At 63.1% G+C, this 46,364-nt stretch carries 48 protein-coding genes and 1 riboswitch (1 of these 49 cut by a window edge); of the genes, 24 read left to right on the forward strand and 24 right to left on the reverse strand.

What is annotated here, in order from left to right; genetic code table 11:
• Positions 1-1,332 carry the 3' portion of a YhdP family protein gene (locus MKI86_RS07095; protein WP_241599122.1) on the forward strand. The gene continues 2,058 nt to the left of window position 1, outside the view, so the window shows 1,332 of its 3,390 coding nt (coding positions 2,059-3,390); its start codon lies beyond the left edge, outside the window; it ends in the stop codon at positions 1,330-1,332.
• Between the two features lie 43 nt (positions 1,333-1,375).
• Here the strand turns inward: MKI86_RS07095 and MKI86_RS07100 are convergent, their stop codons facing one another.
• Both MKI86_RS07100 and tyrS read right to left on the reverse strand, forming a co-directional pair.
• Positions 1,376-1,867, reverse strand: a complete 492-nt coding sequence (locus tag MKI86_RS07100; RefSeq protein ID WP_241599124.1) for a hypothetical protein — start codon at positions 1,865-1,867, stop codon at positions 1,376-1,378.
• Between the two features lie 10 nt (positions 1,868-1,877).
• Complete coding sequence (gene tyrS / locus MKI86_RS07105; protein WP_241599126.1) at positions 1,878-3,131, reverse strand: tyrosine--tRNA ligase; 1,254 nt, start codon at positions 3,129-3,131, stop codon at positions 1,878-1,880.
• A 114-nt stretch (positions 3,132-3,245) separates the two neighbouring features.
• Between tyrS and MKI86_RS07110 the strand changes: the two genes are divergently transcribed.
• Together MKI86_RS07110 and MKI86_RS07115 are read left to right on the forward strand one after the other, a co-directional pair.
• Positions 3,246-4,379: an anhydro-N-acetylmuramic acid kinase gene (locus MKI86_RS07110; RefSeq protein ID WP_241599129.1), complete on the forward strand. Its 1,134-nt coding sequence runs from the start codon at positions 3,246-3,248 to the stop codon at positions 4,377-4,379.
• 90 nt (positions 4,380-4,469) lie between these two features.
• Positions 4,470-5,648 (forward strand): GGDEF domain-containing protein, encoded by a 1,179-nt coding sequence (locus tag MKI86_RS07115; protein ID WP_241599131.1) that lies wholly within the window; start codon positions 4,470-4,472, stop codon positions 5,646-5,648.
• A gap of 63 nt (positions 5,649-5,711) precedes the next feature.
• Here the strand turns inward: MKI86_RS07115 and MKI86_RS07120 are convergent, their stop codons facing one another.
• Entirely contained in the window at positions 5,712-6,389 is a 678-nt protein-coding gene (locus MKI86_RS07120) for an alpha/beta hydrolase (protein ID WP_134650779.1), read from the reverse strand.
• A 212-nt stretch (positions 6,390-6,601) separates the two neighbouring features.
• Between MKI86_RS07120 and MKI86_RS07125 the strand changes: the two genes are divergently transcribed.
• The 9 genes from MKI86_RS07125 to MKI86_RS07165 all read left to right on the forward strand — a co-directional run bounded on the left by MKI86_RS07125 (position 6,602) and on the right by MKI86_RS07165 (position 16,050).
• The gene (locus MKI86_RS07125) at positions 6,602-7,759 is read left to right on the forward strand and encodes a cysteine desulfurase family protein (RefSeq protein WP_241599133.1); all 1,158 of its coding nucleotides are present in this window, start codon (positions 6,602-6,604) and stop codon (positions 7,757-7,759) included.
• Positions 7,760-7,896: 137 nt separating this feature from the next.
• The gene (gene sufB, locus MKI86_RS07130) at positions 7,897-9,366 is read left to right on the forward strand and encodes a Fe-S cluster assembly protein SufB (RefSeq protein WP_241599135.1); all 1,470 of its coding nucleotides are present in this window, start codon (positions 7,897-7,899) and stop codon (positions 9,364-9,366) included.
• A gap of 74 nt (positions 9,367-9,440) precedes the next feature.
• The gene (sufC, locus tag MKI86_RS07135) at positions 9,441-10,196 is read left to right on the forward strand and encodes a Fe-S cluster assembly ATPase SufC (protein ID WP_241599137.1); all 756 of its coding nucleotides are present in this window, start codon (positions 9,441-9,443) and stop codon (positions 10,194-10,196) included.
• 22 nt (positions 10,197-10,218) lie between these two features.
• Entirely contained in the window at positions 10,219-11,493 is a 1,275-nt protein-coding gene (sufD, locus tag MKI86_RS07140) for a Fe-S cluster assembly protein SufD (RefSeq protein WP_241599139.1), read from the forward strand.
• 66 nt (positions 11,494-11,559) lie between these two features.
• Positions 11,560-12,798, forward strand: a complete 1,239-nt coding sequence (locus MKI86_RS07145; protein ID WP_241599141.1) for a cysteine desulfurase — start codon at positions 11,560-11,562, stop codon at positions 12,796-12,798.
• Between the two features lie 11 nt (positions 12,799-12,809).
• Positions 12,810-13,190 carry an SUF system Fe-S cluster assembly protein gene (locus MKI86_RS07150; RefSeq protein WP_241599143.1) on the forward strand — a complete coding sequence of 127 codons (381 nt, stop codon included), beginning with the start codon at positions 12,810-12,812 and terminating at the stop codon, positions 13,188-13,190.
• A gap of 107 nt (positions 13,191-13,297) precedes the next feature.
• Entirely contained in the window at positions 13,298-13,687 is a 390-nt protein-coding gene (gene sufA / locus MKI86_RS07155) for a Fe-S cluster assembly scaffold SufA (RefSeq protein WP_241599145.1), read from the forward strand.
• Between the two features lie 106 nt (positions 13,688-13,793).
• Positions 13,794-15,677, forward strand: a complete 1,884-nt coding sequence (locus MKI86_RS07160) for an ATP-binding protein (protein ID WP_241599147.1) — start codon at positions 13,794-13,796, stop codon at positions 15,675-15,677.
• Positions 15,643-16,050, forward strand: coding sequence for a response regulator (locus MKI86_RS07165; protein ID WP_241599150.1), 408 nt, complete (start codon positions 15,643-15,645; stop codon positions 16,048-16,050). The genes MKI86_RS07160 and MKI86_RS07165 overlap by 35 nt, the downstream gene beginning before the upstream one ends.
• A gap of 68 nt (positions 16,051-16,118) precedes the next feature.
• On the opposite strand, the gene gcvP is transcribed toward MKI86_RS07165, so the two are convergent.
• The 5 genes from gcvP to MKI86_RS07190 all read right to left on the reverse strand — a co-directional run bounded on the left by gcvP (position 16,119) and on the right by MKI86_RS07190 (position 21,746).
• Positions 16,119-18,980: an aminomethyl-transferring glycine dehydrogenase gene (gcvP, locus tag MKI86_RS07170; protein WP_241599152.1), complete on the reverse strand. Its 2,862-nt coding sequence runs from the start codon at positions 18,978-18,980 to the stop codon at positions 16,119-16,121.
• Positions 18,980-19,342 carry a glycine cleavage system protein GcvH gene (gene gcvH, locus MKI86_RS07175; protein ID WP_241599154.1) on the reverse strand — a complete coding sequence of 121 codons (363 nt, stop codon included), beginning with the start codon at positions 19,340-19,342 and terminating at the stop codon, positions 18,980-18,982. The genes gcvP and gcvH overlap by 1 nt, the downstream gene beginning before the upstream one ends.
• A gap of 37 nt (positions 19,343-19,379) precedes the next feature.
• On the reverse strand, positions 19,380-20,519 hold the full coding sequence (gene gcvT / locus MKI86_RS07180) for a glycine cleavage system aminomethyltransferase GcvT (RefSeq protein ID WP_241599155.1): 1,140 nt from the start codon (positions 20,517-20,519) through the stop codon (positions 19,380-19,382).
• Between the two features lie 152 nt (positions 20,520-20,671).
• Positions 20,672-20,774: riboswitch (glycine riboswitch) on the reverse strand.
• A gap of 168 nt (positions 20,775-20,942) precedes the next feature.
• Positions 20,943-21,176: a DUF2171 domain-containing protein gene (locus MKI86_RS07185; RefSeq protein ID WP_241599157.1), complete on the reverse strand. Its 234-nt coding sequence runs from the start codon at positions 21,174-21,176 to the stop codon at positions 20,943-20,945.
• Positions 21,177-21,251: 75 nt separating this feature from the next.
• On the reverse strand, positions 21,252-21,746 hold the full coding sequence (locus MKI86_RS07190; RefSeq protein ID WP_241599159.1) for a peptide deformylase: 495 nt from the start codon (positions 21,744-21,746) through the stop codon (positions 21,252-21,254).
• Positions 21,747-22,046: 300 nt separating this feature from the next.
• Here MKI86_RS07190 and mgtE point away from each other — a divergent pair, with 300 nt between their 5' ends.
• Positions 22,047-23,477 (forward strand): magnesium transporter, encoded by a 1,431-nt coding sequence (mgtE, locus tag MKI86_RS07195; protein WP_241599161.1) that lies wholly within the window; start codon positions 22,047-22,049, stop codon positions 23,475-23,477.
• Between the two features lie 85 nt (positions 23,478-23,562).
• On the forward strand, positions 23,563-23,949 hold the full coding sequence (locus tag MKI86_RS07200) for a MerR family transcriptional regulator (RefSeq protein ID WP_134650764.1): 387 nt from the start codon (positions 23,563-23,565) through the stop codon (positions 23,947-23,949).
• Positions 23,950-24,002: 53 nt separating this feature from the next.
• Here MKI86_RS07200 and MKI86_RS07205 read toward each other — a convergent pair whose 3' ends face one another.
• From MKI86_RS07205 to MKI86_RS07215, 3 genes are all read right to left on the reverse strand, one after another.
• Positions 24,003-24,476, reverse strand: a complete 474-nt coding sequence (locus MKI86_RS07205; RefSeq protein WP_241599162.1) for a methyltransferase family protein — start codon at positions 24,474-24,476, stop codon at positions 24,003-24,005.
• Positions 24,477-24,480: 4 nt separating this feature from the next.
• On the reverse strand, positions 24,481-25,500 hold the full coding sequence (locus MKI86_RS07210; protein WP_241599164.1) for an acetyltransferase domain-containing protein: 1,020 nt from the start codon (positions 25,498-25,500) through the stop codon (positions 24,481-24,483).
• 101 nt (positions 25,501-25,601) lie between these two features.
• Entirely contained in the window at positions 25,602-26,291 is a 690-nt protein-coding gene (locus MKI86_RS07215) for a DUF599 domain-containing protein (protein WP_241599166.1), read from the reverse strand.
• A 562-nt stretch (positions 26,292-26,853) separates the two neighbouring features.
• Here MKI86_RS07215 and MKI86_RS07220 point away from each other — a divergent pair.
• The 3 genes from MKI86_RS07220 to MKI86_RS07230 all read left to right on the forward strand — a co-directional run bounded on the left by MKI86_RS07220 (position 26,854) and on the right by MKI86_RS07230 (position 29,884).
• Entirely contained in the window at positions 26,854-28,254 is a 1,401-nt protein-coding gene (locus MKI86_RS07220) for an L-serine ammonia-lyase (protein WP_241599169.1), read from the forward strand.
• Positions 28,255-28,327: 73 nt separating this feature from the next.
• A complete protein-coding gene (locus MKI86_RS07225; RefSeq protein WP_241599171.1) occupies positions 28,328-28,765 on the forward strand; it encodes a DUF1489 family protein in 438 nt (145 codons plus the stop codon).
• Positions 28,766-28,825: 60 nt separating this feature from the next.
• A complete protein-coding gene (locus tag MKI86_RS07230) occupies positions 28,826-29,884 on the forward strand; it encodes an alpha/beta hydrolase family protein (protein WP_241599173.1) in 1,059 nt (352 codons plus the stop codon).
• Here the strand turns inward: MKI86_RS07230 and MKI86_RS07235 are convergent.
• From MKI86_RS07235 to MKI86_RS07265, 7 genes are all read right to left on the reverse strand, one after another.
• The gene (locus MKI86_RS07235; protein WP_241599182.1) at positions 29,856-30,887 is read right to left on the reverse strand and encodes a helix-turn-helix domain-containing protein; all 1,032 of its coding nucleotides are present in this window, start codon (positions 30,885-30,887) and stop codon (positions 29,856-29,858) included. The genes MKI86_RS07230 and MKI86_RS07235 overlap by 29 nt on opposite strands.
• A gap of 60 nt (positions 30,888-30,947) precedes the next feature.
• Positions 30,948-31,220 (reverse strand): hypothetical protein, encoded by a 273-nt coding sequence (locus MKI86_RS07240; protein WP_241599184.1) that lies wholly within the window; start codon positions 31,218-31,220, stop codon positions 30,948-30,950.
• Between the two features lie 158 nt (positions 31,221-31,378).
• Positions 31,379-32,830 (reverse strand): D-alanyl-D-alanine carboxypeptidase, encoded by a 1,452-nt coding sequence (locus tag MKI86_RS07245; protein WP_241599186.1) that lies wholly within the window; start codon positions 32,828-32,830, stop codon positions 31,379-31,381.
• A gap of 120 nt (positions 32,831-32,950) precedes the next feature.
• Entirely contained in the window at positions 32,951-33,712 is a 762-nt protein-coding gene (locus tag MKI86_RS07250; RefSeq protein ID WP_241599188.1) for a hypothetical protein, read from the reverse strand.
• A 237-nt stretch (positions 33,713-33,949) separates the two neighbouring features.
• A complete protein-coding gene (locus MKI86_RS07255; RefSeq protein WP_241599190.1) occupies positions 33,950-34,549 on the reverse strand; it encodes a transglutaminase-like cysteine peptidase in 600 nt (199 codons plus the stop codon).
• Positions 34,550-35,028: 479 nt separating this feature from the next.
• On the reverse strand, positions 35,029-35,640 hold the full coding sequence (locus MKI86_RS07260) for a PilZ domain-containing protein (protein ID WP_241599206.1): 612 nt from the start codon (positions 35,638-35,640) through the stop codon (positions 35,029-35,031).
• Positions 35,641-35,791: 151 nt separating this feature from the next.
• Complete coding sequence (locus MKI86_RS07265) at positions 35,792-36,421, reverse strand: PAS domain-containing protein (RefSeq protein ID WP_241599208.1); 630 nt, start codon at positions 36,419-36,421, stop codon at positions 35,792-35,794.
• 292 nt (positions 36,422-36,713) lie between these two features.
• Here MKI86_RS07265 and MKI86_RS07270 point away from each other — a divergent pair, with 292 nt between their 5' ends.
• On the forward strand, positions 36,714-37,454 hold the full coding sequence (locus MKI86_RS07270) for a rhomboid family intramembrane serine protease (protein WP_241599210.1): 741 nt from the start codon (positions 36,714-36,716) through the stop codon (positions 37,452-37,454).
• 188 nt (positions 37,455-37,642) lie between these two features.
• Positions 37,643-38,071, forward strand: a complete 429-nt coding sequence (locus tag MKI86_RS07275; protein WP_241599212.1) for a CBS domain-containing protein — start codon at positions 37,643-37,645, stop codon at positions 38,069-38,071.
• Between the two features lie 105 nt (positions 38,072-38,176).
• Here the strand turns inward: MKI86_RS07275 and MKI86_RS07280 are convergent, their stop codons facing one another.
• The 3 genes from MKI86_RS07280 to folE form a co-directional block, all read right to left on the reverse strand.
• Positions 38,177-39,142 carry a patatin-like phospholipase family protein gene (locus MKI86_RS07280; protein WP_241599214.1) on the reverse strand — a complete coding sequence of 322 codons (966 nt, stop codon included), beginning with the start codon at positions 39,140-39,142 and terminating at the stop codon, positions 38,177-38,179.
• A gap of 349 nt (positions 39,143-39,491) precedes the next feature.
• Entirely contained in the window at positions 39,492-39,944 is a 453-nt protein-coding gene (gene hisI, locus MKI86_RS07285; protein WP_241599226.1) for a phosphoribosyl-AMP cyclohydrolase, read from the reverse strand.
• A gap of 36 nt (positions 39,945-39,980) precedes the next feature.
• On the reverse strand, positions 39,981-40,592 hold the full coding sequence (folE, locus tag MKI86_RS07290; RefSeq protein WP_241599228.1) for a GTP cyclohydrolase I FolE: 612 nt from the start codon (positions 40,590-40,592) through the stop codon (positions 39,981-39,983).
• A 344-nt stretch (positions 40,593-40,936) separates the two neighbouring features.
• On the opposite strand from folE, the gene MKI86_RS07295 reads away from it, so the two are divergent.
• From MKI86_RS07295 to MKI86_RS07305, 3 genes are read left to right on the forward strand one after another with little or no spacing between them, the layout of a single operon-like run.
• Positions 40,937-41,383 carry an iron-sulfur cluster assembly scaffold protein gene (locus MKI86_RS07295; RefSeq protein ID WP_241599229.1) on the forward strand — a complete coding sequence of 149 codons (447 nt, stop codon included), beginning with the start codon at positions 40,937-40,939 and terminating at the stop codon, positions 41,381-41,383.
• Positions 41,384-41,389: 6 nt separating this feature from the next.
• A complete protein-coding gene (gene yidD / locus MKI86_RS07300; RefSeq protein ID WP_241599232.1) occupies positions 41,390-41,758 on the forward strand; it encodes a membrane protein insertion efficiency factor YidD in 369 nt (122 codons plus the stop codon).
• A 3-nt stretch (positions 41,759-41,761) separates the two neighbouring features.
• Positions 41,762-42,289: a DUF1697 domain-containing protein gene (locus MKI86_RS07305; protein ID WP_241599235.1), complete on the forward strand. Its 528-nt coding sequence runs from the start codon at positions 41,762-41,764 to the stop codon at positions 42,287-42,289.
• Between the two features lie 2 nt (positions 42,290-42,291).
• Here MKI86_RS07305 and MKI86_RS07310 read toward each other — a convergent pair whose 3' ends face one another.
• Both MKI86_RS07310 and MKI86_RS07315 read right to left on the reverse strand, forming a co-directional pair.
• Positions 42,292-42,873 (reverse strand): methyltransferase family protein, encoded by a 582-nt coding sequence (locus MKI86_RS07310; RefSeq protein WP_241599238.1) that lies wholly within the window; start codon positions 42,871-42,873, stop codon positions 42,292-42,294.
• Positions 42,874-42,994: 121 nt separating this feature from the next.
• Complete coding sequence (locus MKI86_RS07315; RefSeq protein ID WP_241599241.1) at positions 42,995-43,849, reverse strand: pseudouridine synthase; 855 nt, start codon at positions 43,847-43,849, stop codon at positions 42,995-42,997.
• 98 nt (positions 43,850-43,947) lie between these two features.
• Here MKI86_RS07315 and prmB point away from each other — a divergent pair, with 98 nt between their 5' ends.
• Both prmB and MKI86_RS07325 read left to right on the forward strand, forming a co-directional pair.
• On the forward strand, positions 43,948-44,865 hold the full coding sequence (gene prmB / locus MKI86_RS07320) for a 50S ribosomal protein L3 N(5)-glutamine methyltransferase (RefSeq protein WP_241599243.1): 918 nt from the start codon (positions 43,948-43,950) through the stop codon (positions 44,863-44,865).
• An 89-nt stretch (positions 44,866-44,954) separates the two neighbouring features.
• The gene (locus MKI86_RS07325) at positions 44,955-45,170 is read left to right on the forward strand and encodes a hypothetical protein (protein ID WP_241599246.1); all 216 of its coding nucleotides are present in this window, start codon (positions 44,955-44,957) and stop codon (positions 45,168-45,170) included.
• A 933-nt stretch (positions 45,171-46,103) separates the two neighbouring features.
• Here MKI86_RS07325 and MKI86_RS07330 read toward each other — a convergent pair.
• A partial coding sequence (locus tag MKI86_RS07330; RefSeq protein ID WP_241599249.1) for a hypothetical protein occupies positions 46,104-46,364 on the reverse strand: 261 nt, incomplete at its 5' end.

Raw genomic sequence — 46,364 nt, forward strand, 5'->3', positions numbered from 1 at the left:
GCCAAAGCCGATATCGATGGCGTGGGCCTCAACATCGCGTTGCTCGAACCCGTCGACAAATCCACCGGCGCCAAACGCAAGACGACCCTTTCAGGGACCATCGGCAACAAGGATCGCCGCGCGCTGCTGCCTGGACTGGACGAGATCATCGAGGGGCCTGTCGACATACGCGTCGAGCAGGAGGGCAACGGACCAAGCAGCGTAGAGGCCGACATGGGCAAGGCGGCGGTGTCGGTGCCGTGGCTTGGCTGGACAAAGGGCGCAGGCATCGGCGGCAAGGTGACGCTGACAGCCAATACGGCCGATGGTGTGACGAAGATTTCCGATTTCCGTTTTGTCGGTGACGGCTTCAATGTCGCCGGCGCCCTGAATTTCCGCGGTGCCTCGCTCGATTCGGCGAATTTCTCAACCGTTCGCCTGTCCGCCGATGACAGTTTCCGCATCAAGGTCGACCGTTCCAAGTCCGGCTACCGGGTGGCGGCCAATGGCGAAGCGGCGGATGTACGCCAGGTGCTTGCCCGGCTCAAGAACGCCACCGGGGGCAGTGGCGGCGACAAGCAGTCAGTGAGTGTCGATGCGAGCCTGTCGCGCGCGTTGGGTTTCAACGGCGAGAGCCTTTCCAACGTTCAGTTCCGCTACGATACGGCCGGCGGCCGCATTTCGGGGCTGAACCTGTCCGGCGTCACGTCCGGTGGCGCGCCTGTCGTGGCTCAGGTTGTAAAGACCGACGGTGTCGACGTGATCCAGTTGACCAGCGGCGATGCGGGTGCCGTCGTACGCTTTGCCGATGTCTACCGTCACATGAGGGGCGGGCTCCTCAATGTCCGCCTGCGTGACACGGGCGCGAACGGCTGGCTGGGGTCGGTCGATGTCCGCAATTTCGCGCTGGTGGGCGAGGAGCGGCTGCGTTCGCTCGTCTCGACACCGGCCGGGGAAAACGGCCGCAGCCTCAATCAGGCGGTCCGCCGGGAGATCGATGTCAGCGCTGTGAAGTTCTCCCGCGGCTTTGCCCAGGTGCGCGCCTCCGGTGGCGCGCTCAGTGTGGCGAATGGTGTCGTGCGGGGCGAGACCGTGGGCGCGACATTCCAGGGCATCGTGCGCGACGCCAACGGCAATATCGATATGACCGGCACCTTCATGCCGGCCTATGGCCTCAACCGGCTGTTCGCCGAATTGCCGCTGATCGGTATCATCCTCGGCAACGGCAACGACCGCGGTCTGATCGGCATCACCTTCAAGCTCGCCGGCCCGGTCGAACAGCCCAATCTCACTATCAACCCGCTCTCGATCATCGCGCCGGGCGTCTTCCGTAACATCTTCGAATTCCAGTAGGACCGCTTTATCGGAGCGGACGTCACGAACGCGGGTCTGAAGGTTAGTCTTCGTGTCGGCCGAGCTGGAGCTTTGCCCGATGTGACAGCCAGTCAGGCCACAATGTCTCCACAGCCAACCGTCGTGCCTCGATGGCGCTTGGCGGCGCGGTGTCTCCGGACCCGGTTCGATAGCGTTCGTCGGAAACGGAGGTTACGATGACGGGCTGCGCTCCGAACTGGTCTGCGGTAATGTCCAGGATGAGGTCGCCGCTCACCACCCAGGCATGGCTCTCCCAGCGATGCCCGGTAAAGAAACCGAAGGGGCCGGTGTCCGGCCCGTCTTCCGACAAACGGGGCGTTCCATTCGCCCATTCCGCGGCAAAACCCTCCGCGCGAAGCACATTGCGCAGAAACAGGCTGCTTCGTCCGCAGGTGTTGGACGAGAGCACCTCCGCGATGGGTTCGCCGCGCGCGTGCTGCCAGCGAACCCATGCGGGTTTCAGGAACGCCCTCGTAGCCGAGGCGACGAAGAAAAGGTCTGCCCGGCGATCCATCGTTGCGCCGTTAGGCGGGGCGCACGAGGATATGCTTCTTCTTGCCAAGCGACAGCTTGATGACGCCGTCGGCCGAGACATCCGCGGTGCCGACGAGGCGGCGTTCATCGGAGACCGCGGTGTCGTTGATGCGCACTGCGCCGCCCTGAACGTGACGGCGTGCCTCGCCGTTGGAGGCGGCAAGGCCGGCCTTGACGATCAGCGCGAGCAGGCCGATGCCGGCTTCGAGTTCTCCCGTGGCAACGTCGATAGACGGCAGATTCTCGGCGATTGCGCCTTCCTCAAAGGTCTTGCGCGCCGTCTCGGCCGCCTGCTCGGCATTCTCGCGGCCATGCAGCATGGCCGTGACTTCGGTGGCGAGGATCTTCTTGACCTCGTTGATTTCCGAACCGCCAAGCGCCGAAAGGCGGGCAATCTCGTCCATCGGCAGGGTCGTGTAGAGCTTCAGGAAGCGCGAGACGTCGGCGTCTTCAGTGTTGCGCCAGTACTGCCAGAAATCATAGGCCGACAGCATGTCCGGGTTCAGCCACACGGCGCCCGAAAGCGACTTGCCCATCTTGGCACCCGATGCGGTGGTCAGAAGCGGCGAGGTCAGCGCGTAGAACTGCGGCGAGCCCATGCGGTGGCCGAGGTCGATGCCGTTGATGATGTTGCCCCACTGGTCGGAACCGCCCATCTGGAGGCGCACGTCGCAGCGCTTGTTCAGCTCGACGAAATCGTAGGCCTGCAGGATCATGTAGTTGAATTCGAGGAAGGACAGCGACTGCTCGCGCTCCAGGCGCATCTTCACGCTGTCGAAAGCCAGCATGCGGTTGACCGAGAAATGCCGGCCGACATCGCGCAGGAATTCGAGGTAGTTGATGCCAAGCAGCCAGTCGGCATTGTTGATCATCAATGCGTCTTTCGGACCGTCCCCATAGGTGAGGTAGTTCGAGAAGACCTTTTTAATGCTGGCGATGTTATCGTTGATGGTCTGCGGGGTCATCAGCTGGCGCGCTTCGTCCTTGAAGGATGGATCGCCGACCATGCCGGTGCCACCGCCCATCAGCGAAACCGGACGGTGGCCGGTCTTCTGGAACCAGTGCAGCATCATGATCTGGATGAGTCCGCCGGCATGGAGACTGGGCGCCGTTGGATCGAAGCCGATATAGGCCGTCACGGTTTCCTTGGCGAGAAGGTCGTCGAGGCCGGTTTCATCGGAGATCTGATGAATGAAGCCGCGCTCTTTCAGCGTGCGAAGGAAGTCGGATTTGAATTCGGACATGGCCTGTCTCTCTGGTGGAATCGTGATGGCCGGAGATGGTTTTCCGGTGGACAGCGGGGCGTTTAACATCGTTTGCGGGCATAATCACTTTAAAAGTGAGTCTGGAGATGTCGCATGACAGCACTGAAAACGGCCATCGGCCTCATGAGCGGAACGAGCCTCGACGGCATAGACGTTGCTCTGCTGCGCACAAATGGTGAGGGGCGCGTCGAACGTGGTCCGGCCATGGCGCAGGCGTATGACGCTGCGTTTCGTCTGCGCCTGCAAGACGCGCTGGAAACCGCCAGGACGATCCGTGACCGCAGCGAGCGGCCGGGCGATCTCGCCGCCATAGAGCGGGAGCTGACGATGCGCCATGCCGAGGCCGTCAACGTCTTTCTCGCACAGAACAATCTGTCTCCAGCCGATATCGACGTCATCGGCTTTCATGGCCAGACCGTGCTGCACCGGCCGGATGACGGGCTGACCGTACAGCTCGGTGACGGCGGACTGCTGGCCGTCGAGACCGGCATTGCAGTCGTCTATGACATGCGCGCCAACGACATGGTGCATGGCGGGCAGGGCGCGCCACTGGTTCCGGCCTATCACGCTGCGCTTGCGGCCAGCCACGCCAATGCGCGCGGCAAGGCGGTCGTCTTCGTCAATATCGGCGGCATCTCCAACATCACCTTCATCGGCAGCGGCGGAGACATCGTCGCCTACGATACGGGACCGGGAAATACGCTGATCGACCAATGGGTCGAAGCGCGGGCGGGCATTGCCTTCGATGAAGGCGGCAGGATCGCGGCAAGGGGCCGTATCGATCCCGCGCTCGCGGCACGCTATCTCGACCTTCCCTTCTTCACCGATCCTGTTCGCCGCTCGCTCGACCGCAACGATTTTCGCCCGCCGGCGCAAGCGGACGCAAACCTCGAGGATGGTGCGCGCACGCTCGCCCATGTCACGGCGGCCGCGATCCTGCGTTCCGCCCGGCATCTGCCGGAACGTCCTGCGCTCTACGTGATCTGCGGCGGTGGCCGTCTGAACACGGTCATCATGGAGGATCTTGCCGCACTTGCCGAACGGGAAGAGGCCGAAGTCGTCACCGCCGAGGCGCTGGGGTTTGACGGAGACAGCATGGAGGCGGAGGCCTGGGCCTATCTGGCGGTGCGATCGCTCGCCGGCCTGCCACTCACCTTTCCGGGAACCACCGGCGTCAATTCACCGGTGACGGGCGGGCTGCTACGGAAATCTGATAATTCCGGTTAACGCAATTTTTCCTGCCGGTCCCTAGCATGGTCAACCGTCATTCCGGGTACGATGTACGGAATGGTTCCGGTATAATGCGTAAGGTGGCCAATGAGTGGCGCGGGCTTCCTGCTGGCGGTGAATTTCCTCATCGCGCAATGTTTCTTCATGTTCTTCCTGGCGGTCGCCGCCCGGAGTCGCAATCGTGTCGCCGCCCGCTGGTTCGCTGGCAGCTTTGCGGTCGCCTCGCTGTCTGCGATCTTCGAATTCCTCATCGCCTATGTCCCGCCGGTGAGGCTTTGGGCGCTTCTTGCCTTCGCGTCGATGCTCGCCGGCATGTTCATGTTGCGCATCGGTATTGGCCATCTCTACAATCTGAAGACCAGTCGTACCGCTCTCGCCGGGATCTATCTGTGCTTCGTGGCGCTTGGTTCTTTGATTTATGACCTGCCACGCGGCACCCTGCAGCATGCATTGCCCTATCAGGCACCCTTTGCCGTGGCGCTCGGTATGAGTGCCTGGGCCGCATGGCGGGCACCGGTGAAATCCTTTGTGGATCGGGCGCTTGTCGTGTTGCTGGTCGCCACCAGCCTGCATTTTATCCTGAAAGGCTTTGCCGCCGTGTTTGCCGGTGCGGGCGCGACTGCGAAAGACTATCTTAGCAGCCCGTTTGCACTCGTCTCCCAGAGCACGGGCGCTGTTCTCATCGTCGCCGTCGGGTTGATGCTGCTGTGCGTGCTCGTGCTGGAAATCGTTGCTGACGAGAAGGTGAACGCCGAGGTGGATCTGCTTTCCGGCTTGTGTAACCGACGCGGTTTCGACAATCGCGTCGATGCGCTGATGGCGCAATCGGCGCCGCACAGCATCGTGATCTGCGATCTGGATCGCTTTAAATCGGTCAACGATACGTACGGCCACGAGGGCGGCGACGCCGCGATCCGCGCCTTTGGCGAGATGCTGAAGGCCGCTTCTCCCGAAGGTGCGCTCGTCGCCCGCATTGGCGGCGAGGAGTTCGTGCTCTTCCTGCCGCGCACCGGCAAGGAGGCGGCCCTGTTGTTTGCTCATGCATTGCGGGCGACGCGGGCCGTATCGCCGGTGCCCGGCCTGCCGCAGGGCGTTCGCGTCACCGCTAGCTTCGGCGTGGCGGAAATCGGCCAGAACGAGCCGTTGCGTTTTGCCATGCGTCGCGCCGATGACGCCCTCTACGCTGCCAAGAATGCAGGGCGCGATTGCGTGCGCGAGGCTGAGCCGCCGGCTGTGGTGCTGCATGCCGTCAAGCAGGCGAGCTGACAGCAAACAAAAAGCCCGATGGCAAAACCATCGGGCTTTTTGTTCTCTTATGCTTTCGGGCGCTCAGCGAATGCGCTTGGCGGCCGGTTCCGGCGTGAGTTCACCGGCAAGGCGACGGTCGAGGTAATCCTCGCATTCGGCCATCAATGTTTCCGTCTGGCCGTTGAAGAAGTGGTTGGCACCCGGCACGGTCTTGTGCGTGATGAGGATGCCCTTCTGCGTCTTCAGCTTTTCGACGAGGCCGTTGACGTCCTTTTCCGGCGCAACCTTGTCTGCTTCACCGTTGATGATGAGGCCGGACGAAGGGCAGGGCGCGAGGAACGAGAAGTCATAGGTGTTCGGCTGCGGGGCGATCGACATGAAGCCTTCGATCTCCGGGCGGCGCATCAGGAGCTGCATGCCGATCCACGCACCGAAGGAATAGCCGGCGACCCAGCAGCTCTTGGAATCGGGATGCAGGCTCTGCACCCAGTCGAGCGCGGAGGCCGCGTCCGACAGTTCTCCCGCACCGTGGTCGAACTCGCCCTGGCTGCGGCCGATGCCGCGGAAATTGAAGCGCAGTGTCGTGAAACCGCGCTTCTGGAACATGTAGAAGAGCTGGTAGACGATCTGATTGTTCATCGTGCCGCCGAACTGCGGATGCGGGTGCAGCACGATGGCGATCGGGGCGTTCTTCTGCTTGGACGGCTGGTAACGGCCTTCAAGGCGACCGGCGGGTCCGTTGAAGATGATTTCGGGCATTCTTACTCCGGCAAGCTCGGGTCCGAAAACGGATTCTTGTCAACTGAAGTCTTGACGAAAGCAGTCAGCTTTTCTAGAACCTAGTTTAGAACCATTCGAAACTGTAGGGCGCCCGGTTGGCGCCGTGAGTTTGGTGTCATAAGGCAAGCCCGACGGAAATTTCAAGAAAAATGCACGCGCATCGATCTCGATCGGCCGGGCATGGATAAAGAATGACCAAAACCGAGCGCACATATCTGGACTGGAACGCGACGGCGCCCTTGCTGCCGGCGGCGCGTGACGCCTTTGTCGCGGCGCTCGACATGGTGGGTAATCCGTCCTCGGTGCATGGCGAGGGCCGTGCATTGCGCATGCTGGTGGAGGCCGCGCGCCGTGACGTGGCTGTGCTCGTCAATGCCGCGCCCGCCAATGTCATTTTCACCAGCGGTGCGACCGAGGCGGCGAACCTCGTTCTCACGCCAAATTATCGCATGGGCCGCACGCCTCTTGCGATCGGGCATCTCTACGCCAGCGAAATCGAGCATCCGGCCATCCGTGAAGGTGGCCGCTTTGCCCGCGAGAACGTGACGACCATTCCGGTCACGCGTGCCGGTGTCGTTGACTTCGACGCGCTGGAGATCTTGCTGCACAACCACGACAAGGCGACCGGCCTGCCGATGGTCGCCGTCATGCTTGCCAACAACGAGACCGGCATCGTCCAGCCTGTGAAGGCGGTGGCCGAGATCGTGCGGCGCCACGGTGGCCTTCTCGTCGTTGACGCGGTTCAGGCTGTCGGCCGCGTACCGGTCGACATCGAGGCGCTTGACGCCGATTTCCTGATCCTGACGTCGCACAAGCTCGGCGGCCCCAAGGGGGCTGGCGCGCTCGTCTCGCGCGGCGAAGTGCTGATGCCGGTGCCGCTGATCCGCGGCGGCGGGCAGGAGAAGGGGCATCGCTCTGGCACCGAAAACCCGGCAGCACTCGCCGGCTTCGGCGCTGCCGCCCGAAGTGCGACCGAGGAGCCTGCCGCGCGCAACAGTCGCATTGCCGGTCTTCGCGATGCGCTTGAAAAGGGCATGCGCGCGGCAACCAACGACGTGGTCATTCATGGCGCCGAGGTCGAGCGTGTCGCCAACACCTCGTTCTTCAGCCTGCCGGGCCTGAAGTCCGAGACCGGCCAGATCGCCTTTGATCTGGAGGGTATTGCGCTTTCGGCCGGTTCGGCCTGCTCGTCCGGCAAGGTCGGGCAGAGCCACGTGCTGACGGCGATGGGCTTCGATGCCGCGCTCGGCGGGCTTCGCGTCTCGCTCGGACCGGGTTCGACGGAGGCGGATGTGGAACGCTTTCTGGCTGCATTCTCGCGCGTCGTATCGCGCCGGCGTGCCGCCTGATGCAAAACTTGCGGGAACGCAAGTTTTTGCTTGCCAAAAGGTGTGAAAAGCGCCCTTTGGCCCTTACATAACCGGCGGTAGACCGCCACACGTTGACAAACTGCCGGACCTTGGATCCGGCAAGATTGGAGAACGATATGCCTGCGGTGCAGGAAACGATCGATCAGGTCCGTCAGATTGACGTCGACCAGTACAAATACGGTTTCGAAACGAACATCGAAATGGAGAAGGCCCCGAAGGGTCTTTCCGAGGAGATCATCCGTTTCATCTCGGCCAAGAAGGACGAGCCCGAGTGGATGCTCGAATGGCGTCTGGAGGCCTATCGCCGCTGGCTGACGCTTGAGGAGCCCACCTGGGCGCGCGTCGAGTATCCGAAGATCGATTTCAACGATCTCTATTACTATGCAGCGCCGAAGAACCAGAGTGGCCCGAAGTCCATCGACGAAGTCGATCCCGAGCTTCTGAAGATGTACGAGAAGCTTGGCATCCCGCTGCGCGAGCAGGAAATCCTTGCTGGCGTGCAGACCTCGAAGATCGCTGTCGATGCGGTGTTCGATTCGGTTTCGGTCGTCACGACCTTCAAGGAAGAGCTGAAAAAGGCCGGCGTGATCTTCATGTCGATCTCGGAAGCCATCCGCGAGTATCCCGACCTCGTGAAGAAGTATCTCGGCACCGTCGTTCCGACGACCGACAACTTCTATGCGACGCTGAACTCGGCCGTCTTCACGGATGGGTCTTTCGTCTTCGTACCCAAGGGCGTTCGTTGCCCGATGGAACTGTCGACCTACTTCCGTATCAACGAGAAGAACACCGGCCAGTTCGAGCGCACGCTGATTATCGCGGAAGAGGGCGCCTACGTGTCCTATCTCGAAGGCTGCACCGCGCCGCAACGCGACGAAAACCAGTTGCACGCCGCCGTCGTCGAACTGGTTGCGCTCGATGATGCCGAAATCAAGTATTCCACCGTCCAGAACTGGTATCCGGGCGACAAGGAAGGCAAGGGTGGCATCTACAACTTCGTAACCAAGCGCGGCGATTGCCGGGGCAAGAACTCCAAGATCTCGTGGACGCAGGTCGAGACCGGCTCCGCGATCACCTGGAAGTATCCGTCCTGCATCCTGCGCGGCGATGGTTCGCGCGGCGAGTTCTACTCGATTGCCGTTTCCAACGGTCATCAGCAGATCGACAGCGGCACCAAGATGATCCATCTCGGCAAGAACACGTCGAGCCGTATCGTCTCGAAGGGCATTTCCGCCGGTTTCTCCAACAACACCTATCGCGGCCAGGTCTCGGCCCACCGCAAGGCGGAGAACGCGCGCAACTTCACCCAGTGCGACTCGCTTCTGATCGGTGACAAGTGCGGCGCGCATACCGTGCCCTATATCGAGGCGAAGAACGCGACGGCCCAGTTCGAGCACGAAGCGACCACCTCGAAGATCTCCGAGGACCAGCTGTTCTACTGCCTGCAGCGCGGTATTCCGACGGAAGCGGCCATTGCCCTCATCGTCAACGGCTTCGTCAAGGAAGTCATCCAGGAACTGCCGATGGAATTCGCCGTCGAGGCGCAGAAGCTCATCGGCATCTCGCTGGAAGGCTCGGTCGGCTGACCTCCATTCATTGAAGTTCAGGCGCGCGAAAATCCGCGCGCCACACCACGAATTCGTCCGAGAAGGATATGTCCATGCTTGAAATCAAGAACCTGCACGCCCGCATCGCCGAAGACGGCACCGAGATCATCCGCGGCCTGAACCTCACCGTGAAGGCCGGCGAAGTCGCCGCCATCATGGGCCCGAACGGCTCCGGCAAGTCTACGCTCTCCTACATCCTGTCCGGCCGCGAAGACTATGAAGTCACCGAGGGCGACATTCTCTACAACGGCGAGAGCATCCTGGAACTGGACCCGGCCGAGCGTGCCTCCAAGGGCATCTTCCTCGCCTTCCAGTATCCGGTCGAAATCCCCGGCGTTGCCACCATGCAGTTCCTCAAGGTCGCGATGAATGAGCAGCGCAAGGCGCGCGGCGAGGGCGAGCTGACGACGCCGGACTTCATGCGCCGCGTCAAGGAAGCCGCCGCCGAACTCAAGATCGCGCCGGAAATGCTGCGGCGCCCGCTCAATGTCGGCTTCTCCGGCGGTGAGAAGAAGCGCGCCGAAATCCTGCAGATGTCCCTGCTCGAGCCGAAGCTGTGCGTTCTCGACGAGACCGATTCCGGTCTCGACATCGATGCGCTGAAGATCGTGGCTGATGGTGTCAACGCGCTGCGTTCGCCCGACCGTGCGGTGATCGTCATCACCCACTACCAGCGCCTGCTCGACTATATCGTGCCCGATACGGTCCACGTCCTCTACAAGGGCCAGGTCATCAAGTCCGGCGACAAGACGCTGGCACATGAGCTGGAAGCAAACGGCTATGCCGACATCATCGGGGCTGCTGCCTGAAGCATCGCGAAGGAGTGATCTCATGAACATGCAGACAGGCAAGACGCTTTCTGTCGCCGAAACGGCGCTGTGCGACGCCTATGACCAGGCCATCGGCGAATTGCCGGGCGATGGCGCCGTGCTGGCGGCGCGCGATGTGCTGATCAGCGATTTCAAGGAAGCTGGCCTTCCGACACGTCGCGTCGAGGCGTGGCATTATACAGACCTTAAGGCTCTGCTGCGCACCGTTCCGGCCTTCGATCCGGCGGCTTCCGCCGACAGGATCGAGCCGCTCGTCGAGGGTGCAAGCGTGCTGTCGGTCGTCAACGGCGTTGCCGACAAGCGGGCGTCCGCCGACGGCGTGACGGTGACCCGCCTTGCGGATGCGCTGCTGGACGGCACCGCAGCCGCGGGCCTCGTTGCCCGCGACGCTGACGATACGATCGGACGCCTCAACGGCGCCTTCGTGCGCGATGGGTTTGTGCTCGACATTCCCGCCGGTACCGAACTCACGACGCCCGTCGAAATCCAGACGACGCAGAATGCCGGCCAGACGCATACGCGTTTCCCGGCGACCTTCGGCGCGCAGTCGAAGGCAACCGTCATCGAGCGCCATGTGGCGACCGGCGAGAACGCCGCTTTCGTCACGACCGTCAGCGACATCACGCTGTCCGATGGCGCAGAAATCACCTGGATCATCTTCCAGGCGCAGGGCGGTGCCGATACGCATCTCGGCCAGATCCGCATCACGCTGGGCACCGATGCGAAGCTTCGCCTCTACGTCATCAATGCGGGCGGCAAGCTCGTGCGGCAGGAAATTCACGTCGTGGTGTCGGGCGAGGGCTCTGATCTCGTGCTGCGCGGTATCAACCTGCTCGGCGGCGAGACGCACAACGACGTGACCTTCACCGTCGGCCACAACGTGCCGAACACGACATCTACGGAAGTCATCCGCAACGTGATCTTTGATCGCGCTCGCGGCGTCTTCCAGGGCCAGATCCGTGTGGCCCCAGACGCCCAGAAGACCGACGCGAAGATGTCGTGCAACACGCTGCTGCTCTCCGACGAGGCAGACTTCTCCGCCAAGCCGGAACTGGAAATCTTCGCCGACGATGTGCAGTGCGGCCACGGCGCGACCGTGATCGACATCGACCACACGCAGCTCTATTACCTGATGGCGCGCGGCATTCCGGAAAACAAGGCACGCGCCATGCTTGTCAATGCCTTCGTCGCCGAGATCGTCGAGGAGCTGGAAGACGAGCCGCTGGTCGAAGCACTGGAAGGCGTTATCGCCGACTGGCTCGAGAAGCACGCGTAACCCTGAGCAATCCCGGCAGGCAGGCCCTCCCTTGCCTGCGGGATTGCGCAAGCAAGGACCATCGAGATGGAACACGTTCCGGCAAAGACCTATGATGTCGAGGCGATCCGCAAGGATTTCCCGATCCTGTCGAAGACAGTCTATGGCAAGCCGCTGGTCTATCTCGACAACGGTGCCTCAGCACAGAAGCCGCAGTCGGTAATCGACGCGATCTCGCACGCCTATTCGAACGAATATGCCAATGTGCATCGCGGCCTTCACTTCCTGTCGAATGCGGCGACCGATGCCTATGAGGCGGCGCGCGAGAAGGTGCGCCGTTTCCTGAACGCCTCTTCGGTCGATGAGATCGTCTTCACGAAGTCCTCGACCGAGGCGATCAACACGGTCGCCTATGGCTACGGCATGCCGAAGATCGGCGAGGGCGACGAGATCGTGCTGTCGATCATGGAGCATCACTCCAACATCGTGCCGTGGCACTTTATCCGCGAGCGGCAGGGCGCCAAGCTCGTCTGGGCGCCGGTGGACGAGGCGGGCACCTTCCATATCGAAGAATTCGAGAAGTGCCTCACCGAGCGCACCAAGCTCATTGCCATCACGCATATGTCGAATGCGCTCGGCACCATCGTTCCCGTGAAGGAAATCTGCCGCATCGCCCGCGAGCGCGGCATTCCGGTTCTGGTCGATGGCTCGCAGGGCGCGGTGCACATGCCGGTGGATGTGCGCGACATTGATTGCGACTGGTATGTCATGACCGGCCACAAGCTCTACGGCCCCTCGGGCATCGGCGTGCTCTACGGCAAGATGGACCGGCTGAAGGAGATGCGTCCCTTCCAGGGCGGTGGCGAAATGATCGTCGACGTTACCGAGGATATCGTCACCTACAACGACCCGCCGCACCGGTTCGAGGCCGGCACGCCGCCCATCGTGCAGGCGATCGGCCTTGGTTATGCGCTCGATTATATGGAAAACATCGGCCGTGCGGCGATTTCGGCCCATGAAGCCGATCTGCGTGACTATGCCCATGAGCGTCTGTCGGCGATCAATTCGTTGAAGATCTTCGGCACGGCGCCCGGCAAGGGCTCGATCTTCTCCTTCGAACTGGAAGGTATCCACGCCCATGACGTCTCGATGGTGATCGACCGGGCAGGGGTGGCGGTGCGCGCCGGCACCCATTGTGCGCAGCCGCTCTTGAAACGCTTCGGCGTGACCTCCACATGCCGGGCATCGTTCGGCCTTTACAACACGCGCGCCGAAGTCGATGCCTTGGCCGACGCGCTCGACCATGCTCGCAAATTCTTCGCCTGAGGAGGTGGAACATGTCCCTCGACACAACCGAAGACAAGATCGACGTCCGTGAAGGCATCGTGCATTCGGCTATTCCGGCCGACGAGCTGGCGCGCCTTTCCGATGATGTCATCGCCGCTCTGAAGACGGTCTATGACCCGGAAATCCCGGCCGATATCTTCGAACTCGGCCTGATCTACAAGATCGACATCGAAGACGACCGCATGGTCAAGATCGACATGACGCTGACGGCGCCGGGCTGCCCGGTAGCGGGCGAAATGCCGGGTTGGGTGGAAAACGCCGTGGGCGCCGTCGAAGGCGTATCGGGCGTGGAGGTTTCCATGACCTTCGATCCGCCGTGGACGCCCGACCGCATGTCGGAAGAGGCGCAGGTCGCCGTCGGCTGGTATTGAGGCCGAACGCCTCGCGGCGTTACGCTATTGATCGCGGCACCCGGCGGCACTAGATTCAGAGTCGGAACCATCGGGCCTTGAACCCGGTCGGCGAAGGAGAAATGACCATGGCCTTTGCAGTTATGAAGCTCACGGATGCGGCGGCGGACCGGGTAAAGGCCATCGTCGATAATGCCGGCGATGGCGCGTCGGGCATCCGCGTCGGCATCAAGAAGGGCGGTTGCGCGGGCATGGAATATTCCATCGACCTCGTTACCGAAGCCAATGCCAAGGACGACCTGATCGAAAAGAACGGGGCCCGCGTCTGGGTGGCGCCGGAAGCCGTGCTTTACCTGCTCGGCACAGAGATGGATTTCGAGGTGACGACGCTGCGCTCCGGCTTCACCTTCCACAATCCCAACCAGACTTCCGCCTGCGGATGCGGCGAATCGGTCGAGCTGAAGCCCGCCGACCTTGCCGCACTGGCAGCTGCCGGTCAGCCGACCGTGCGTGCCTGACCTGCGAAAAGCCCTTCCAGCATCTTTCCTTCGCCCGCCGTTTTGCCTAGGCTCCCGCAGCCGGCGAAGGGCTTGATGCCGGCCTGAGCGCGAAGGAGGGCGGGCAATGACAGGTTTTACCGCCGCACTTTACCAGGATCTGCCGTTTCCCGTTCTGATCGTTGATGCGCAGGCGTGCATCCTCTCCTGCAACGACGCGGCCGCCCGCGTCTTCGGCCGGGTTGCCGGCGATGCAAGCGCACCGGGCTCGCCCGTCATCGACGACCCCGCAATTGCCGACATCTTCGCACGTCATGCCGCCGGCGGGCGGGAAAATGCCCATCCCTTCTTCTTCAAGGTCGGCCCGAATGCCGGGCTCGAGGCCACGGCTCATGTCATCGCACTGCCCGGTGAGGCGGACGGGCCGCGTTACGCGCTTCTCCTGCGCAGCCTGCTCAGTGGCGGCAGCCATGGCGAGCAGATCCTGCTCGGCCAGCGCATCGCCTCCGCCCTCGACACTATGGAGGAGGGCTTTGCCATCTTCGACCGGCACGAGCGGCTCGTCCTGTTCAATCGCTCCTATCGCGAGCGCTGTGGCAGGGCGCGGGGCGCGGTGCGTGTCGGTGCGACCTTCGAGAGCATCGTGCGCGCCAATATCCGCGCAGGCATGTTTCCCGGCATTCGCGAGGGCACGCCGGAGGCCGATGCCATCGTGCGTGCGCGTCTGGCCAGCCATCGCACCGCAGGCAGCGGCGGCGATGTCTTCAGCTTCGGTGACGACCGCTGGCTTCGCGCCGAAAGCCATGTGGCCGAGACCGGTGATATCGTGGCGCTGCGCATCGATGTGACGGAGCTCAAGCGCGCCGAGGCGGCGCTGGAGGAGAAGCGGCGCGAGTACTTCTCGCTGCTGCAGATCCTGCCCGACATGATCGTGCGGTTCGACCGCGACCTTTCCATCCTGTTCGCCAATGACAGTTACGCACACCATGTCGGCTCGACCGCCGATGCGCTGATCGGGGTCTGCCTGCGCGATGTCGCCTGTGCGCCCGAGCAGACGGCCGCCTTGATCGATATCGCGGGCTACACGCCGGAGCGGCCGGTCAAGACGCGGGAAATCTCTACGCAGGGCGCGGATGGCGAGCAGGACTGGATGCTCTGGACGGCAGTGGCGACCTTCGATGACGATGGCGTCTGCGAGGTGGTGGCGATCGGCCGCGACATCACCGAGACGAAGCGGCAACAGGCCCGTGTGGAGGCGCAGGCCGACGAGCTGCGCCGCAAGAATGAAGCGCTCGACCAGTTCACCGCCACCGTCTCACACGACCTCAAGGCGCCGCTGCGGCATCTCTCCATGTTTGCCGAGATGATTTCGGAGGACCTGCATCGCGGGGAATTCGCCGAGCTGCCCAATTATGCCGATCATGTGCGCAAGAGCGCCGCGCGCATGCGGCGTATCATCGACAGCCTGCTGGAATATTCGCAGATCGCCTACCGCATCGCTGCGCCCAAGCCGGTGGACCTCTCCGGCGTTGTGCACGATGCGCTCGCGCTACTCGAAAGCCATGTGCAGGAAAGCGGCGGAACCGTCGCCGTCGCCGCCATGCCCGAGGTCATGGGCGACCGGGAGCTCCTGAAGCGCCTCGCGCAGAACCTCATCGGCAATGCCCTGAAATATCGCCGCCCCGAACATGCGCCGGTCGTGCGTGTCTATTGCCGCGAAGACGAGTCGGGGCTCGATTTCGTCGTGGAGGATGAGGGTATCGGCATCGATCCGCAGCATGTCGATCGCATCTTCGAAGTGTTCCAGCGGTTGCACCGCAACGAAACCGTCTATCAGGGCACGGGCATCGGCCTCGCTCTGGCACGCCGGATCGCGGAGAGCCACAATGGCTTGATCACCCTTGACACGAGCTATGGTCCGGGCGCACGCTTCGTCGTGACGTTTCCGCAAACTGCGAAGCCAAGGGGGAACGATCGTGGGAAGCCTGGCGAGGAAACTGATCGTCGTTGATGACGATCCCATGGATGTGCGTTTCGTCCTGCGCGCCTTCAGCGACGCCGGCAGCACGCTCGACATCACCCATGTCGCCGATGCGAAAGCCGCAAGCGACCGCCTCGACGCCGAGGTCTTCGATTACATCCTTCTCGACATCAACATGCCGGGCATCAGCGGTGTGGATCTCCTGAAGCGGCTGCGCAGCCAGCCGCGCACGGCGGTTACGCCCGTCATCATGTTGTCCTCTTCGTCGAGTATGACCGACATCAACCGCGCCTATGAGAGCGGCGCCAATGCCTATGCCGTGAAACCTTCGACATTGAGCGGCTACCGCGAATTCGCGGAGGGCTTCACGCGTTTCTGGGTGGACGTCGCCGTCTCGCCCTGACCTTTCCCTGCCCGAAATGGAAAAACCCCGGCCGATCGATCGGCCGGGGTTCGAATGCTTGTCGCGGACTATTCCGCCGCGTCTGCGTAGTCCTCCAGCGGCGGGCAGGAGCATACGAGGTTGCGGTCGCCATAAACGTTGTCGACGCGGTTGACCGGTGACCAGTACTTGTCGACGCGGAAGGCGCCCGGCGGATAGCAGGCTTGCTCGCGCGAATAGGGGCGATCCCATTCGCCGACGAGGTCTTCCACCGTGTGTGGCGCGTTCTTCAGCGGGTTGTTGGCCCGGTCCATCCGGCCCTCCTCGATGGCGCGGGCTTCCTCACGGATTGCCAGCATTGCATCGCAGAAACGGTCGATCTCCGCCTTGGTCTCCGATTCTGTCGGTTCGATCATCAGCGTGCCTGCGACCGGCCAGCTCATGGTCGGTGCGTGGAAGCCGCAGTCGATCAGGCGCTTTGCGACGTCGTCGACGGTCACGCCGGCGCTGTCGACCAGGGGGCGCGTGTCGATGATGCATTCATGCGCCACGCGGCCCTTGGCGGACTTGTAGAGCACATCATAGGCGCCCTTCAGGCGGGTGGCGATGTAGTTCGCATTGAGGATCGCTACCTTCGTCGCCTGCGTCAGGCCTGCTCCGCCCATCATGAGGCAGTAGCTCCAGGAGATCGGCAGGATGGAGGCCGAGCCGAAAGGCGCTGCCGAAACCGCGCCAGCCTCGCCCGTCAGCGGGCTTTCCGGAAGGTGGGGCGCCAGATGCGCCTTCACGCCGATCGGTCCCATGCCCGGGCCGCCGCCGCCATGCGGAATGCAGAAGGTCTTGTGCAGGTTGAGATGGGAAACGTCACCGCCGATATCGCCCGGGCGGGCAAGGCCCACCATGGCGTTCATGTTGGCGCCGTCGATATAGACCTGGCCGCCATGGCTGTGCACGATTTCGCAGATCTCGCGCACATTCTCCTCGAATACGCCATGCGTCGACGGGTAGGTGATCATGCAGCACGAGAGGTTTTCCGCGTACTGCTCTGCTTTCGCTCGAAAATCCTCCATGTCGATGTCGCCGTTCTCGGACACTTTCACGACGACGACCTTCATGCCGGCCATCTGGGCGGAAGCCGGGTTGGTGCCATGCGCGGAGGTCGGGATGAGGCAGACGTCGCGGTGCGTGTCTCCATTGGCGAGGTGATAGGCGCGGATCGTCAGCAGTCCGGCATATTCGCCCTGCGCGCCGGAATTCGGCTGCATGGAGACGGCGTCATAGCCGGTGATATCGCAGAGCTTCTGCGACAGGTCCTCGATGAGATGCCGGTAGCCCTGCGCCTGGTCGGCCGGTACGAAGGGGTGGATCTCGGCGAATTCCGGCCATGTGATCGGCAGCATTTCCGCCGTCGCATTGAGCTTCATCGTGCAGGAGCCGAGCGGGATCATCGCCCGATCGAGCGCGAGGTCGCGGTCGGACAGACGGCGGATGTAGCGCGTCATCTCGGTTTCTGCGCGGTTCATGTGGAAGATCGGATGCGTCAGGTATTCACTGGTGCGCAACAGATCACCCGGCAGGCGGTAATCCGGCTCGAACTCCGAGACCTCGAAGTCACCGCCGAAGGCACGCCAGACGGCCTCCAGCGTGACGGGGCGTGAGCGCTCGTCGAGGCTGATGCCGATGCGGTCGTTGCCGATCTTGCGCAGGTTCACCTCTTCCGCGACGGCGGTCTTGAGGATGATGCCCTGCAGCTTGCCGACATGGACGGTGATCGTGTCGAAAAACACGTCCGGCTCGACCGTGAAGCCGAGTTTCTCGAGGCCCTTGGCAAGGCGCACTGTCTTCTGGTGAATGCTCTGGGCAATCGCCTTGAGGCCCTTCGGGCCATGGAAGACAGCATACATGGACGCCATCACGGCGAGCAGCACCTGCGCGGTGCAGATGTTCGATGTCGCCTTTTCGCGGCGGATGTGCTGTTCGCGGGTCTGGAGCGACAGGCGGTAGGCGCGGTTGCCGCGCGCATCGATGGAGACGCCGACGAGGCGGCCCGGCATGGAGCGCTTGTAGGCATCCTTCACCGCCATATAGGCCGCATGAGGCCCGCCATAGCCGACAGGGACGCCGAAGCGCTGCGTGCAGCCGATGGCGATGTCGGCATCCATGTCGCCGGGCGACTTGAGCAGCGCCAGTGCCAGTGGATCGGCCGCCATGATGGCGATGGCACCGGTCTGGTGCAGCCGCGCATTCAGGCCGGTGAAGTCGCGCACATGGCCATAGGTGCCGGGATACTGGAAGATCGCGCCAAAGACATCGACCGGATCGAGATCGGTGAAGGGGTCGCCGACGATGATCTGCCAGCCAAGTGGCTCGGAACGCGTCTTGAGCAGCGCGATCGTCTGCGGATGGCAGTTCTCGTCCACGAAGAAGGCGGTCGCCTTGGATTTCGCCACGCGCTGCGCCATCGCCATGGCTTCGGCGGCGGCGGTCGCCTCGTCGAGCAGCGAGGCATTCGCCACGTCGAGGCCGGTCAGGTCGCAGACCATGGTCTGGTAGTTCAGTAGCGCCTCGAGGCGGCCCTGGCTGATTTCCGGCTGGTAGGGCGTATACGCGGTGTACCAGGCCGGGTTTTCCAGGATGTTGCGCTGGATGACCGGCGGCGTGATGGTGCCGTAATAGCCCTGGCCGATCAGCGAGACGAACTTCCTGTTGCGGTTGGCGGTCTCGCGCAGCTTGTCGAGCGCCTCGCGCTCGGTCATCGCGGCTCCCCATTCGAGCGCCTTCGTCTGGCGGATCGATTTGGGCACGGTGTCGTCGATCAGCGCATCGAGGCTGTCATAGCCGATCACCTTCAGCATCGCTTCCATCTCCGTCGGTGAGGGGCCGATATGGCGACGGTTGGCGAAGTCGTAGGGCTGGTAATCGGTAAAGGCAAAATCCTTGGGAAGGTTCATCAGCCGACAAGCTCCTTGTAGGCGGCTTCGTCCATCAGGCTCTCGGCGTCGGCGGCATTGGCAAGCTTCAGCTTGAAGAACCAGCCGGCACCCTGTGGGTCGCTGTTGACGAGCGAGGGGTCGGCGGTGATCGCTTCGTTGATTTCGACGATTTCTCCATCGAGCGGACAATAGACGTCGGAAGCAGCCTTCACGGATTCGACCGTCGCCGCATCGCCGCCCTTGGAGAAAGTCGCGCCGACTTCGGGCAGTTCGACGAAGACGAGGTCGCCGAGCTGTTCGGCGGCATGCGTCGTGATGCCGACGGTGGCGACACCGTTCTCGATCTTCAGCCATTCATGTTCTTCGGTGAATTTCAGCATGTTTGTTCCTCTCTCGAATGGGTATGGTGTGCGCCGTTCAGCGCTTGAAGGTGTTCTTGACGAAGGGCATGGCGGTAACGGTGACGGGAAGGAATTTGCCGCGCACGCCGGCATAGAGCTGGGTCCCGGGTGCCGTTGCCTTGCCGGCGACGTAGCCCATGGCGACCGGACCATCGATTGTGGGGCCGAAGCCGCCTGATGTGACGGTACCCACGATATCCTGCCCCTCCGGGTCAGTCGCGAGCACTGCACCGGCACGAACCGGTGCACGGCCCTCGGCGCGCAGGCCGACGCGGCGGCGCGCAGCGCCATTTTCGAGTTGGTCGAGAATGACATCGGCACCCGGAAAGCCCCCGGCACGCTCCCCGCCTGTGCGGCGGACCTTCTGGATCGCCCATTCGAGCCCGGCTTCGACGGGCGTCGTGACGGTGTCGATGTCGTTGCCGTAGAGGCACAGGCCGGCTTCGAGGCGCAGCGAATCGCGCGCACCGAGCCCGATGGGCAGCACGTCGGGATGATCGAGCACGCGCCGACAAACGGTCTCGGCGAGATCGGCGGGAATGGAGATTTCGAAACCGTCTTCGCCGGTATAGCCCGAACGCGAGACGATGCAGTGGGCGTCGTGCAGGTCGCAGGCGCGCACGTCCATGAAGCGCATGGCCGACACGTCTGCCCACAGTTCCGCCAGCACCGCCTCCGCATGGGGTCCCTGCAATGCGACCAGCGCGCGGTCGTCGTGCAGCGTGAGTTCGCAGATATCGCCGATCTTCTCCTGCATGTAGGCGAAGTCGGCGTCCTTGCAGGCGGCGTTGACGACCACGTAAAAGTGGTCGCCGCGGTTGGCGATCATCAGGTCGTCGCGGATGCCGCCTTCGTCATTGGTGAAGAGTGCATAGCGCTGGCGGCCTTCGGCAAGGCCGACAATATCGACCGGCACCAGCGTTTCCAGCGCGCGGGCCGCATCCGTATTATCGCCGGAGCGGGCGCGCACCGTGACCTGGCCCATATGGGACACGTCGAACAGGCCGGCCGCGGCACGGGTGTGCAGGTGCTCCTTCATCACGCCGGCGGGGTACTGTACCGGCATGTCATAGCCGGCAAACGGCACCATGCGGCCGCCGAGCGAAACGTTCAGCGCGTGAAGCGGGGTTTTCTTGAGTTCAGACGATCCGTCCAAAGGCGCCCTCCAGTCGTTGGGCGCCTGATCCTCCAGGCGCCGGCTCACAATTCAGGCGCAGCTGCGCCGTTCTCCTGAGCCCCCTCTGTCCCTTCGCCTGAGATTGTTATCCCTTCGGCGAGCGCTCACGCGCTTCTCTCCAGAGTTTCGACGGCACCTAGCTGGTCCTTTTGCCTGAGAGTTTCCGGGGCGGTTGCTCCTTCGGCACCGGCGCTACCCTTCATCGAGGCAGCCGGTTTCTCCCAGCGAGGTCGATCCCAGATAACGGCCTTGCCTGTGTTTTGGCAAGAGCGCCACGTCGCTGTCGAACAATTTTTTGTCGTTGAGGGAAGGCGGCGGCAACACGGGCGAGGCCGTCCCGTCATCCAGATAGGGAAAACCCGCCTAGCGGCGGGCTTCCCTGGTCTTTTGCGAGCTGCGTGGTCAGTTCATCGACGACCATTCGCGCTTCACATCCTCGGCATCCTTGTTGAGATGCACATGGGAATCGACGTGATCGACCCAGTCGAGAGGAATGAGGTGGTGCTGACCGTCGTCGGAATCGTTACGAGTCAGCTTGATGCGGCTGTCGCCTTCCATATGGTCGACCGTGCCGACATGGCGGCCATCGGCGGCCTTGACTTCCATGTGTTCGCGAATCTGGTTTGCATTGACCATCGGTCTTCTCCTTTTCACGGGGATGGATAGACCCAAAACGTGTTGCCCCGCGCGTGGTTCCGACCTTTTTGCGCTTTAGGCGCCGGTCTTCCTGAACTTCCTGACGATGCGCTCCCGCTTCAGCCGCGAGAGGCGGTCGATCCAGAAGATGCCGTCGAGCTGGTCGATCTCGTGCTGCAGGCACACGGCAAGAAGGCCATCCGCTTCCTCCTCATGGCTTTGGCCCTGGAGATCCTGCCAGGAGACGCGGATGCGGGCAGGGCGCTCCACCTCGTCGGTCACGCCGGGCATGGAGACGCTTCCCTCCGTATGGCTCTGCATGTCCGGCGATGACCATGTTACCTGTGGGTTGACATAGACCCGTTGCGAAGCCGGGCCGTCGAGCTCGATGACCGTGAGGCGTTCGTAAATGCCGACATGGGCGGCGGTGATGCCGATGCCGGGTGCCGCACGCATCGTGTCGGCAAGGTCGCTGGCAAGCGTGGCCAGGCGGCTATCGAAGACTGTGACAGGCCGGCAGGCCGTACGCAGGCCCGGATCAGGAAAACGAAGGATGGGCAGGATCGCCATGATTGCTCCGCTCGTGTGTTGCTCGCGCTTCCTAGCGTGTTTGGGCCATGCGGGGAATGCGCGCCGCTCGCCGGCGGCCGATGCGACGCGAATAGCGTTGATTTGCAACAGCTTGTTAAATTCTTTTGCCGCCCTACCATTTGCCTTGTTCGGCAATGGACCGGCCGGGCGCTTTGCTTTAGCACGATGGAAAGCGAGGCTCTTCCGACCAGGGCTTCGCGCCGAGCCCTGCCCAGCAATCCCCATCGTTCCCGCTTCGCCGAAGTGCCGCGCGGACGAGCCGATACAAGGAGCGCCCCGATGGAAAACACCGGTGACGACGACCGTATCCGCGAGGGGCAGACCGAGCAGGCCAATTTTCCGGCCGAGGATATCTATGCCGAGGACGGCTCGATCCGCTCGGATTTCCTCATGCATGTCGGTGCGGCGATTGCCGACCGAGACCTCCTGTTCCTGCGCCGTCATGTGCTGCGGCTGCATGAATCGGAACTGGGCGACCTTCTTGAGGCCATCCAGCCGGAACAGCGTCACCAGCTCGTTTCGCTTCTGGGCGATGATTTCGACCTGTCCGCGCTGACGGAGGTCGATGAGGCGATCCGTCTCGACATCGTCGAGCACATGCCCAACGAGCAGATCGCCGCGGCCATCGGCGAGATGGATTCGGACGACGCCGTCTACATTCTGGAAGACCTCGACGAGGCCGATCAGGACGAAATCCTGTCCAAGCTGCCGTTTACCGAGCGCATCCGCCTGCGCCGCTCGCTGGATTACCCGGAGAGCACCGCGGGCCGGCGCATGCAGACGGAATTCGTCGCCGTGCCCCCGTTCTGGACAATCGGCCAGACGATCGATTACCTGCGCGAAGATGCCGACTTGCCGGAAAGCTTTTCGCAGATTTTCGTTATCGATCCAACCTTCCGCCTGCTCGGCGCTATCGATCTCGACCGCATTTTGCGCACGGCGCGCAGCGCGAAGATCGAAACGGTCATGCGCGAGACGAACCACCCCATCCCTGCCGACATGGACCAGGAAGAGGCCGCCCAGCTTTTCGAGCAGTATGACCTTCTCTCCGCCGCCGTTGTGGACGAGAACGGCCGCCTTGTCGGCGTTCTGACAATCGACGACGTGGTGGACGTTATTCAGGAAGAGGCCGAAGAAGACCTGATGCGCCTCGGCGGTGTCGGCGACGAGGAGCTGTCGGATACCACCATCGACACTGTCCGGTCGCGCGCACCCTGGCTTCTGGTCAACCTGCTCACTGCCTTCCTTGCCGCTTCCGTCATTTCCATGTTCGAGGCGACCATCGAGGAGATCGTGGCACTTGCCGTGCTGATGCCGATCGTCGCCGGCATGGGCGGCAATGCGGCTTCCCAGACCATGACGGTCACGGTGCGGGCGCTCGCCACGCGCGACCTCGACATTCACAACGCCTGGCGCGTCGTGCGGCGTGAGGCGGGCGTCGGCGTCCTGCACGGCCTGGCGTTCGGACTTGCCATCGGCTCGGTCGCGGCCTTCTGGTTCCACGATCTGAATATCGGCGGCGTGATCGCCGCCGCCATGCTGATCAATATGTGCGCTGCCGCCCTTGCCGGCATCATGATCCCCATGCTGCTCGACCGCGCGGGCGCCGACCCCGCGGTCTCCTCCAGCGTCTTCGTCACCGCCGTTACCGACATCGTCGGCTTCCTCGCCTTTCTGGGGCTGGCGACCTGGTGGTTCGCCGTCCGCTAGGGATTCGATGGTGTCGGGAAGACGGAAAAATTGACTTATACGTAAAAGTCAATAGAATGCCGGTCCACAGAGGATCGGAGCAGGCGTGGACAAATACTATACCATAACCGAGTTGACGCGTGAATTCGGCGTCTCCACTCGCACCTTGCGCTTCTACGAGGACGAGGGGCTGATCAATCCCGAGCGTCGTGGTCGGACCCGTCTTTTCCGCCCCGCTGACCGCCGCCTCATTCAGGAAATCCTGCGCGGCCGGCGCATCGGCTTCACCATCGCCGAAATCCGCGACATCATCCGCGTCTACAAGGATCCGCCGGGCGAGATCGGGCAGCTCGAGTTGCTGATGACCAAGGTCAGCGAAAAGCGGGAAGAGCTGCGCCAGAAGCGGCGTGACATCGAGGAAACGCTGGCCGAGCTCGACAATGTCGAGGAAGCCTGTCTCACGCGCCTCGCCGAGATCGGCGTAGGCACGTAATCGTTGCCTTCACGACGACGATTATAATCGGGGTCGCCGGTTTGCCGCGCGGCTCAGATCCAGCGCGTCGTGTGGTGACAGTAGCGCTCGAAATCCACGCCGAAGCGGGAGAGCAGGTGCAGCTCCTCGCGCTTGATGGCGACGAGGCTGGTCAGGGCCGCGGCGGCCATGGCCGTCACGATGCACCAGGGGTTGAGCATGGCGAGACCGATGCCGGCCGTCGCCAGCGTATAGCCGAGATAGATCGGATTGCGGGTGAATCGATAGGGGCCTGACGTCACGAGGTGGGTGGAGCAGCGGTTCGGCAGGATCGTGGTGTGGCAGTCGACCAGCGTGCGCATCGCCCAGACATCGAGAATGACTGCCGTGGCGATCAGCACGCCGCCGGCCGCCCGCGCGATCCAGATATTGGTTTCCGCCACCGACAGCGGGAAATAGGCCTGAAGCAGGAAGGCTGCCGCAATGGCCGCGCCATAGATGAAGGGCGGCCAGGGAAAGGCGAGCGGTTTCATGCGATAGGCATTCATGATCCTACTCCTTCAGGTCGGTCGTCGCCTCTGCAGCCGCCGTGCACTGCGATGACATGCGGGTGATCCGCTCGTCCGTCGCCACGTTGATCGCGCCCCGGTAGAGGTCGGCGAACAGGTTCTCATTTACAAGACTGTCCAGCGTGCAGCTGCAGAAGCTCTGGCAGAAGCCGGGGCTGCGCTCGCTTTCGCAGGTTTTCGTGCAACTCTTGGTATACGCTTCCATCGGATTCGCCGCAACAGGCGGAATGACGAGAAAGGCACCATAGACGAGCGCGATCAGGAGGGGCTGATGCACAAGGTAGATGGCGAGACTGTGGCGCCCGGCCTGCTCCAGCAGGGTTTTCCACCAGCGTTTTGTGGTGTGGCCGAAACCGGCGAGGCGCGCGGGAAGCGTGCTTGCAAGGAACAGTCTGGCGAGCGCTATCCCGAGCAGCACGGGCGCGATCCACGGCAGGAGCGGCACATAGTCGTTCGAGCGCGGAATATCGACCGAGAGCCCCACCCACCATAGCGCGGGATGGTCGAACAGCGGCGCGCGCAGGTAAAGCGGTGCGACCACGGCGGCGGCCGCCGCCAGCAGCGTCACGACGACCGGCAGCCGCACGAAGACAAGGCCGATCAGGCTCGATGCCACGATGGCGTGCAGGATGCCGAAGAAGATGAAGGTGTCCGGGAAGGCGAACCACGTCGCCACGCTGATGGCGGCTGCGGCAAGGGCGATTTTGCCAAGGCGGATGAAATAAGGCCTCGGCCGGAACCCTCGGGCGTGGCCAAGTACCAAGCTGAAGCCGACCAGGAAGAGGAAGCTACCGGCAATGAGGCGCGCGAAGATGCGCCAGCCGCCCGTCGTTGCCGTTTCCGCGTCGATATAGCCGAAATAGCCGAGGTCCCAGGTGAAATGGTAGATCGCCATGGCGATCAGCGCGACGCCGCGCGCCTGGTCGATCAGTGGTATGCGCGGCAGCGGCCGGGTTGCCGTGCCTGTTTCCTGCGCATCTCCGTCAATCACCGTCGTCGTCATGGGTCGGGGTCGCCGCATTGCATGGATCCATTATAGAATGTCACGCCAAGCTTGCGCCGGGCGGATGGCCGAAAGGTGGCAAATCGGGAGATGACAAAGCCTCAGTCGAGACTTTCAAGGACAGCCAGGCGGGCTTCCGAATAGAACTGCCGGCGCACGAGCACGATGATGATGCCGATGGTCGTCGCGATGAAGAGGTAGGGGCTGACGAACCAGCCGAGATATCCGATCGACAGAAAAATCGCCCGAAGCCCCATGTTGAAGTGCTTGGCCGCGAGGATGTTCATGCGGATGACGCGGTCGGCGGCCAGATCGGCGCCGGCCGGATCCTTGTGGATCTCGCCGCTCATCGGAATGGCGCCCAGGAGGATGGTGCAGTAGTTGAACAGCCGGTAGGACCAGCCGAATTTGAAGAAGGCGTAACCGAAGATCACGGCGAGCCCGCCGACCTTCATCTCGAAGCCGGCGCGGCTGGCACGGAACACGCCGGGCAGGTCGTTGAAGATCGCGAAGACCTGCTCGGTGGCGCCGAGCAACGCAAAGCAGCTGCCGAGCGCCAGCAGTGACGTGGAGGCGAAGAAGGCCGTGCCGTTCTGAAGCCCTGCCATGATCTGCGTGTCGATCATGCGCAGGTCGCGCTGCATGGCGTTGCGGATCCAGCGCGCGCGCTGTGAACTCATCGCGCGGGTGAGGCTGACGCGGTTGAACAGACGCTTGCGGTCGGTGATCGAGGAATACCCGATCCACAGGACGATGAAGATGGCGAGGGCGACGAGATCCGGGGTGCTCATGTCCAAGCGTTGTGCCACGGTTTTTGCATTTTGCAAGCGGCTGCGAAAGCCGCGTTTGCGCCGTTCAGACCTGGGGCGGGATTGAGGCGGATGCATAATGTGCCCCGCCGCACTCAAGCGTCTGATTTTGCGACAGGTCATGCGCCTGGCGCGGGTCTCTTATGCTCATCGCGCCTTGCTTTGGCCATCTTTGCCGATTGCGTCTTCATCAAATCTTCATTAAAAAGCACCCCGTCGGCGCCGATGACGGCTGCCGCTCGACATCTTCCACTTGGGGAAATCATGGAAAGTACCGTTCAGAAGTCCTGCTGGGGCATCACCGTCCGTGCAGTTCTCGGTTTTGGCATCATTCTGGTCATCGCCCATCTGTTTGGCGGCATCTGAAAAGACCGGGCCATAGCCCCTATATAAAGCAGCGCGCTCTTCCAAGACGCGCTGCTTTTGTTTTGGGGCATGTCGCACCCGTAAAACCCAATGTCGGGCGATCGCCATGAACGCAACGCGTGATAACGTAGCTTCGGCGGTCACAGCATAGCCTGCCGCGGCAAGGAGAAGTCCGGGAATGTTCCTTTCGGTTTTTGATGTCTTCAAGATCGGTATCGGTCCGTCGAGCTCCCACACGATGGGGCCGATGTCCGCGGCGAACCGTTTTCTGGATCTGCTTCTCTCCAGCGACTGGCCGCGCCCGTCAGGCGCGCAGGTCGCAGCTGTCCGCATGAGCCTGCACGGCTCGCTCGCCTATACCGGCGTCGGCCACGGTTCTGACCGCGCGGTCATTCTGGGGCTGATGGGCGAAAAGCCTGACACGGTCGATCCCGACCGTATGGATGCCATCGTGGAAGAGGTCGAGCGCACCGGCCGCGTCACTCCGCCCGGCCATTCCGGTTACGCTTTCCAGCCGAAGACCGACCTGGTCTTCGACAAGAAGAACCCGCTACCGGGCCACGCCAACGGCATGACCTTTTCAGCCTATGACCGCGACGACCGGCTGCTTCTCAAGCGGGTCTATTATTCCGTCGGCGGCGGCTTCGTCGTGACGGATACGGAACTGGAGCAAATGCGCGCCAGCAAGGCGCGCTCCAGCGACAGGAAGGTGCCGTTCCCCTTCGCCTCCGCAAAGCAAATGCTCGAAATGGCTGAACGCGCCAACATGACGATCGCGCAGATGAAACGCGCGAACGAGGAAACCGCGATGTCGCGCGAGGAGCTGAATGCCGGCCTCGACCGCATCTGGGAGGCGATGAAGAACTGCATCGACCGCGGCCTGAAGAACGAAGGCATCATGCCGGGCGGGCTCAAGGTCCGCCGTCGAGCGCGCTCGATCCACGACAAATTGCAGGAGGAGTGGCGCTCCAACAAGGTGAATCCGCTTCTGGCCAATGACTGGCTGTCCGTCTACGCCATGGCCGTCAACGAGGAGAACGCCGCCGGCGGCCGCGTCGTCACCTCACCGACGAATGGTGCGGCCGGCGTCGTGCCCGCCACCATCCGTTACTACCTGCATTTCCATGAGGATGCCGATCAGGACGGCATTCGCGATTATCTGCTGACGGCAGCCGCCATCGGCGGCATCATCAAGCACAATGCCTCGATCTCGGGCGCCGAAGTCGGCTGTCAGGGCGAGGTGGGCTCCGCGTCCGCCATGGCCGCCGCAGGCCTCGCCGCCGTCATGGGCGGCACGCCCGAGCAGGTCGAGAATGCCGCGGAGATCGCGCTCGAGCATCATCTGGGCATGACCTGCGATCCGATTGCCGGCCTTGTGCAGGTGCCGTGCATCGAGCGCAACGCGCTCGGTGCCGTCAAGGCCGTGACGGCCGCATCGCTCGCCATCAAGGGCGACGGTACGCATTTCGTGCCGCTCGACGCCTGTATCGAGACGATGCGCCAGACCGGCGTCGACATGAACGAGAAGTACAAGGAAACCTCGACCGGCGGTCTTGCCGTCAATGTCGTGGAGTGCTGAGCCTCCACCTTTGCCTGTGGAATGCGACACGGCGGCCCCTTGACCCGGCCGCCGCAAGGGCGTTCAAGACATCATGGCGCTTCATCTCATCAAACTCTGTGTCGGTGCCGATACGATCGACGACCTGCGCGAATGGGTGTCCGAACGCTCGCTCATCGCGATGGCGGCGGGCATGGAGGCCCATTCCAGCCACATAACCCGCATGATCCCAAAGCGGGACCAGGAGCTGCTCGACGGCGGCTCGCTCTACTGGGTCATCAAGGGGCAGGTACAGGCGCGTCAGCGCCTCCTCGACATCAAGACCTTCACCGATGTCGACGGCATTTCGCGCTGTGAGCTGGTGCTGGGGCCTGAAGTGATCGAGACCGCGTTCCAGCCGCGTCGCGCCTTTCAGGGCTGGCGCTACCTGACCGCCGAAGACGCCCCGCGCGATCTCGGGAACATGGGCGAGGGCACCGCCGACCTGCCGATGGAACTGCGACGCGAACTCGCTGAACTCGGCCTCCTCTGAAATCGCCGAACCGCACGTCCTCGATCGCGTTTCAGGTCTCGGCAGCCGGCGCGTTGCGGCATGACGATCCCGTTCAACAACGAGGATATCATGCTCAAGACGTTTCTTCTGACGGCCGCATTGTTTTCCGCCGCGACGACAGCCGCTCATGCCGGCGCGACCGGTTTCCGTGAGATCGCGGTGCCCGGCACTGACCGACCACTTTCCGCCGCGCTCTGGTATCCAACTGATGATGACGGGAAAACGGAACTCGTCGGCGCAAATGTCGTCTTTCTCGGCACGTCTGCCGTTCGTAATGCTGCACTGGACGGCAAGCGCCATCCTCTGGTCGTGCTGTCACACGGTTATCGCGGAAACTGGCGCAATCTCGGCTGGCTCGCGAGCGAACTGGCTGCGCGCGGCTACGTCGTCGCCGCAGTGGACCATCCCGGCACCACGACCTTCGATCATAGCTCCGCGCAGGCTGCGCGGCTTTCCGAGCGTCCGCACGATCTCAGCCGTCTTATCGATGCGCTGGTGGCCGACAGGGAGGTCGGTGCCGGCATCGACACCGGGCGCATCGCAGCCATCGGTCATTCGCTGGGTGGCTGGACGGTGATGGCGCTTGCCGGCGTTCGTGTCGATACGGAACGCTTCGCCGCCGACTGCAAGGTGAACACGAGCCCGCGCGCCTGCGAACTCTCGGGTGAACTCGGCCTTGATCCAACGAGTTCGGAGCGCGACCGGATCGAAGGCGATCTTCACGATCCGCGCATCCGGGCTGTCGTGTCCCTCGATCTTGGCCTCGCACGCAGCTTCACGCCGGAAAGCCTTGCGGCGCTTCATTCTCCCGTCCTCGTCATTGCCGCGGGCATCGATATCGGTGACATGCCGGCCGATCTTGAATCGGGCACGCTGGCCCGTGGCCTGCCCAAGGCCAGCAGCGACTATGTTCTCATTCCCGACGCCATGCATTTCAGTTTCCTGCAAATCTGCAAGCCGGGTGCTGCGGCGCTGATTGAAGCCGACACGCCGGGAGACGGTATCGTCTGCGAGGATCGCGGAAAAAGAACGCGGGCGGAAATCCACAGCGAGGTGACGGACCGCGTCGTCAGTTTTCTCGGGAAGGCCCTGCCGTGACGGAGCGGCGATAATCCGACGGCGTGAGGCCGGTCGCTTTCAGGAATTCGCGATTGAAGTTGGACTTCGTCTGGAAGCCGGCCTCAAACATGACCGAGGTGACGGGCATGTCCGTCTCCGCCAGAAGCCGCCTGGCCTCTTCGAGCCGGTAGACATTGATGAACTGCGAAACGTTGCATCCCTGTTGCCGGTTGACGGCGCTGGAAATCTGGCGTGCGGGGATGCCCGCGCGCCGTGCGAGCCTGATGAGGGTGAGGTCGGGATCGCGAAACAGCATCCTCTCGCGCACTACCCGGTCGACCGACGCGACGATGCGCCCGTCGTCCTCGTTCGCCGCCCTGGCCGGTTCGGCCCCCGCGGCTTCTGGGGCGTCTTCGCCAGGCACGCTGCCGCCGATCACCGCGACGGCGTAAGCCAGAACCGGCAGCAGAAGGATGTTGCCAATGGTGACGATGGCTGCGGCGTGGCCGCCGCTGAAGAGGCCGAAGTCGACCGCGATCGAAAGGTCCACGACTGCGGATACGATCAGCATGGCACCGGCGGCGAGCGTCGCCATCCGTGCTGCGGGCGCGTCGCTCAGCCGCGTTGCGGCAAAGCCATCCGGTCCGCTGCGTGCAAGCCGAAGCAGCGCGATGCCATAGCCGATATAGAGACCGGCAAGAACGAGATCCAGCGGCGACTGCCAGACGCGCCAGCCCGCGGAGAGCGCGAAGACGACTGCGACCGGCAGGAAATGCCGCCACCGGGCCGCGCGAAGCGGGGACCGGCTTCGCGTGAAGCAAAGCCAGGCGATCGGCGGCAGCATGGCGGCGAGAACCGGCTGGAGGAAGCGCACGAACGGCAGGTCCACTGTCCATCGCAGGCCGACCGCGACGGCGACGATCATGCAGGCCGTCACGAAGCCGATGGCCGGGCGCAATCCCGTTTCGCGCATGAGCACGAGCCGCATCAGAAGAACGGCAAGCAGAAGCGCGATGACGAAGGGAAGGGGAATGGCAGGCATGGTCTACACGGACGTTTCGGCCCTTCTCTAGGAGTGGGCCGAGGGGTGAGACGCCAAAAATCAGCGAAGCCGCAGGCGCACCGGATGACGTCGCTCGTTGACGCCGACATGCAGGTGGATGCCGGCCGAGGGCTGGCCGGAGCGCCAGGCCCGCGCACCATGCGCCAGCAGCATCCCGACCAGGTCCTTCGTCTTGTTGCGGGAACGGCCGAGCCCGATATCCGCGATCCGCATCGCTGCCTCGTGCAGCGGGTGGAGCGTGCCCTTCAGCGGCCGGCGCTTTCCGTCACGCGCTGCGGAGGGGATATCGAAGAGGTTTTCGTTCATCGCCATGATCTGCCTCGTACGCAATACCTATCGAGGATGGCCGAGCCGGTACGCGGCTTCGACCTGCCTTCATCCGCAGCTCCGGTACGCAATACCTGTCCGGGGCTGGTGCGGCATGAATGCTTTATTCGTGGGCCGCATCGCGGGGATGCTGCCCCTGTTCGTTACTGTTGGCTTGCCCAGCAGGCGAAGCCCTTTCTTTTCAGGGCCTTGCAGGCGGCTGCCGCACGGTCCTGATTGTCGAAGCCGCCGAAGCGTGCGCGGTAGAGCTGTGCGCTGCCGCTGTTGACGGCCACCGTGAACGGGGTTGCAGCAGAGAGTGCGCGACCGCCCTGGTCCTTGGCCTTCGCCAGAAGCTTCTGGGCCTGGTCCTGGTCCGGCGTAGCGCCGATCTGGATGACCCAGCCTGCGGGCAGGGCCTGCGTCGCCTTGGCGACGGCCGAGGTCGTCAGCTGGTCGACGCCGCCGCCCTGTTCGGTCAGGTCTTCAGGCGGCAACACGGCGTCGCGCTGGACCTTCAACGTGGCAGCCAGTGCGCGCTTTCCGACGACTTCGGCGCTGCTCTCCGTCGTGGCGGCATAGGCCGTCTCGATGCGGCTTTCCTGGTAGCGGTATGACGGAACGGGGCCGTTTTCCGGCAGATCCAGGCCACCCGCGACGGACGCCGTTGCAGCGGTGGAGGCCACTTCCGCGGTCAGTGTCGGCGCGGCCTTGGTCTGGGCGATCAGCTCGCCATTACCGCGACGGGAGGCCTGCGGCATGTAGGTGGCGATGAGCTTACGCATCTGCTGGTCGCGGGCAGCGCCCGAACGGCCACCGATCACCACGCCGACGACGCTGCGGCCATCGGCCTGAGCGGACGTGACGAGGTTGTAGCCGGAGGCGCGGGTATAGCCGGTCTTGATGCCGTCGACGCCACGCACGCTGCCGAGCAGGCGGTTATGGCCATTGATGGTCTGCTTGCCGAAGCGAAAGCTGCGGACCGAGAAATAGTCGTAATACTGCGGGAAGTGCTGACGCAGTGCGATGCCGAGGCGTGCCTGGTCGCGGGCGGTGGTCACCTGCGCCGAATTGGGAAGGCCGTTGGCATTGCGGTAGACGGTCCGCGTCATGCCGAGCGCGCGCGCCTTCTGTGTCATCATGCGTGCGAAGCGCTCTTCCGAACCGCCCAGCATCTCGGCCAGTGCCGTAGAGGCATCGTTGGCGGAGCGGGTGATGAGGCCGAGCATGGCCTGTTCGACCGTGATGGAGTTGCCGACGCCGACACCGAGCTTGGTCGGCGGCTCGCTTGCGGCGTTCTTGGAGAACGGAACGCGGGTGTTAAGCTTGATCTTGCCGGCTTCGAGGGCTTCGAAGGTCAGGTACAGCGTCATCATCTTGGTGAGAGACGCGGGAAAGCGCAGTTCGTCCGCGCTGTCGCTGTAGAGCACCTTGCCCGTCTTGGCGTCGATGACGATGCCGGCATATTTCGGATTGGCCTGAGCGGGCGTAGCGACGGTCGCAGTGGCGGCGACTATTCCGACCATCACCAGACTTTTCGCCGCATTGGCAATTGCCTGGACAGAGCGAGGCAGAAAATCGAGGAACACGGTAGGGGACACTAGGCTACTCTTCATTCTCGGATTGCACTTGTGGCCCGGATGGGAGGTTTCCGGACGACTGATCCCGGCACAGTAGCGGCACAGCGTTACCAATCGGTTTATGATGAATCATTGGTTGCTGATGCCTGTACTTTTTTATCGGGCTTTGGCGGTGGTGGTGACGCGACCGTCCTCGACGAGGGCGCGGCCGAGATAATCGCGCATGCGGGCCTCGATGGCCTGCCACTGCGGCAAAAGTCTGATCGAGAAGCGATAAAGCACAGAAAGATCGCGGCCGATGTGGATATCGCGCTGGCAATCGGCGCTGGTCGACTGCTTTTCGTCCGTCGGCATCATGCAGCGCACCGCGTAGTCCGCGCCGTCGGGCAGGGTGCCTGTAAAGAAAACCTCGTCGCCGTAGGCGGAATTGCCCTTGAGGCGGCGCAGCAGGAGGCCGGCGGGGCCTGGCTCTGCGCGCTCATCGAAAAGCTGGCTGTAGATCGGGCCGAGCCGCCCCGACATGTCCTTCGACATCGTGCTTTGCGACAGGTTGAGGAAGACTAGACCTTCCGGCCGGCTGGCGTCGTTGAAACGAAGCCGCTCGGTATTCGAATAACCGGCCATTTCCGGCCAGGTCAGGTAGAGGTCTATCCGCTCGGCGCGGCCGATCCTGCGCTGTTCCTCGAAGCGGATGGTGTTCGCGGGCAGGCGAACGTGGTCTTGGCCGACGATGATATCAAGGACTTCGGTATTTTCGGTGTGGCCAGCCAGTGCGATGCGTTCGCCCATCAGGCGACCGCCCAGGCTGATCGCGACCGTCAGTGCCGCAAGCGCTGCAACGCCGATGGTAAGGCGCGTCAGCAGGCGATTGGAAATCAATGGCGCATGCGTTTCCTCGCCGGTCGTTGCCGCAGCCATCTTTCCCTCGCGATTCATCGGGGTCGAACCTTCCGGGAGCGTCTGCGAACAGGGTTAATTTTTGGTTGATGGCGTTTACTCTGGTCGTGAAAAGAAAGCGGCCGGTTCCGGGGACAACGGAACCGGCCGCAGGGCCATGGTCGTGACGGGGATTGGGGGACGGACCGGGCCCTTTCCTGCGCCCGGCAGAATTGCCGGGCTTGTTATCATGCCGTGCCGTTTCCGGCGCCGGCGGCTTTACTTGACACTACCGACAGCCTCGGCGCGGCCGTCCTGCAGCTTGACCCACTTGCCGGCATGGACCGACGACTGGCGCTTGAGAAAGCGGTATTCGGTTTCGGACCAGAGCATGACCTTGTTGCGCATGTTGTCGAGCACGAAGTCGCCGCGGTCGGTACGCACGGTCAGTACCGCATGGCCTTCGCCGTTTGGCTGGAGAACGACGGTGATGAGCAGGTTGGAGGGCGCGATGCCGGCTTCCATCAGGCGCTTGCGCTTGATCAGCACATAGTCTTCGCAGTCCGCCGCAGCTTCAGGATAGGCCCAGCGCTCTTCGACGCCATAGATCTCCATGTCGGTCATCGGCACGAATTCGGTGTTGGCCGTGTAGTTGACGTTGAGGATCGTCTTCCAGTTCTCCGGCGTCAGCTTCAGCGGGCCGGCGTCCCTGCCGGTCGGGCCGCATTCATTGCTGTACTGCTTGCAGAACTCGTAATGGCCGATCGGCTGGTTGGTGGCGCCGGCCAGCGGAATGTTGGCCGGCAAGGCCAGTGCGACCTGCGCAGCGGCCAGCGAGAAGAGGAATGCAAATGTCCCTGTCTTGAGTGTTCTTGTCATTGTGTCGTCCCCGTTTGATGGGGTCACGATGACAGGCATGTTTTGATCTTGCGCGAAAACTCGAAGTATAAGTTAGTTCAAATCAAGATCGCATAAGTATAAAATGAAAACAAAATTTGAGCTTTGTTTTATCTGTATTTGAGGCGGATTTGATTAAAATTGTAACGAATTCAGCGACTATCCGCCTCTGATATCTGTGTTGTAATAATTTGATTTTGTTTGATATTTCTGCGCTTTTGCAAGCGGGATCGGGCCGACGAACGAAGCGGCCGCTCAGCCAACAGGCCATCAGGCGCCTGCCATGGATCGCCGCGTTTTAATTCGTAGCTGTGGCGCAGTGCGTGGATTTGCACTTCGCACCAGTGTCTACTCGAAATTTTTTTGCGTTTTTTCTCGCGGGGTGATGGATCGTTCTGAAACAGAAAAGGGCCCGTCGGGCCCTTTTTCGTACAGTGAAAGTCGTGTGGTGTCGCGGAATGCTACAGGAACGACGTGAGCGCTTCCTTCGATTGCACCGAGGAAAACTCGATGGCGACGCCTTCCTGGAAGTGGCGGACCACACGGCCCTTCATGCTGCCGAGTTGCACCGGCGTGCCGAGGGCGGGGCGCACTTCGATATCCACAGCAGCGCCCGACAGCGACAGGTCGATGATCCGGCAGGGGTAGCGCCGGCCATCGTCGAGGGTCAGTTCCGTGCGGGTGTTGCGTGGCGTCAGGCGGTCATGGCGCCGGTCTTCCGGCAGGCCGAGTTCGTGCTTGTTGGCAATCCAGGTCAGCTGTGCCGCGAGTTTCTCGCGCTTCCTGTCGGTCGCAGTCAGCTGGATGGCAAAGCCGGTGTCGTTGAGCAGTGCGACATTGCCCTCGATGCGGCCGAGATGATCGATATAGGCGATGATGCGCTCGCCCATGCGCGGTCGTGCCGCGCATGTGAAATGCGCGTCGCCCGGCGACATGTCGAGCACCGTGCAGTCATACTCGTCGTGATTGGCGGTCATCAGCCGGCCGGACAGGTTGACCGAGACGCGCTGGAAGTTGCGCTGGTCGCTCTGGGGCTGCCGGGCGGCAGGCGATGCCTGTTGGAAAGAGTACATGAGCGCGGGTGCCTGATGATCCTATCTCTTTCCAACGTTTAATCTTTCTGGGTTAACAGAAGGTTTGCCGCGCCCCGGAAATCTCGTATCCGTCAAGTGTTTCGACAACTTATGGGGGTTGCCGGTTGCATTGCCGGTAGAGCCTTGTCAGTCACTCCGTCTTGCGCCCGCCTTCGAAGATCCGCAGATGCATGACGCGGCTCATCGCCTGGCCGATCCCGGCCGGCCGCATCGTCATGATCGAAGTCGGCACGGGAATGGATGGCCGCGGGGCGGCAAGCGTGTCCGTGCGGTCCGGGTCGATGACCGTCAGCGTATCGATCGTGGCGTAGCGGAAGGCCGAAAGTGGCTGGCGCTGGCCGGGCAGTGGTGCGAACGCGCCGATGATCCGGTCGGCCGTCCTGCCCTGGGTGACGAGCGGCAGCAGAACGATCTCTGCCTGCGTGGTCTCCAGCGCACCGTCGACGAGCTGGATGCGCAGGATGGCGGGAGCGGTCTGGGCCATGACATTCTCGGCGATCCGGGCGACGCGGTCACGTAGGTCCTGCGCGAAGAGCCGGTCGAATCCGGTGCCTTTCAGTTCGCGGGCGAACTGCGCGCAGATGCGCGTTCCCGCAAGCCGGAACAGGGGGGCCTGCGCCTCGGCATGCTCCAAGATGAAGACGTCGGGCAGGATGCCGGCGATATCGGCCGGTTCGATTGCGCTGCGCAGGGGCAGGGCCTGCCGGCCGCGCTGGCGCGTCCAGTAATCGTAAAGTGTTGTCGCGGCCTTGGTCTGCATGCACGTCATCCAATCAGTTCTGTCCCGTTCCGGAACGGATTCCGGGGCTGACGGGGCGTCTGAGGTGAGAGGAGCGAGTTTCGTGCCACCGCGCAATTAAGGTTAATAAATGGTTTCGATTGCGCGGCCGGCCGGCTTCGGGGAAAGTCCGGACATCCCTCTACGAGGGGTGGTTTAAGTGCACATCTTTCAAGCCCCGGGGATTGGGGGCGCGGGCCGTCGGCGAAAGCTGCACGGCCTTTCTTTTATCTGTATAAGCGCGATTCCCTTTGTATGAGTTGGTGGTTCGGCAATGCGTGACGATGGCGTTGAAATGCGTGATGAGGAGAATGGCGTGCGCAGGCACGAGCCCGCCTTCAACCTTCCCGGAAGTCTCGTCTTCGTGCTCGGCCTGCTGACGCTCATCCACGCCGTGCGCACCTATGTGCTGTCGGTGCCCGCCGACGAGAGCGTGCTGCTGCGCTTCGCCTTCATTCCTGCGCGCTACGCCGTTCCGCTGGCCGATCAGGACCTGAGCTGGCTGTGGAGCCCGATCACCTATTCGTTGCTGCACGGCAGCTGGGAGCATCTGCTGTTCAACGGCTTCTGGATGGTCGCCTTCGGCGCACCGGTCGTACGGCGTATCGGCGTGGTGCGCTTTTTCATGTTCTGGTGCCTCTCCGCCGTGGCGGCGGTCGCCTTTCACACGGCGCTGCATTGGGGCGAGATGATCCTCGTCGTCGGTGCTTCCGGCGTCGTGTCCGGCCTGATGGGAGCCGCGGCGCGTTTCGTCTTCTCGCCGAGCGGCCGTATCAGTCGGCAGTTTGCCCATCTCAACCGGCGGCTTTCGATCCCCGAGGCACTGTCGAACCGTTCGGTGCTCGTCTTCTCGGGCATCTGGTTCCTCACCAATTTCCTTGTCGGCGTCAGCCAGGTCTTCGGCTCGGTCGGCGGCGGGGCCATTGCCTGGGAAGCTCATATCGGCGGCTTCCTTTTCGGGTTCCTGTTCTTCCCGATCTTCGACCGGCTGGACAGTGAGGGTCGGCGCGATTGATGCGGCCGCATTCGCGGTCTTGCATTCGCCGTTTTCGTGGCGCACCATAAGACAGTTCCGGTTCGCACATGCAGACCGGAAGGGACTGGCACACGCACGGAGGAAAGCGATGCCTGTCTGACCATACTGGCAGGGCATTCCTGCACGGGTGCCCCGCCTCTCTGTCATGACGCACACGGGAGGTACGCATGTATGTAAAGTCGATACTGGACGAGAAAGGCCGCAACGTCGTGACCGGCGGTCCGCAGCTCACCGTCAGGCAGGCTGCCGTCTACCTTCATGAAAATCACATCGGCGCCATCGTCATCGTGGATCGGAACGACCGCATCGCCGGCATTCTGACAGAGCGCGATATCGTGGCCGCCGTGGCCCGAAACGGGGCCGAATGCCTGGAAAAGCCGATTTCCTCCATCATGTGGGGTAACGTTCACCGCTGTGGTGAGGCGCAATCCGTCGAAGACATCATGGAAATGATGAGCAAGTTGCGTGCGCGCCATATCCCTGTCGAAAAGGACGGGCGGCTGGTCGGCATCATCTCCATCGGCGACGTGGTGAAAGCCCATATGCGCGCGATCAAGCACGAGGCCGAGGCGATCAAGGCATATATCGCGAGCTGACCCGCTCGCGAACCGGTCGCGGCCCTTGAGATGTTTTCGGGCGGAACGATCCTAGCCGTTCCGCCCGCCTTTATCCTCTTGAGCTTTCTCGCGTAACGCATGGCTTCACCGCACCGCGAGCGCCACCTCCTGCATGCGCTGGATTTCGGCAATGCGCGCCTTGGCTTCCTGATAGCCCCGGTCGATGGCTTCGCCGGCCCGGTGGAATTCCGAAAGGCCGATATCGGAAAGCTTGGGATGCAGCGCGAGATCCGGCGGGTCGCCGGCAAGGCGCGCGCGGGAAATGCGGTCCTGAATGATGTTGAACGACTGAACCATCACGCCGGTCAGGCCGAGCCGCGCGGCGCTGTCTTCTTGCCTGTTTTCGTCGATCTTCTGCTGACTCGCGCTGTGCTTGATCACCGCCGAACGGCCGTAGAGATCGTAGTTGAGATTGACCGCAACGACGAGCGGCTCCTCATAGGCGCGGCAGACCGAGACGGGGACGGGATTGACGAGGGCGCCATCGACCAGCGTGCGGTTGTTGCATTTGATCGGTTCAAAAATGCCGGGCAGGGCGTAGGACGCGCGCAGGGCGGTTATCAGCGAGCCGCCGTTGATCCACACCTCATGGCCGCTATTGACCTCCGTCGCCACCGCGACGAAGGGACGGTCGAGATCTTCGATCGCGAGGTTTTCGAGATGTTCCTGCATGCGCTTGGTCAGCCGCATGCCGCCGAACAGGCCGGAGCCGCGAATGGTGAAATCCAGCAGGCTGGCGATACGGCGCATGGTGAGCGAGCGTGCGAAACTTTCAAGCTCATCGAGCTTGCCGGCGAGGTAGCAGCCGCCGACGAGGGCGCCGATCGAGGTGCCGGCGATCATGCCCACTTCAATGCCTTCTTCTTCCAGCGCCCGCAGGACGCCGATATGGGCCCAGCCACGTGCAGCACCGCCGCCGAGCGCGAGTGCGATCTTGGACTTGCGCGGCGGGGTCGGTGCGGGCATGGGCGGGAGCGTGTCGAGGGAGGGGCCGCCGGGATTGGATGCGTCCGATGGCATCAGGCTGCGGTTGAAACTCCAGTTCAGCATTCCGGACCTCCATTCCCTACAGGAATTCGCGGTGAGGCAAACGGTTCCGCCGCTTCGACACCTGCAACAACAGGATATAGGGCAGGATAAGAGCGATGCGTATCGCGGGGAACTTTCAACGTGAAAAAAAGATGCGAATGCGCGATTTTAAGGGGGCTTGCCTGGCGCCGCAGGGATGCCGCCGTCCACGGAGTGGCGCTTAAGACCGGTCTTGACGCAAGAGTGCGATGCGCTTCCATCTCATGATCCGCATGGCGGGGGCAAAAGCCGCCATGTGATCCATTAGGCAGTTCGAACGGTTTCCAATTGGTGAATCCGTGCCGAAGCTGAACGAAAATCGCGCAGATGCTTAATTTTTGCTGTAGACTGCAGCCGGGTCGAACTGCGGCTCACCGCCGGTGATGGTCAGCACAGCGCCGTCAGGGCCGTTCGAGACCGTGCGGTAGAAGCAGGAGCGGCGGCCGGTGTGGCAGGTGGCATCATGGCCGGCTACCGACACTTTCAGCCACACGGCGTCCTGATCGCAATCCGTGCGCAGTTCCACCACCGTCTGGAGATTGCCCGAGGTCTCGCCCTTCTTCCAGAGCGCGTTGCGCGAGCGGCTCCAGTAGTGGGCGATGCCGGTTTCGATGGTCAACGCCAGCGCCTGGGCGTTCATGTGCGCCACCATCAGCAGCTCACCGTCCTTCGCATCCGTCACCACGGCGGTGACAAGCCCGCTTTCGTCGAAACGCGGTGTAAATGCGGCTCCGGTCTCGAGTTCGGCCTTGTCTTTCGAGGGGGCGTCGAAGGTGATCGGCATGGCGGCGGCTCCGTCTCGCGAAGCCGGCCGTTTCGCCTAGCTTCGTATCATGGTCATGAACCGGACCTGTTCGGTCGGTTCGGTCTTGAAGGCACCGGTAAAGGTGGTGGTCAGCGTTGTCGAGCCCTGTTTCTGGATGCCTCGCATCGCCATGCACATATGCTCGGCTTCGATCATCACGGCCACGCCGCGCGGATTGAGCGTCTCGTCGATCGATCTGGCAATCTGCGCCGTCATGGTTTCCTGCGTCTGCAGGCGGCGGCCGTAGATTTCCACCACACGGGCGATCTTGGAGAGGCCAAGCACCCGGCCGTTCGGCAGATAGGCGACATGCGCCTTGCCGATGATCGGCACCATATGATGTTCGCAATGGGAGAAGAACGGGATGTCGCGCACCAGCACCATGTCGTCGTAGCCGGCGACTTCTTCAAAGGTGCGGCCCAGCACGTCCTCTGCGGCGAGTTCGTAACCGGAGAAGAGTTCGCGATACGCCTTGGCCACGCGCTTGGGCGTGTCCAGCAGGCCTTCGCGTTCCGGGTCGTCACCGGCCCAGCGAAGCAGGACGCGAACGGCATCCTCGGCCTCTTTCTGGGAAGGGCGATCCGTCTGGTCTTCGGAGCGCGGAAAATTCGTTACGATGGCGTCCATGGTCGTGGAGACCTTTCTGCAGGTTATCTGACGTGTATTCGGACTCGCCACTGGCCATTCGCCTAACCCTGCAGGCTTGGGTTCCGTTGGCGGGCTCCGGGGCTTTCAGGTCTTCGCTTAACAGTGCGCTGACCGTCCGGCACGGTTTCCCAAACAACAGGTGGTGTCCGCTTTCCGCCAGTTCGCTTCTTGCAAAACACTCACCCCAATACGAGCTATCATATAGTATGGATCACTGGTCGCGAAAGAGGCGTGAGGCGACACGTCGTGCTTTTTTCCCGACCCGACCGGAATAATATCCCCGGATCATTGAAGATTTCGCAAAAAGTGCGAAAAGCAGGGTCATGATGGACGATATCTATAACAGCCGTATTCTCGAATTTGCCGGCAACATTCCGCGGATCGGAACGCTTGACGACGCGGATGCCGAGGCGGGCGCCCATTCCAAGCTCTGCGGCTCGCGCGTGAAGGTCTATCTCAAGCTAGACGGCGACCGCGTCAGTGATTTCGCGCATGAGGTGAAGGCCTGCGCGCTGGGACAGGCGTCGTCCTCCATCATGGCGCGCCATGTTATCGGCGCCACCGTCGAGGACATCCGCCGGGCGCGCGAGGACATGCTGGCCATGCTGAAGGCGGACGGCGACGGCCCGAGCGGACGTTTCGAGGAAATGCGCTTCCTCAAGCCCGTCAAGGACTACAAGGCGCGCCACGCCTCCACCATGCTGACCTTCGATGCGGTGGTGAACGCCATCGGCCAGATCGAGGCGAAGCGGCTCGAAACGGCCGGGTGAGAGCCGATGTGCGATGGCCCGGAGTGCCGGCATGCCGCGCCGGTTGCGGCGTCCAGGGGCCGCAACTGGTCGGGGCCGTTCCGCAAGACGCCGGGTCGGCTTCTCGGCATGGGCCTTATCCGCTTCTACCAGCTCACGCTCTCCGGCTTCATCGGCAATTCCTGCCGGCATCTGCCGACCTGCTCGGAATACGGCTATGAGTCCATCGCACGCCACGGCCTGTGGCAGGGCGGTTTCATGACGCTGTTTCGCGTCGCGCGCTGCGGCCCGGGGGGCACGCACGGCTTCGATCCTGTGCCTGAGGCGCTTGAGCGCCGGTTCGCCTGGTGGGCGCCGTGGCGGCTTTGGCGCGTTTCGCGCGCCGGCAGGGGCTGAGCCGTGACGACCTATGTCGCGCTGCTGCATTCCATCGTGCTCGCGCCGGGCCGGCGGCTTGTGATGGCGGATCTCAAGGCCATGGCCGGGGATCTCGGCTTTAACGCGCCGCGAACCTATGTCGCCACCGGCAATCTCGTCTTCGAGGCCGATGACGCGTCGCTTGCGGATATCGAGGCCCGCCTGGAGGAGGCGTTTCAGGCGCGGTTCGGCAAGCATGTCGATATCATCCTGCGCACGGCGCAGGCGTGGAGGAAGGTCGCGGCGCAAAATCCCTTTGACGACGGCAATGGCCAGGATGTCGGCGTTCGCATCATGCGCCGGCCGCTTGGTCCCGAGGCCCTGTCCATGCTGGAGGCCTTCGCCGGGCCGCAGGTTCGCATGCAGATCGTCGACGGCGACCTGTGGGTCGACTTCGGCGGCAAGCCTTCCGAGACGAGGCTGCTCTCGCATCTGACGACCCGCAAGCTCGGCATCGGCACCCTGCGCAATGCCAACACCGTCAACGGTCTCGCGAAGATGGTCGGCTGATCCTAGAGCCATCGGCGCACACGTTGCCGGTAGGCCGCATAGGGCAGGCCGAGATCGCGCTCTAGCACCTTTTCCTCGATTGCGACCTGCAACCACACGGCCAGCACCACGGCGGCGGCCAGTGTGAACTGGACGATATCCGGCCGGGCCGCGACGAAACCCATGAATAGCGCGGCCTGTCCGACGAAGACGGGATTGCGCGAAAGGCGGAACGGCCCGGTATCGACGATGGCGCCGGACTGCCCTTCCGCGGAACCGATGCGCCAGGACGCCCCCATATAGTGCTGGACGTAAACCGCAAACAGCGCGCCGATGCCGGCCAGCGCCAGACCCGCAAACCGCAGCGCGACGGGCGGGGCCGCCAGTTCGCGAACCGGCTCGATGCCGGCCGAAAGCAGCAGCGGATAGAGCAAGCCGCCTGCAAAGGCGAGGCGGAAGAGCAGGGCCGGCAGCCTCTGCCCGTCTCCCCGGCCGAACAGCCAGACCGGCCGGCCTGCGGCACGGGCCGACTGCGCCGTCAGGACAAAGAAGGCGACGAGATAAGCGGTCATGAGGAGGGCGGACAGCGGGTAGAGGGCGGGCATGCGGGGCTCCATGATGATCGTCCTGCGAGGGTAATTCCTCCAGTGACTAGAGGATCAAGCCCCTTTCCGATCATTATGCCACGGGCCTGCCCTGCGGGAACGCCGCCGACGCGCACCTCTACTACCGGCGGCGGGTGAGGCTGCGCAGGTTGCGCACTTCCGTCTCGCTCAGCGGGCGCGCGGCGCCCTTTTCGAGATCGCCGAGCGGCAGGCCGCCGATGGAGACGCGCACGAGGCGCAGGCATTCCACGCCGAGCGCTTCCAGCATGCGGCGGATATGGCGGTTGCGGCCCTCGTCGAGCTCGATTTCCAGCCAGGCGTTCTTTTCGCCCGCCCGCAGCTGCCGCACCCGGCGGGCCTTGAGGACCTCGCCGTCATGGATAACGCCGCGCGTCATCGCCTCGAGCAATGCGGCATCGGCCTGACGGTCGATCTGGACGTGATAGGTCTTGGCGACATGGGTCTCTGGATCGAGCAGGGCGTTCGCAAACTGCGTGTCGTTGGTGAAGAGCAGCAGGCCCTCGCTTGCCTTATCGAGGCGGCCGACGGGCGAGAGATGGGCGTGCTCGAACCCCGAGAGGCAATCGTAGACCGTCGGGCGCCCCTCCGGATCGTGGCGGGTGGTGACGAGGCCGCGCGGCTTGTTGAGCATGAGATAGACCGGCGCCTCGGCGACCACCGGCCGGCCGTCGACGGCGAGCCCCGTTTCCGCAAGGTCGATCCATGTCTCGGGATCGGTGACGACGCGGCCGGCCACCGTCACGCGGCCTTCGGCGATCAGGGCTTGCGCCTGCGTGCGCGAGCAGAAGCCGAGCTTGGAGAGCGCGCGGGGCAGGGTGACGCGCTTGCCATCGGCGCCAGGCTTCGGCGCGGACTTCACCGCCGGCTGGGGCTTCGCCTTGGCCGCCGGGCGTGGCGCGGCGGAGGCCCGGCGGGCGGGCGCCTTTGCTGGCCGTTTGCGCGTGTCCTTCGCCATGCTTGCCTCAAAACGGGTGAACGTCGGTTGACCGTCCAGCCCTTGCCATTCTAAAGCCCAATCCGTCCAGTTTATTCTAGTGCCAAGCGAGGCTGCCGTTGACGAAGGACGATATCACGAGCGAACTCACGACGCTGCGCGACTATTGGCGCTACGCGATCTCCCGCTTCAACGCCGCCGATCTCAGCTACGGTCACGGCACGACGACGGCGGGCGACGATGCGGCCTATCTGCTGCTCGACAGTCTGGAGCTGCCGATCGACGCGCTCGATCCCTTCCTCGATGCCCGCCTGCTGCCCGACGAGCGCCGGCTGCTCGCCGCGCGCATCGAGACGCGGGTGACGACGCGCAAGCCCTCGTCCTACATTACCGGCCGCGCCTATATTCAGGGCGTGCGCTTCCATGTCGACGAGCGGGTGATCGTGCCGCGTTCGCATATCGGCGAGATCCTGTTTGCAGAATATCTCGGCGAAAACGGCTCGGCCTTCCTGCCCGATCCGATGACGGTGACGAGCGCCGTCGACATCTGCACCGGCTCGGGCTGCCTTGCGGTGCTGGCGGCAAAATTCTTCCCGCATGCCACGGTCGATGCCGTCGATCTCTCTGCTGACGCGCTGGAGGTGGCCAAGATCAATCTCGACGAACACGATGTCGAGGATCAGGTGACGCTTTTCGAGGGCGATCTGTTCGAACCGCTCCAAGGCCGCACCTACGATCTCATCATCACCAATCCGCCCTATGTCGACCATGAGGCGCTGGAGGGCTATCCGCCGGAATTCCGCGCCGAGCCGGAAATGGCCCATGACGGCGGCGTGGACGGGCTGGATCTGGTGCGCCGCATCCTTGCCGACGCGCCTGTTTATCTCAACCCCGAGGGCGGCATGATCTGCGAGATCGGCTCGGGCCGGGAAATCCTGGAAGAGGAGTTCCCGCATCTCGATTTCGTCTGGCTGGAAACGGCCGAGTCGCAGGACGCCGTTTTCTGGATTTCCGCCGAAGCGCTCGGCGTCTCCTGAGCGCTCAGCGTCTCCTGAGCGCAACGCGTCTCCTGAGCGTTGTACGTCTCCTGAGCCTTCGCCCGGCCGCGCCGGGCACGCCGGCCATTGTGCCGGCCCGGCTTGCGGGCGCGCGGCAGGCCTTCGGGGGGCGGAAAGGCGAGGGGTTCTCCATCGCCTGCACCATCCGCCGCTGCATCGTCTTCCACATCGTCGTCTTCTTCACCCGGAACCAGCCCCCAGGCCTCGCGGTATATGCGATGGACGTCCATGATGCCGTCAATCAGGCGCCGGATATCCGCATCGGTGACGATGCAGGGCGGTAATGTGGTGCTGTCGGGCCATTCGCCCACCTCGCCGCCCGGCCGCGGGCTGCCGGCGCAGCGCCGCGCCCGCCGGCAACGCGGCAGGCGGCAAGTGCGGAAGAAGCCGGCCTCGGTCGCGCCGAACTGACGGATGACCAGCGTTTCGGCATCGTCTCCCTCGGGCGGTGCGGTGGCGCTATTCCTGTCTGGTGTCATCGATCTCTCCTGAGGTCTCTCTCCTGGGGTGTCTGGCGGATTGCGCGCAGCCGGAACGGCCCGCAGGTCTCCCATCGGGTTGAAAAATGTCGGGACCGGAGAACCGCGCGAAAGCGTTGCCTCGGGAATGGGTGATATGGGTGGCTTCGCTTTCGCGCGGCCCAGGCGTTCTTCGGAGGCGGTCTTGTCCTCCTTCAGGCATGGCAGGGCTTCGCTGCGCAGTTTGTTGGCGCATATGCCTTTTCCGAAAACCGCGTTCCGCACTTTTCGGGGATATGCGCTGCCACTCTGCCTGCATGGCGGACCCAAACCGACCCCGCGACCCGGGGACGGGGGAAGCCCCGCAGGACGACGGGCGTCATCCCTTCGTCGCTCCAAACCTCTTTCGCCCCTGCCGCACGTTACGGCCGAAAACGAAAGCGCCTCCTCCCGCCCGCATCGACACGTTACGCGATCCGTCCGGCGGCGGAAGGACGTTCAGGATAAGGGAGGTTTTGGGAGCGGGGATGATTTGCGGGTGAAATGGGCGGCCGGGATTGGAAGAATTGGGTTTTTTCGGTGATGGCGTCCCCGTGCTTCACGGGTGGTTGCGGTCGTCATTACGCCAACCGCCACCACACTTACCGTTGCCACGCCGACAGCCGCGGCACCCACAGTCGCCGCACTTGCCGGGCTACACCCACCGACGTCATCCTCGGGCTTGACCCGAGGATCCGTGGCCGCCCGTTTTGTGCCGTGTCAGATCCTCGAGTCAAGCAAGAGGATGCCGGAGGAAAGAGTGTTGTTCGTGCTGTGGGTGTCGCGGGTGGGGCGGCGAATGACCGCTGTCGGCCCATTGCGGTCATGGCCGTCGTCGCAATCAGCCTCGAAATCGCTCCATTCCTTGCGATGGAATTTTATACCATCAGGGAAGTTAGACGTGCTGAAGCTTCCACGTCCGTCAGCTTTTGTTCTCGGAGACCATGTCGAGCAAAGCAGTTGTCGCCGCCCTTGTGTAGT

Source organism: Shinella sedimenti (genome assembly GCF_022601905.1).
GTDB lineage: Bacteria > Pseudomonadota > Alphaproteobacteria > Rhizobiales > Rhizobiaceae > Shinella > Shinella sedimenti.

Bases quoted from the DNA above. Each gene is read 5' to 3' on its own strand.
- mgtE (WP_241599161.1), top strand. From the start codon at position 22,047: ATGGAAAACACCGGTGACGACGACCGTATCCGCGAGGGGCAGACCGAG.
- MKI86_RS07230 (WP_241599173.1), top strand. From the start codon at position 28,826: ATGACGATCCCGTTCAACAACGAGGATATCATGCTCAAGACGTTTCTT.
- MKI86_RS07245 (WP_241599186.1), bottom strand. From the start codon at position 32,830: ATGAAGAGTAGCCTAGTGTCCCCTACCGTGTTCCTCGATTTTCTGCCT.
- sufC (WP_241599137.1), top strand. From the start codon at position 9,441: ATGCTTGAAATCAAGAACCTGCACGCCCGCATCGCCGAAGACGGCACC.
- MKI86_RS07125 (WP_241599133.1), top strand. From the start codon at position 6,602: ATGACCAAAACCGAGCGCACATATCTGGACTGGAACGCGACGGCGCCC.
- MKI86_RS07145 (WP_241599141.1), top strand. From the start codon at position 11,560: ATGGAACACGTTCCGGCAAAGACCTATGATGTCGAGGCGATCCGCAAG.
- hisI (WP_241599226.1), bottom strand. From the start codon at position 39,944: ATGCCGATCACCTTCGACGCCCCCTCGAAAGACAAGGCCGAACTCGAG.
- MKI86_RS07280 (WP_241599214.1), bottom strand. From the start codon at position 39,142: ATGCTGAACTGGAGTTTCAACCGCAGCCTGATGCCATCGGACGCATCC.
- MKI86_RS07215 (WP_241599166.1), bottom strand. From the start codon at position 26,291: ATGAGCACCCCGGATCTCGTCGCCCTCGCCATCTTCATCGTCCTGTGG.
- MKI86_RS07150 (WP_241599143.1), top strand. From the start codon at position 12,810: ATGTCCCTCGACACAACCGAAGACAAGATCGACGTCCGTGAAGGCATC.
- MKI86_RS07120 (WP_134650779.1), bottom strand. From the start codon at position 6,389: ATGCCCGAAATCATCTTCAACGGACCCGCCGGTCGCCTTGAAGGCCGT.
- MKI86_RS07185 (WP_241599157.1), bottom strand. From the start codon at position 21,176: ATGGTCAATGCAAACCAGATTCGCGAACACATGGAAGTCAAGGCCGCC.
- MKI86_RS07265 (WP_241599208.1), bottom strand. From the start codon at position 36,421: ATGCAGACCAAGGCCGCGACAACACTTTACGATTACTGGACGCGCCAG.
- sufB (WP_241599135.1), top strand. From the start codon at position 7,897: ATGCCTGCGGTGCAGGAAACGATCGATCAGGTCCGTCAGATTGACGTC.
- MKI86_RS07100 (WP_241599124.1), bottom strand. From the start codon at position 1,867: ATGGATCGCCGGGCAGACCTTTTCTTCGTCGCCTCGGCTACGAGGGCG.
- MKI86_RS07220 (WP_241599169.1), top strand. From the start codon at position 26,854: ATGTTCCTTTCGGTTTTTGATGTCTTCAAGATCGGTATCGGTCCGTCG.
- MKI86_RS07210 (WP_241599164.1), bottom strand. From the start codon at position 25,500: ATGACGACGACGGTGATTGACGGAGATGCGCAGGAAACAGGCACGGCA.
- MKI86_RS07260 (WP_241599206.1), bottom strand. From the start codon at position 35,640: ATGTACTCTTTCCAACAGGCATCGCCTGCCGCCCGGCAGCCCCAGAGC.
- MKI86_RS07160 (WP_241599147.1), top strand. From the start codon at position 13,794: ATGACAGGTTTTACCGCCGCACTTTACCAGGATCTGCCGTTTCCCGTT.
- sufD (WP_241599139.1), top strand. From the start codon at position 10,219: ATGAACATGCAGACAGGCAAGACGCTTTCTGTCGCCGAAACGGCGCTG.
- MKI86_RS07240 (WP_241599184.1), bottom strand. From the start codon at position 31,220: ATGGCGATGAACGAAAACCTCTTCGATATCCCCTCCGCAGCGCGTGAC.
- gcvP (WP_241599152.1), bottom strand. From the start codon at position 18,980: ATGAACCTTCCCAAGGATTTTGCCTTTACCGATTACCAGCCCTACGAC.
- MKI86_RS07235 (WP_241599182.1), bottom strand. From the start codon at position 30,887: ATGCCTGCCATTCCCCTTCCCTTCGTCATCGCGCTTCTGCTTGCCGTT.
- tyrS (WP_241599126.1), bottom strand. From the start codon at position 3,131: ATGTCCGAATTCAAATCCGACTTCCTTCGCACGCTGAAAGAGCGCGGC.
- yidD (WP_241599232.1), top strand. From the start codon at position 41,390: ATGTGCGATGGCCCGGAGTGCCGGCATGCCGCGCCGGTTGCGGCGTCC.
- MKI86_RS07295 (WP_241599229.1), top strand. From the start codon at position 40,937: ATGATGGACGATATCTATAACAGCCGTATTCTCGAATTTGCCGGCAAC.
- MKI86_RS07275 (WP_241599212.1), top strand. From the start codon at position 37,643: ATGTATGTAAAGTCGATACTGGACGAGAAAGGCCGCAACGTCGTGACC.
- MKI86_RS07225 (WP_241599171.1), top strand. From the start codon at position 28,328: ATGGCGCTTCATCTCATCAAACTCTGTGTCGGTGCCGATACGATCGAC.
- MKI86_RS07205 (WP_241599162.1), bottom strand. From the start codon at position 24,476: ATGAATGCCTATCGCATGAAACCGCTCGCCTTTCCCTGGCCGCCCTTC.
- MKI86_RS07190 (WP_241599159.1), bottom strand. From the start codon at position 21,746: ATGGCGATCCTGCCCATCCTTCGTTTTCCTGATCCGGGCCTGCGTACG.
- gcvH (WP_241599154.1), bottom strand. From the start codon at position 19,342: ATGCTGAAATTCACCGAAGAACATGAATGGCTGAAGATCGAGAACGGT.
- MKI86_RS07115 (WP_241599131.1), top strand. From the start codon at position 4,470: ATGAGTGGCGCGGGCTTCCTGCTGGCGGTGAATTTCCTCATCGCGCAA.
- folE (WP_241599228.1), bottom strand. From the start codon at position 40,592: ATGGACGCCATCGTAACGAATTTTCCGCGCTCCGAAGACCAGACGGAT.
- sufA (WP_241599145.1), top strand. From the start codon at position 13,298: ATGGCCTTTGCAGTTATGAAGCTCACGGATGCGGCGGCGGACCGGGTA.
- MKI86_RS07270 (WP_241599210.1), top strand. From the start codon at position 36,714: ATGCGTGACGATGGCGTTGAAATGCGTGATGAGGAGAATGGCGTGCGC.
- MKI86_RS07315 (WP_241599241.1), bottom strand. From the start codon at position 43,849: ATGGCGAAGGACACGCGCAAACGGCCAGCAAAGGCGCCCGCCCGCCGG.
- MKI86_RS07255 (WP_241599190.1), bottom strand. From the start codon at position 34,549: ATGACAAGAACACTCAAGACAGGGACATTTGCATTCCTCTTCTCGCTG.
- MKI86_RS07110 (WP_241599129.1), top strand. From the start codon at position 3,246: ATGACAGCACTGAAAACGGCCATCGGCCTCATGAGCGGAACGAGCCTC.
- MKI86_RS07250 (WP_241599188.1), bottom strand. From the start codon at position 33,712: ATGGCTGCGGCAACGACCGGCGAGGAAACGCATGCGCCATTGATTTCC.
- MKI86_RS07310 (WP_241599238.1), bottom strand. From the start codon at position 42,873: ATGCCCGCCCTCTACCCGCTGTCCGCCCTCCTCATGACCGCTTATCTC.